The sequence below is a fragment of the Streptosporangium sp. NPDC000239 genome (assembly GCF_040300765.1).
In the GTDB taxonomy this organism is placed as follows: Bacteria; Actinomycetota; Actinomycetes; order Streptosporangiales; family Streptosporangiaceae; genus Streptosporangium.
The window spans coordinates 1-54,938 of the sequence record NZ_JBEPEI010000015.1 but is presented as its reverse complement, the minus strand read 5'-3'; the positions used below and the strand labels follow the sequence as shown (position 1 = coordinate 54,938).

Here is a 54,938-nt window from a genome sequence, read left to right as displayed (position 1 = left end):
TGGAATTAAGGGCGTCATATGCCGTTTTGGGTCTTTTCTCCGGACCGTGACTGGGTTATCAATGGCGCAGAGGCCAAAAGGCCGGCTTCATCCATCCCCCGTATCAGCACCGGCTTCCACCGGTGTCGCTCCCATATGCGCCATCACACCCCCCAGAAATAAGGATGGAGAAACGCATGCACCGGTTGAGAAAAACGTTTCTCGGAGTTCTGTGCGGCATCGCAGCGCTCCTCGCCGGACTCATTCCGACCGCGAACGCCCAGGCGGCGGTCCCCGACCGCTGGGGATTCGCCTTCGTCGACGTCTTCTCCGGCGTCCCCTCCCTGGCCCACCAGGCGGGAAGCTGGGCGTCGGGGCCGACCGTAACCGTCTCGTCCGGTGCGACGGGCCAGGTGAAGGTGGTCTTCCCGGGCATCGCGAGCTCCGGTGGCGTCGCGCACGTGACGGCCGTCTCGCCGAACGCCGAATGGTGCCAGTTGCAGACCTGGCTGCCCTCCGGCGCTGACCAGGTCGCGGTCGTCCAGTGCTACAAGTACGGCGGCACCCCGGTGTTCACCCCCTTCACCATCGTCTACGAGACGAGCACCGGCCTGCTGCCCGCGCCGCAGGCGCTCGGCTACATCCACTACAACGGCGGTGGGATCGCCTCGCAGTTCAACTCGTCGGGCGCGGTCAACACGGTCGCCTCGGGCGGGACCGGCGTCTGGGGCGTCACCCTTCCCGGGCTCGGGTCGCCGGGCCCCGAGGGCGGCTTCCAGGTGACCGCCGTCGACCCGCAGCGGCCCGCCCGCTGCAAGATCGGCTCGTGGGGATCGGCCGTCAGCGCGCAGAACGTGAAGGTGATCTGCCATGACGCGACGAGCCGGCCGATCAACACCGGCTGGACGCTGACCTACCAGCGTCAGCGGGCGATCACCGGGGCCGCGGTTCCGCCCAGGTTCTTCGGCTACGTCCTCGACACCAACCCGACGGCGGCCGGGCCGTACGCGCCGACTCCCGCCGGGATCAACTTCAACACCCTGGTGCCCGGTGGGAACACCGTCCAGAACTTCGCGCCCGGACGGAAGGTGACCTTCCCCAAGATCGGTTATCTCCGTGACCACGTCCAGGTGACCGCGTTCGGCCCCGGCCCCGAGTACTGCAACATCTACAAGCTCTGGGTCACCCCGCCGAACGACGCCGTCGTCAACGGCGTCAAGTGCTACAACGCCGTCACGTTGAAGCCGGAACGTTCCTTCACCAGCTACACCTCGGAGAAGTGACCGACGGCCGGTGGTCCCGTGCGTCCTCCGGGGCCACCGGCCGTTCAACGACTCCGGATTCCGGTGATCAGCCGGATCAACTCGGCGCGCAGCGCGCCGGGGTCCTCGACCCGGTCGGCGATGATTCGCTCGGCCGGGTCTCCTTTCATGATCTCGGCGTAGGTCCGCCCGCCCAGGTCGGTACGGCTCACCATCACCCGGCGCCGGTCGGCCGTGTCCCGCTCGCGGACGATGTGACCGTCGCGTTCGAGCCGGTCGAGCACCGGCCGGATCGTCTGCTCCTCGACGTAGGTGTGGGCCGCGAGCTCCCGCTGGGTCCGGGGACCGTCCTGCAGGACGTGCAGGGTCAGGAAGCCCGCGTGGGTCAGGCCGCGTTCGGCGAGCACGGCGTTCCACTCGCGTTCCACCAGCCGCGCGGCCACCAGGAGCAGGCGGCCGGTCGCCCATGAGGCGTGATCATCCATGAACCCCATTTTTCCGGCCTTCGACTGAAACCCTCCGTCCACGCTATCCGAAGGATGCTAAGGGTACTTAGTATTTTCGGCCCGAAGAGGGTCAAGGTTCGAAAAGGAGAGCGTATGGGCGTGACGGCGCCGCCGGAGACGGCGGAGACGAAACGGACGCGGTGGGCCGGGCTGGCCTTCATCGCGCTGGCCGTGGCGATGGTCATCTCCAGCACGACGATCACCAACGTGGCCGTCCCGCAGATCATCGGTGACCTCGGGCTCAGCTCGACCGACGCGCAGTGGATCCAGGAGTCCTACGCGCTGGTGTTCGCCGCGCTGCTGCTCACCTTCGGCAGGCTCGCCGACCGGCTCGGCAGGCGCAGACTCCTGCTGACCGGGGTCGCGCTGTTCGCGCTGACGTCCCTGCTGGCCTCCTTCTCCGTCAGCGGGCCGATGCTCATCGGGGCCAGGATCCTGCAGGGCGTCGGCGGGGCCATGATCTTCCCCACGACGCTGTCCCTGCTGAACGCGGGCTTCCGGGGCAGGGACAGGGCGACCGCGTTCGCCGTCTGGGGCGCCACGATCGGAGGGATGGCCGCGCTCGGGCCACTGGTCGGCGGCTGGCTCACCACGGACCTGTCCTGGCGCTGGGCGTTCGGCGTCAACATCCCGGTCGCGGTGGCCGTACTGGCCGGGGTGCTGGTCTTCGTGGCCGAGTCGCGGGAGTCGGACGGCAGGCGGGGCGCCGACCTGGGTGGCGCGGTGCTGTCGACGCTCGGGTTCGGCCTGCTGGTGTTCGGGCTGGTCGAGGGGAGGGTCTACGGCTGGTGGCGGTCCGTCGAGCCCTTCACCGTCGGCGGATGGCGATGGCCGTTCGCGCTGTCCCCGGTGCCCGTCGCCTTCGCCGCCTCCGCGCTGGCCCTGACCGCCTTCGTGCTGGTCGAGCGGGGTCGCGGCCGGCGTGGCCAGGTCGCCCTGCTGGACCTGTCGTTGCTGTCCATCACCTCCTTCCGCAACGGCAACATCGCCGCGCTGATCGTCAGCCTCGGCGAGTTCGGCGTGCTGTTCGCGCTGCCGCTGTGGATGCAGTTCGTCCTGGGCTACTCGCCGCTGGAGACGGGGGTCGCCCTGCTGCCGCTCGCGGTCGGCTCCTTCGCCGCCAGTGCCTTCGCCTCCCCGTTGTCGCGGGCCAGGGGAGCGGCCTTTGTGGTCCGGCTCGGCCTGGTTCTGGAGATCGCCGGGATCGCCGGACTCGGCCTGGTGATCTCCGCCGGCACCCCGTGGGCGCTGCCGGTGCCGTTCCTGTTCTGCTACGGCATGGGCATCGGGCTGGCGACCGCCCAGCTCACCGGGGTGGTCCTGGCCGAGGTCCCGGTTGAGCGCAGCGGTCAGGGCTCGGGCACGCAGAGCACGGTCAGGCAGATCGGCTCCGCGCTGGGCATCGCCGTACTCGGCACGCTGCTCTTCGGCGGGCTCAGCGCCGACCTCGACCACCGGCTGAGCCAGGCGGACGGTGTCGACCCGGTACGGCGTGAGCAGATCGTCTCGGCCGTGCAGCGCAGCGCAGGAGGGGCCATCGCCGGGCTGTCCCGGCTGCCCGGGGTCGCCGAGGCGGCCAAGGAGTCCTTCGCGGTCGGCACGCGCTACGCGGCGTTCGGGGCGGCGGGCTTCCTCGCGGTCGGCCTGCTGGCCAGCCTGTCCCTCGGCTCCCCCGGCGGGGGCCGTACCGAGGAGTGATCTGGGTAAATCTCCAGTCATGGATGTAGACATTCAGATATGGGCGACATAGCATTTTTTGTGTCACGGAAAGGGAAAACTATCTGTGACAGGTGACGAAAAGGCCGTGCGACGCGGGGAGGCCACCGGTCGCGCGGGGCCTCTCGCGACACGGTCCCGCCCGGTGCCCGCCGCGTCGCGGAACATGGGAAAGGGGAGACGGACACCACACCGCAGACCCACGGCTCTGGAGGTGGTTCCTCGTCAACTCACACGCGATTCCCGCCCGCCCCGCCTTCGACGGGGGCGTGTGCGGTCAAGGAAGACCGGCAAGATAGCCGGTAGATGGTGTTGAACTCCTCGGGCCCCGGTGCTTCGCGCGCACCGGGGCCCGACATATGTCACGGAAGGTGCGATGGGAGAGGTCCGGCCGGCGCTGTTCGACAGGTTCGACGATGACGACCACCCCGCCTACAGCATGGGGCGGGCCGCGGAGATCCTCGACGTCACCCCGGCGTTCCTGCGCAGCCTGGGCGTCGCCCGGCTGATCGAACCCCTCCGGTCCGCCGGGGGCCACCGCAGATGCTCCCGCCGCCGGCTCCACCTGGCCGCCCGCGCCCGCAGGCTGCTCGACCAGGGCACCCACTCGACGCGGCCTGCCGCATCATCGCCCTGGAGGACCAGCTTGAGGAGGCCCTGCGCCTGAACGCCGAGCTGAGACGGCGGGTGGAGTCTCCCACCGGGTGACCCCGGGTGACCCCGCCGGTCAGCGGGTGGCGATGAGCGTGTCGAAGTCCGCGAAGTCGTCGGCCAGGCGACTGCCGGTGAAGTCCCCGACCCAGCCGTCCTCGTCGTGGAAGAACCGGATCGCCACGAAGTCGGGCCGGGTGCCCATGTCGAACCAGTGGGTGGTGTCCGCGGGCACGCTGAGCAGGTCACCCGCCTCACACAGCACCGCGTACACCCTGTCGTCGAGGTGCAGGTAGAAAACCCCGGCGCCCCGCGCGAAGAAACGGTCCTCGTCGTCGGCGTGCGTGTGCTCCGAGAGGAACCTCTCCCGTGCCCTGGCGGCCTGCTCGGCCCACTCCGGATCGTCGGAGGGCGTCATGCGCACGGCGTCGACCAGCACATATCCCTCCTGGCCGATCACCTGGTCGACCTCGTCGCGGTAGGCGTCGAGCACCTGCTCCGGGGTCGGCTCCGCGGGCAGGTCCCTGACCGGCTCCCACCGCTCGAACCGGATCCCGAACGGCTTGAGCGCGTCGGCGACCTCCTCGGGGTCCTCGGTCCTGGTGAGCACGGTGTCCGGGTCGTCGTCGGCCCAGACGGTCAGCAACGTCATCGGATTCTCCTCGTCACGGGTTCCTGCGGTTTCCAGGGCTTCCCGTGATTTTCTCCCCCGAGCCCGGCGGACTTCTCTTACCTTTCGGGCTGATTTTCCCGTGTGCCGCCGGTGCGCTCCGCCGTACCCCAGAACCACTCGATCTTCGCGGCCCTCCTGCGCCGCTCGATCCACTCGGCGAAGATCCGCCGCTCGACCAGGTCACGGACCGCGTCGTCGAGTACGGCGGGCTCCACAGCCAGCACCTTGACCGTCAGGTCGCCCAGAGCTGTGGGGAAGGGGCCGACGAGCGTTCCCGGCGCGGCGGACAGGACCACCTCGGCCGCCTCCTCACCGATCTCCCCGGCCAGGTCCGGTCTGCGCGCGGTGACGAACACCTCACCCGGTACGGCCAGGCCCGCGGCGAACGCCCGCTCGACGTCGGCGAGGAAGTCGTCCGGGTTCCCAAAGCCGGGACTCCCAAGGCCGGAGCTTCCAAGGCCGGAACTCCTGGGGCTTTCGGGGCTCCTGGGGTTTGCGGGGGCGAGGACGACCCTGGCCAGCCGTACGGCGTCGAGTTCGCGGCCGTGGGCGGCGAACCAGTCCTCGACCCGCCCGGCGGCGACCCGCGAACGCAGCCTGGCGACCGAGGCCTCGACCGTGACCAGTTCCTCAAGCTCGGCGTGGGAGATGTGGTTGCGCTCCATCCAGGCCCGGGTCCCGGCGCCGGTCAGCAGTCCGCGCGCCCGGCGGAAGGCGTCCATCGCCCGCTGCAGCTCCGCGTCGGAGATCGGCTCCGGCTCCTCCTCAAGCGCCTCCCGCACCAGGCAGTCCGTCACCAGGCGGTCGGCGACCCCGCGCTCGTCCCAGACGAAGTCCAGGCAGGCGACGGCCCTGGCGACCGGGGTCTCGACGCCGTTGACCCGCAGCAGCAGGTGTTCGGCCGCCCGGTGCACGCCGCGCAGCGGCCAGGGCAGCCCCAGGTCGGGGGACCACGACAGGGAGACGGTCGAGCCGTCGGGCTCCTTGAGGAGCAGGGCGTGCTGGAGGGAGCCGTCGAACTCCTCCCGCTGGGCGACCAGCCGTACCCGGAGACCGGGGTTGGCGCGCCGGAAGGCGCCCAGGTCGGCGCCGTCGGTGAGCACGCGCAACGCCTCAGCCAGCGTCCGGCCGTCCGCCATCACGTCGCTCCGATCATGAGCAGGTCGCGGATCGCCGCGCCGATGGGAAGTCCCGTCGCGGCCTCGATCCAGAGGAACTGGCCGTTCGGGTTGATCTCAAGGAAGACATGGCGGCCGTCGGGTGTGAGGATCAGGTCGATCGCGCCGTAGACGAGGCCGAGTCGTTCGACCAGCCGCACGCACCGCGTGGCGATCTCGGCCGGCAGCTCGTGCGTCCTGATGGGGGTGGCGCCCGGGTCGTAGTGCCGCCAGTCGTAGCGCGTGTGGTTGCTCACCTGGGAGTGGATCTCCGCGGCGAAGACCTGCCGCCCGACCACGGTCACCCGCACCTCGACCCGCTTGGGCACGTAGGCCTGGACGATGACCGGGCACAGCCGCAGCGCGTCGGCGTGCGCCACGTCCGCGGGGGTGACCGGTGCCGCGAACCGGCCGAACCGCTCCCCGTCCGCCTCGAACCGGTTGCCGTGCACGGGCTTGGTGATCACCCGTCCCTCGTGCCGGTCGTAGAAGTCGAGGAAGCCGTCCGGATCGGTGGTGATCAACGTCTCGGGCAGCTCGAAGCCGAGCAGCCGCGCCTGTTCGAGCTGGTACGGCTTGCGCCCGGCCCGGTCGACGACCGGCCTCGGGGCGGGAACCGTCAGGCAGCCGAGGCCGTCCCACAGCCCCTCGGTCACGGCCAGGCACTCCTGCTCGACGTAGGCCTTCACGGAGGCCTTCACGTGCTCCCGGCGGATGGCGGGGCTCACGGCAGGGGGCAGCGGCCTGCGGTACCAGAGCGAGGTCAACTCGTCCAGCACGACCCTGCGCTCACCGGTGTCGAGCACCCTGCGGGTCGAACCGTCACCCGACAGGCCGATCTCCACGCTCGCGCGGACCGGGTAGGAGGCGGGGTCGAAGACGACGACGTCCGCGCCCGCGGACGTGAGGAGGCCGGTCACGTGGTCGGCGTGGTCGTCTCCTGCGGAGGTCAGTACGAGGATCATCAGGGATCCCGCACGGGGACGCGGTCCCACACGTCCCCGTGGCGGACCGATCAGCTGTCGCCGGAGGTGTGGGAGTGGTTACCGTGGATCACGATGACCTGGCTCTTCGCGCCGCCGCTGACCTGGAGGAGCTGGTTCTCGTCGAGCTCGGGGCCGAGGGCCGCGATGTCGTCGAGCGTGGTACGCGACTTGCTCACGTCGTTCCTGCCTTTCCTGTTTCCGCGGGCCGTCCGGTGCGGTCCGATGCCGGAAGGCTAGGCGGGGGCGGCCGGGCGGGTCGTCCGTCACGCGGATGATCGGCGGTCCCCCTCCCAGGGGACTCCTTCGGTGATCATCGCGACCGGCGAAAGCGGCATAATGCCCGGGTTAGGTAATACCGGCGACCGATGCCTGGCCCGTGACGCTGTGCCAACGGGGGCGACACAGCCGTCATCGGTCCTCTCTGATCGGAGAACCCATGACCCACGATGTCGTCGGCGAAGGCCTGGTCAAGGCCCTCGCCGAAGAGGGTGTCACGGGCAGCCTCATCGGCCCGACGACCGTCGGCGTCAGTTACCCGGGTGTCAGCGACTTCACCATCGACATCGGTGAGTGGCGTGCCCGCGCCGCCGAGATCCCCCCGGCCCAACTGCCGTCGTTCATCGCGCACGTCGCCCAGGGGTTCGCCAGGTCGATCCGCGCGCAGGCACAGCCGTCACCGCCGTGGTCCGACATCGAGCGGCTGCTGGCCGAGGAGTCGCTGCGGATGCGCCTGTACACCGAGGAGGCGTTGTCCGAGCCACCCGGCCTGCGGGACGCCCTGCTGACCCGCGCGCTCGCTCCGGGACTCGTCGAGACGGTGGTCGTCGACACGCCCGACTCGATCGTGCCGCTCAACCGCTCCCAGATCGGCGACAGACCCGAGGAACAGGTCTTCGGCGCCGCGCTGCACGCCTCCCTGACCAAGGAACCCCACTACGCCAAGACCGACGCGATCTGGGGCGTCCCGATCACCCACGTCGGGGAGACCCACCGCTACGTCGGCTCCCACATCCACGTGCTCAGGCGCCACGTCGGAGCCGCCAGGTACGGCGCGCTGGTCTCCTTCCCCGTCCCCGAGTACCTGATCGTCCACGAGATCGGCGACACCCACATCGTCGCCGCCCTGGAGGCCATGCAGGAACTCACCAGGACCCACGTCGAGAAGGGGGACAAGGCCCTCACCGCGCAGGTCTACTGGTGGTTCCCCGGGGCCTACGAGCGACTGCCCGAGCCGGCCGCGCTCGCCAGCGGACAGGTCCCCGACCTGCGGCCGGTCGAGGTCGAGGTGAACCACCGGGAGAAGAGCGTCACCCCGCTCACCGCCGACACCGGACGGCTCATCGAACTCTGGATGAGCGACCGTGCCTGACCCGATGTGAAGCCCTGCCGAGAGGCGTTCCGGGGGGCGTTACCGCGACGCTCGACGCCCCCCGGCCGCTGGGACCGGCCCGCGTCTCACCCTGCCCTTCGGCCGCCTCGCCGACGAGGCAGGCGTCTCACACCCGGTCACCGTACGGCTCGCCCCGCGGGTCAGGGGGCGAACAGCCGCCGTGGCCCGGACCCCTCCTCACCCATGGCGTCGCCGGGATTGACCAGCGCGCACTCCTCGAACGACAGGCAGCCACAGCCGATGCACTCGGTGAACCGGTCACGCATCCGCTCCAGCCGTTCGATGCGCTCGTTGAGCCGATCTCTCCAGCAATCCGAGGCCCGGACCCAGAACTCCTTGCTCGGGGTGTGGTCGGCGGGCAGCAGGGCCAGGACCTCACCGATCGCGGAGAGCGGGAGACCGACGCTCTGCGAGGCGCGGATGAAGGCCACCCTGCGCAGCGTGCCCCTGGTGTAGCGGCGCTGGTTTCCCGTGGTGCGTCTGCTGTGAATCAGCCCCTGGCGTTCGTAGAAGCGCAGGGCGGAGGTGGGGACACCGCTGCGAGCCGACAGCTCGCCGACGGTGAGTTCCCCGGCGCGTGTCATGCGGCCCACCCTAGCTTGACTTGAACCTTTGTTTAAGTTCCAGGCTTGTTCTCACCCCACCGTCTCGGGGTTCCCCGCTTCGGGGTCCCAAAGGAGGACATGTCATGGAACCGTTGCGGCTCGCGGTGATCGTGGGCAGCGTCAGGCAGGGCCGGTTCGGGCCGACCGTGGCGAACTGGTTCGCCGACCGGGCCAGGTCACGCGACGACGTCCTGGTGGACCTCGTCGACCTGGCCGACACACCGTTGCCCGAGGTGCTTCCGGCCTTCGGGCAGGCTCCGTCACCCGAGGCCGTACAGGCCCTGAAGACACTGACCCCGCGGCTTGAGGCGGCGGACGCCTTCGTGGTCGTCACCCCCGAGTACAACCACAGTTTCCCCGCGTCCCTGAAGAACGCGATCGACTGGCACTTCACCCAGTGGCAGGCCAAACCGGTCGGCTTCGTCTCCTACGGCGGTATGTCCGGGGGCCTGCGGGCGGTCGAGCACCTTCGCGCGGTCTTCGCCGAACTGCACACGGTCACCGTCCGCGAGACGGTCAGCTTCCACGACGCCTGGAACCGCTTCGGTCCCGACGGCCTGCCGAAGGACCCGGGCTGCGGTCTGGCGGCCGAAACCCTGCTCGACCAGCTCCTGTGGTGGGCGGACGCGCTCAGGGACGCAAGGAACAAGAACCCGTACAACGACAGGAAGCAGGCGGCATGACGAACCTCGTCCGAGACCTCAACCCCACCCTGGCCCGCGCCGACGCCGGTGCCGTACTGGTCGGCCGGTGGCCCCTGCGGCACACGCCACCGATGGCCGTCACCACGGCGTGGGAGAACAGACCGTGGCCCGAAGGACTTGTCTCGGTCAACGTCTACGTCAGCACCGACGGGCAGGACGTGCTGGTCTACGAGCAGTGGGCGGACGAGCCGGACGGCCCCTACTCCCCGATGGGGGCCGAGCCGGTCGCCTACCGGCTCTACCGCAGCGGGCTCAGGGAGAGCGCGCCGGTGCCGGGATGCGTCGTCATCGTCTCCGTCGAGTTCGACGGCCCCGACCGGGAACGGCAGGAACGGTGGGTGGACACGGTCTTCGCGGCGCTGGCCGCCGAGACCGACCTGCATCCCGGAGGGATCTCCGGCCACTTCCACACCAGCCTGGACGGCACCCGGGTGCTCAACTACGCGGAATGGACGGACGAGGCGTCCCACCAGGAGGCCCTGGACAACAGTGGGCGGGGAACCGTCGGCTCCGCACCCGAATGGCTACGGGTCCTGGAGTTCCCCGGCGTGCGGAGGAACGAGTTCAGGCGCTACCACCTTCACGCGAGCCTCGCCAGAACCGGTCCCACCGGGGTGACCGGATGACGGATCCAGAGGTTCACGACAGCAGGACGGGCTGGGTGGCCGAGCACATCCGCCGGTACGTCGAGACCGACGGCGCGGACGGCCACATGTACCAGGGATGGCCGACCCTGCTGCTCACCACCCGGGGCAGGAGGAGCGGCATGCTGCGCCGTACCGCGTTGATCTACGGCCAGGCCGACGGCCGCCATCTGCTGGTGGCCTCGAACGCCGGTTCGGCGGAACACCCCGCCTGGTATCTCAACCTGAGCGAGGACCCGGCCGTCGCGGTGCAGGTCGGCCCGGACAGGTTCACCGCCAGGGCCCGCACCGCGACCGAGGAGGAGAAGCCCCCACTGTGGCGGCTGATGGCCTCGATCTTCCCCCTCTACGACAAGTACCAGGCCGAGGCGCCCAGGGACATCCCCCTGGTGATCCTGGAACGCGACTGACCCGGACCGTTCGGCGCCCTGCCCCGGACCCACCGGGGCAGGGCGCCATCAGCCCCCGAGCTCGTCGGGTCGCGTCACCTTGTCGAGCCACAGGCGGCGCTTGAAGCCGCCTCGCTCGGCTCGCTTATGGCGGGCCGCCTCCCGAATCTGCTCATCGGAGAACCCGAGTGTCTCGGTGAGGGTCGTCAACACCTCGTGAATGTCGGCCAGCTCCCCCAGACGGTCGTCGGGGCTCGCCTGACGTAGTTCCTCGGCCTCCTCGACGAGCTTGGCGGTCAACGCCGGGACCAGCTCCGACTCGTCGAGCACCCTGACCTCGGCCGTCAGCCCGTCGGCCTCGATGACCTCCGGAATCCGGTCGCGGACCAACTTGCCATAGGTGATTGTCCGGCTTTGGCGCAAAATGTCGCCCCCTTGATCGATACTGCACGGGTGGATTACCGACGCGGCGTGGTCACCGGTGAGAGCGTATGGCGTGCCATCGTCCTGTACGGTGCCAACTCGGCCACCTACAAGTTCGCCTTCGGCACGACCCTCCTGAAGGTCGCCGCCACCGGCCGCACCCACGTGACGCTCGAAGAGCTGGCGGTGCCGTACGCGGAACTGCTCTGTCAGGCCCTGCGCCGTCAGGACCGGCAGGGCACCGCCGCCCGCAGCAGGTTCCTGGACGCCTGCCGCGCGTTCAACGCGGGCGAACTCGACCGGGACACGCTGCACCGGCGCACCGTCCAGTTCGGCTTCGCCAACGTCGTCGACGCCTTCCCGCAGCTCGGCGGCGGCCTGGCGCCGGTGCGCTACTACGAGGACCGGCGCCGGGACTCCACCGCTCCGGGGCTGGTGTTGCGCGACGAACTCCGCGAACTCGCCCTGTCAGCGCACGCCCCGGGCCTCGGCGCCGAGATCACCGCCCGCTGGCGGCTGGTGGAGACGGCGTGGGCGACCGGTGTGTCCGACGCCGTGCTCGGGTTGGTCTACGACTCAGGAACCCAGGAGCTGGTTCTGCGGACCAGACAGCGTCGCAAGCCCGTGACCGGGGTCGTCGCCGCCCTCAACGGATACCAGGACGGCCGTTGCGCCTACTGCGACCAGGTCATGGCGGGGCCCGTCGTCGAACACGTCCTGCCGTGGAAACTGCTCACCCGGCACTGGAACGGCCCCGACGTCGACGCCATCTGGAACCTGGTCCTGGCATGCAAGCCCTGCAACGACGCCAAGCGGGACCGGGCGCCGCACCAGGAGTGGATGCCCTGGCTCGAACAGCGCAACAACGACCTCATCGAGTCACGTCATCCGCTGCGCGAGGTCCTCATGACCCAGACCGGCGAGACCGCGGCCATCCGGCACGCCACCCTCAAACTCGCCTACCGGAGGGCCACCGAACTCCTGCCCGCCGTCTGGGCACCCCCCACGGGCCGTACGGCCACCACCTTTCTCCGATGAGGGGGAAGGTGGTGGCCGCCCCCGTTGCGTGGTCAGTTCGTCAGTGCGCCACCACCGGGCTGTTGTGGTAGGCGGCGATCAGCCATCGGCCGTCCCGCCTCTCGAAGACCCAGGTCGCGTTCACCTTGCGCCGGTCGTCCGGGACCTCGGTCTCGCCGGGGAACAGGATGGCGGACTCGCTGATGACGATCGCGCCGTCCCTGCCGACGAAACGGATGCCGAGTTGCTTGTTGTGGGTCCAGCTGCCCTTGAGCGGGCCCTCGAAGCCCAGGGCCATGTTCTGACGGATCACCTCACGGCTGCCGCGGAGTGAGCCGGTCATGATGGCGGTCGCGTCCTCGGTGTAGTCGGCGACCATGCCGTCGGCGTCGCCCGCCGCCCACGCCCTGTAGGAGGCGACCAGTACGGCCTGGATCGCGGCCTCGTCTTCCACACGACTGTCCGACATCGGATTCTCCCCTGTGAACGGCTCGCCGGGGTGTTCCGGCGAGCTCGTCAGTACATACCGGCGGTGAGGTCGGAACTCATCGCGCCGGCGCGCAGAAGACGCCGGGACGTTTTCGGCGCACGGGCCGGGGCCCGATCAGACCCCGGCGACGGCGCGTCCCTCGTCGTCGAGCCTGGCCGCCAGACCGAAGGTCGCGTAGACGGCGGGGTCCTGGAACACCGAGTTCCGGGTGATGCCCCCGCCGACGACGGTGAAGATCTGGAGCGTGTGCAGGCCGTACCCGTCGCCGACACGCCGGTAGGCGGCGAAGCCGGGCTGGCCGCCGTTGGCCGTGACCCCCTTGAGGAGCCAGTCCTTCCCGGCCTTCTCGAAGACCCACTCCATGAACAGGCCGTAGTTGCCGCGGCCGGAGAACCAGTTGAGCATCGGCGGCATCTCCATGATGACGTCCTCGGTGAGCAGCCGTTTGAGGCCTTCGACGTCGGCGAGCTCGAAGGCCTTCATGTAACGCTCGATCCAGGCGCGCTGCTCGGTCGCGGACGGCTCGCTGACCCGTTCCCGCAGGTCGCCGATCTCCTTCATGCGGGTACGCGCCCGCTGCAGGGAGCTGTTCACCGACACGACGGTGGTGCCGAGGATCTCCGCCGCCTCGGCGGCGGAGAAGCCGAGCACCTCACGCAGGATCAGCGCGCCGCGCTGCCGGGCCGACAGGTGTTGCAGGGCGGAGGCGAACGCCAGACGCAGGCTGCTGCGGTCGATCACGGTCCCGGCCGGGTCACCCGCCTCCAGTGACGAGTCCGGCAGGGGCTGGAGCCAGGTGGCGTGCTCTCCCTGGACGAACGGTGCGAGCGGGTCGGAGGCGGCGACCAGCCCCGAGGGCAGCGGCCGACGACCGCGAACCTCCAGGGCGGTCAGGCAGACGTTCGTCGCGATCCGGTAGAGCCAGGTGCGCAGCGAGCTGCGAGTGTCGTCGTACTGCTCCCGCGCCCGCCACGCCCTCAGGTACGTGTCCTGGACCAGGTCCTCCGCGTCGTGGGCCGAGCCGAGCATTCGGTAGCAGTAGGCCAGCAGTTCCGCCCGGAACGGTTCGACCCGCCGGTCGAAGCCCTCTTCCCCCACCACGCCACGCCCCGTCCCACTGCCGCCGCAATCGCCGTACCTGGCGACTGCGGCGACACTACGCCATGGGCGGATATGTCACCATTTGGTGATCACTCTTCGGAGTGATGGTGTCCGTCGCAGTGCTTGGCCGTGTTGGCGGGCACGTTCAGCGTGGGGTTGCGGTCGAAGAACCCGTACGGCGTCAGCGAGAATCCGGTGTGGTCGACCGGCATCACCGGCCAGTCCTCGGGCCGCGGGAAGTGGGTCACGCCGAAGGTGTGCCACAGCACGACGTCCTCGCCGTCCAGGGGCCGGTCACCCGCCACGTACGCCGGCAGGCCGTCCCCGCCGGGGTTCTGGTTGACGAACTCGCCGGCCGGGTACCGCTCCTCGGGCGCGTACCGGGTGATCCACAGATCCCGGGTGGTGAACGCCGCCCGCGCGGCGATCGACGAGGACGGGTCCGCCAGCAGGGTCGGGTGCTGCTCGGAGCGCAGCACGTAGCCGGTCGGCTGTCCGAGCCGGTTGGTGCGCTCGGTGCTCACCACGTGCCATGACCGCCCGACGGAGGCGTCCGCGCTGCGCACCCCCTCGGCCTCGCTCACGATCCGGGTGCGGGCGTGGCCGAAGGCGTTGCCGTACGGATTCTCCGGAGAGACCGGCACCCGGACCGCGTCGACCTCGTCGACCGCGTTCCGGACACCGTCCACCATCATGTCGAGGCGGGCACTGAACAGGTGCTGGTGGAACGGTGCGCCCAGACCCGGGGCGACCTCTCCGGCGTAGGGCCACTCCTGCAGCCCGCGGTAGGCCGAGGTGAAGAGGATGCCGGTGAGCTTGGCCTCACACTCGATCCTGCCGTCGAGGTAGAGGTACCAGTAGAAGCCGTAGTCGTAGTTGCCGATCGTGGTGAAGAACGAGATCACCAGGCGGCGCTGGCGGCGGACCTCGGCGGAGTTCGGGGTGTAGATGTCGGTGTGCTTCCACAGCGTGCCGTGGTCCTCCTCGTGCAGGCAGATCGCGTTGGGGATGCGCCGCACGTCGCCGGTCTCGTCGGCCAGGTCGACGTCGACGTAGTGGATCTCGCCGAGACAGTCGCAGCCCAGGGTGAGCGAGTTCGCGAACCGGCCGAAGAGGTACTCACCGGTGTCGAAGTAGTTCTGCCAGAACCGGACCGGAGCCGGATCGCCGTACGGCACCACCATCTCGGCGATGGAGGCGCGGTAGACGATCGGCCGGACCTCGCCGTCGTGGTCGGGGTCGGCGTAGGACAACTGGTGGAGCACCAGACCCTCACGGGCGTCGAACCCGAAGGTGAAGGACCAGTTCGCCCAGGTGATCCGGTCACCCTCGACCTGGAACGACGGCCCCTCCGGCTGGGTGATCTCGATGGGCCTCAGGGTCTCCAACGGCGCCGGGCGCCCCTGCGGGAGGTGGAACCTGCTCCGTTCCTCCGGCAGCGGGAAGACGCCGATGTCGATGATCTCGGTCGCCTTCCTCGCGATCAGGTCGACGTAGGCGCTCAACCCGTCCACCGGGTGCGCCCAGACGTGAGCGTCGGGGTCGAGCAGGGCGAAGCAGAGCACCCGGATGATCCGTTTGCCCTCCTCACCGGGCAGGCCGAAGGCACCGGCCGAGAGCGGTGCGCATCTCACCTGCTCGGGGGTCAGGTCACGCTTGGCCAGCGCGTCGACCCAGGCCGGGTCCTGGGCGAGGATCCCGTCGACCGCCATGAACTCCTCGGCCAGGATCGGCATCCCGCCGTGGGAACCGTCGACGTCGACGATCGCGGCCACCACGTCGGCGGTGAGGTCGACGGTCACGTCCCGGGCGTCACCGGTCGCGGTGTCGAGCAGCAGCACCCGTGCCCGGCGGTCGGGCCTGGGCCCGGTGCCCGCCTGGAAGGCGAGCACCTCCTGCTTGTGCGGTTCGAGCAGGCCGACGTAGACGAAGCGGACGCTCTCGCCGGCCAGACCGGCTTCGCGTACCAGGGCGGTGGTCCGCTCGATCTCGGTCGCGGTGAGGCTGGAAACCGGGGTGGTCATGGTGGCTACGGAATCCTCTCTGGGTGGTTCGCGTCGAGCCGCTCGGCTCGACGCCCTCGACGTCTCGTGTTCCGTCGCAGGGAGCGCACGCGTGCATTCCTGGGCTGCCGCGTTCAGTGGGAAGAACCCGCCTCCGGGCCTGTCTCCGGGCTTCTGGAACGGTTTCCAGGGGGCGATCCACATGGCAGACCCTGGAAAGAGCGGCCTGGTGAGCAACATTTATCAATGGGGCGTGATGGGCGCCAGTGCCAAAAATGTGGCCGAACTGACAGGATTGTTGTGGGCGGATTGGGCGCACCGAAAAGGAAAATGCCCATTGATATCAGCCGTTTTTATGTGAAAAGTCCCATTCGTGATGGTTGGCTGATCGAGGTTCCGGCAGGAATTCTCCCCTCTTTCGTCGGGCTGTCCTCATGGCCGTATGCGGACAAAGGAGGCCGGGCGTCGGCCGCCCCGGCGGATCCCGCCGCGCTGAGGCCAAGGTGACTCGGCCGGACACGAAGGCGCCGGAGTGCTCGCCGCCGGGTCGGCGTGCCTCCGCGCGTGTACCGAGCGCGACGCGGACCTGTGCTCCCCGTCGGTCGGCGGATTTCCGGCGAACTCGGTGATCGCCCTTCTGGTCTTCGTGCCGTTATCTGGTTCTGCGCATGACGTGACAGAGAGAACGGGTGCCATGGTCGCGGTTGTGGGGTGTTCCGGTGCCGTGGAGGGTCAGGGCGCCACGGTCGCGGTTGAGGTCAATGCCGCATGCGGAAGCGGAGGATCCCAAGTCGGCCGCGGCCCCGTCGGCCGGTCAACGGATTTGTCGTACCTCTCTGCAACACTCCCAGGATGCTGAACGCGGAACTGCTGCGGCCGTTGCTGAGAGCCGCATGGGGACCCGACACCTGTGATCCGGTGGGCCGTGAACAGTGGCGGCCGGACAACCCGGCGAGAAGCCAGTGCGGCACGACGGCACTGGTGGTTCAGGACCTGCTCGGCGGAGACCTGATCCTTGGCGAGGTCCATGTCGACGGGGCCAAGGCCTGGAACCACTACTGGAACCGGCTGCCTGACGGCACCGAGGTTGACTTCACCTCCGACCAGTTCGGCTCCGGCGAGGTCGTTGTCGGCGGCCATGTACAGCATCGGCCACCGGGCCCACCCCGCCGGTGCCGCGAACAGTACGAACTGCTGCGCCAACGGGTGTTCACCGCCCTGGCCCCGTCGCGACCCGCCTGAGGAATACGCCGACAGGCGTGGGTCTCCGCGATCGGCCACCGGCGCGCACCGGGGCTTCCCGTTCGCCCTCAAGGACGTCGGCGACGGTGTGGTTCTCCTCGTGATCCTGGTCCGGCCAGGTGCCCCCGCCGAGCCCGATCGCCCGCGGGCCCGAGGGCCGTTCGCCGACGACGTCCGCGGTAAGGATGATCCGAACGTGATGCCGGTGCCGGGCCGGGGGATCCATGCGGATGGAACGCTTGGAAAACAGCGGCGAAGTGGGCGAGCACCTTCAGGATCACTCCGTGTGCCGCCCGTGACGGAACCAGGCAGGCTCGCTATGACGCCGGTTCGGCCATGCTGAGGAGCGAGGCGAAGCCTTCTTCGTCGAAGATGGCCTCGAAGTCCTCGTCGGGAACCCGTCTGCCGTTGATGTCTACGGCGGGAGTTCCCGGGCCCGGCCGGCCTTCATATGTGCCCGCCTGCTGGTACTGCTGTTGCGATCTTGTAATGAAGTCCTGGTGCCTCATCCCTTTCACGGCTGTGTCGAAGGACGGGCTTCGGAGCCCGTCGACCAGAGAGGCCAGTTCGAGTAGCCGTGCCTCGGTAAAGCCGTCGTTCAGCTCATCGGGCTGGTGCGCGTAGAGGACCGCGTGGTACTCGGCGAACTTCCCGACCTCAAGGGCGGCTCGGAGGGCGTTGACGGCTCTTTTCGAGCCATTGCCGCCCAGTCGATCATCCAGGAAAGAGGCCAGCGTGTATTCGGCTTTCGCTTTCCGCTGCAGGACCCAGTTCCGCAGGACCGGTCCACCGCCCGTCAGCTCGAATTCCTCGCAGACCGGGCAGCGCGGATCTTCATACAGATGGACGGTGACGGTCGCGTTGGGATCACCGATCGAGACCGTCGTGCCGTCCTTTTCCAGCTTCTGCGGTACTTCGCTCAAGGACGCGTAGGATGCCTTGGCCCGCTCACTGCCGGATTCCCCGGATTGGGCCCATGTCACTGCCAGTACCGCTACGAGAAGCGCAGGAACCAGTCCTCTTTTCCAGCGCTTCACCGATATAACCCCCTAGGCCACGATTTTAGGGAGGGTAACATAACATATTATGATGATTGGATGTGGCAGGTCGCTCGAAAGGCGATATGAGATGGTTCCTCTGTCCTCCCGCGCAAACCGTGCTTGATATGGAGGAGGCCGGTGGTCGTCTCCACAGAGGCGGTGTGTGAGTTTTCCGGCTGGATGGCGCGGTGCCCTGAGTGAGGACGGCCGTCACGTGATCCTTCGAGTGGCGAAGACCAAGTTCGAAACTTGAACCAGGCGATGGCCGGCGCGGCAGATCGAGACCGGCGATCCGGACCTGTTGCGATCCATGGCGAAGACCATGGCCGAGACGCCGATGTCGGCCGATGCCAATGTCCTGTGGCGCCGGACGCGGTGAGCGGACCGATGAACGCGCCGACCGCCGCGAGCGGCGACTCTGGCGTGCGCTGTCTTCGACCGGCCCGCCGTCGAGCGGATGTGCGTCCAGCAGGCCTGGGCCATCGAGGCCTTGGAGGCCGGGTAGCCAGTCGCGTGTGGGCGCCTGGACCACGCGCGGCCGCCTTCTCGAACGAGGCCTGATGGCAGGCCTGGTCGAACAACCCGCGGGGCGGTTGAACAAGGAGGTCCGCCCCACCAACGTGGTCGGGATCTTCCTCGACCGGGCGGTGACCGTCCGGCTTGTCGGTACGGTTTTGACCGAGCAGGCCGATGGGCGGGGGCCCGCCGCCACCTGGGGTTCGATGGGCTCACCAGGTGCCGGATGCGCCTCGTCGCGGACGGTGTACCGGCCCACAACCCGCTTAATTTGTAGAAACAGGATCACGCGCCATCGGCGTGGACGTGACCCGCCCGGGTGGGCCCAGCCACAGGTCGAGCGTGTACCCGCTGGAAGAAGAGTGCCCCCGGCATGATTCGAACATGCGACACCCGCTTTAGGAGAGCGGTGCTCTATCCCCTGAGCTACGGAGGCAGGGACTCTCCATAAGAGTAGCGAAAGTGTGGAGTGGATGCGCGCCCGGAGGGGGAGTTGGCGGCGATCGCCGGGTTATCGGTTCGCTGAGCTGCGGTAAAAGGGCGGCAAGTGGACGAGTGTCGCCGGAGCGGCGACGCCTAGTGTCACACTCCGTGACGGACGGGCAACGGAAGCGAATCCACGGGCACCGAGCGTTGCAGCTGCTCGTGCTGTGCGGGGCGATGCTGGCGCCCGTGCTTCTGGCGATAGGCCTGCTGGTGGCGGAACTCACCGGATACCGGACAGGTTCTCGCGGGGTCGCCGGAGGACAGTTCCGTGGTGGCCTGCCTCGTGGTCCTCATATCCCCCACGAGTCTCATGCCCATGGGTTTCATGGCATCCGTAAGGGTTTCGAGGGCTTCGACACACAACCCGCCTTTCGAGGGCTCGGTGACATCGGCAGAGCCTTGAGGCACGAGAAGGACTGGGCGCTCGCTCGGGCTCATGATCGTGGCCGCCGTGAGTCCTACGTGGAAAGGGTGAAGGCGGCGAGGCAGGCACTTGGGGTTTGGGGAGTGACAGAGGAGGAGGGAAACGGTGGTTCGTCGCGCGCCATCGCCCTGGTGCCCGTCACGATCGCACCGGTGCGGGATGTGGTGCGCAGGGCCGAGACCGTTCCCCCGGGCGCACTCCAGCGGCCGGAGGCCGGCTCGCCGAGTACGGTCCTGGGACCGAGAGGCATCCCGCATCGGCATGGGCTCGTCCGCGTCTACGGGAGGCGGGTACCGCCGGTGGCCGTCCCGAAGGCGCGCTCCGCGGGGGTCGCCAAGCCGCCTCCCCCGACTCGTGTGATCAGAAAGGAGCGTCCGGCTCCGCCGGTGCGACGGCCTGTCCAGAAGCCTCCGCGCCCCGAACCGTCAAACGACAGATTCGAGTGCCCCAAGGAGTGGCGGAACACCTGGTTGTGGGAGGTCTGCGTAGAAGAGATGCGCAACAAGACCTGAGCCACCAGATGGTCAAATGGGGTGTTTGACGCATATCAGCTGTACTGAGTCCGACCCAGGCACTTGGTTGACTGTAGTAACGTGCGTGCCTGACCCAGGTCACGAGTTCGCAAACGGAGGGGTCGAACGTGCCACCTCGTCGATCGGCGGGCCTGATCGTCGTCGTCGCGGCGATGTCTTCCCTCGTCCCGGGGGTGGCTACCGCGAATCCGACGCAGACGAAGGCCCAGTCGGTCGCCGCCGGTAAGTCGACCACCCTCGCAGGGAAAACGCGGGTCACCCCGACTGGAACCCTTCGCGCACCCGTCAACCTCACCGAGCTGCGGCGTGAGGCGGAGAAAGCAGCCAAGGAGCTGGAGAGCGCGACAAAGGCGCTGGAGCAGAGGCGTGCCAAGATCCAGGCTTCGGAGAAGGAACTGGCCGCCAAGCTCCGTGAGTTGCAGGTCGCGGAGCGGGCCTTCGCACAGCTACGACAGCCGTTGTCGGACCTGATCGGTCAGCTCTACCAGCGTCCCCTCGGGGGCGATGCCCTTTTCTTCCTGGCCGGTGACGCCGACGCCTCCACCCTCAGAGCCATGGCCGACATCAACCAGATCGCGGCCGAACGCAACCAGGTCCTTGGGGACGGCGCCCGTCTGCAGGCGGAGAAGGAGCGCCTGGCGGGGGAGGCCCAGGAACTCCGGGCGAGCACCCTTCTGGCGGAAGCGCAGATGAACGCCGAGATCCAGACTCTCAGGGACCGCTCCTCCAAGATCGTGAAATCGCTGACGCAGGCACTGGTGAAACTGGGGGTCAAGGTCAACAGGTCGGGCAACCCCGTGGGGGGGTGTGATCCGACGAGGGCGACCTCGCTGGAGGACTTCCCCAACGGCCTGATCCCCAAGGCCTATCTCTGTCCGCTCCAGCAACAGGGCAACCAGCTACGGGCCGACGCGGCGTTGGCGTTCATCAGCCTGAACGAGGCCTACCGGCAGAGGTTCGGCAAGCACATGTGCGTGACGGACAGCTATCGGAGCCTGGCCGAACAGCAGTCCGTCTACTACCGCAGGCCCGGATTCGCCGCCGTGCCCGGTCGCAGCAACCACGGTCTCGGGCTCGCCGTGGACCTGTGCGGGGGCGTGGAGCGGTTCCGGTCGGCCGAGTTCAACTGGCTGGAGGCCAACAGCAAGAAGTACGGCTGGATGCATCCGAAATGGGCGTATGTCAGTCCTTTTGAGCCTTGGCACTGGGAGTACGACCCGAAGCTTGGCTCCCTGCTGTAGGGCTGCGACGTGGTCGCGAAGCCATGGCGCGCCTTTCGCGACCAGAGCTCTTTAGGGCAGGTGCCCTTCATGACCGGTGCCTTTCGTGATCAGCGGACAGGGGTGACCTGGGCGGTGCACTGGGAGCAGCGGACGGCGGCCCGGGGGATCTCGGAGAGGCATTCGGGGCAGTCGCGCAGGCTGCTCTCCTCCCGCCTGGCGAACCTGGAGGAGAGCTTCTCGTAGGGGCTGACGATGAGGAAGTAGATGACGGCCGCCACGATCAGGAACGAGATCAGGGCGTTGAGGAAGAGGCCGTACTTGATCTCGCCCCCGCCGATGCGCAGGGTGAGCGCGGAGAAGTCGGGACGCCCGCCGATGGCGGCTATCAACGGCGTGAGGATGTCGCTGACGAAGGAGTTCACGATCGCCGTGAAGGCGGCGCCGATGATCACCGCGACGGCGAGGTCGATCACGTTGCCCCGTAGCAGGAAGTTCTTGAATCCGTTGATCATGGTTCCCCCTCGTCCATGCGCTCAGCCGGCATCCATGTCATCACCTTGAGTATCTGTCACATTACTTTATGTGAGGGTTGATGGTGATCGAGAGGTGACCACCCACCTGGGCGGACGCCAGCTCGGCGGCCTGTACCGATGAGGTGGCCAGCACCACGAGCGCGCCCTGGTCCGCCTCTCCTCCAGGCGTGGCCAGTACGGTGACCCCCTCGGCCACGGTCCGGGCGGGGGCGGCGCCGTCCCAGGAGGAGGGGGTGGCGAGCACGTTCACGACGTCGCCGGCGGACAGCAGGCGCGCCGTCTGAGGGTCCGCGACCCGGACAGGGGTGGCGACCGTCCCCGGCCCCCGGGCGGACAGCAGGCCGGGACCCAGCAGACGGACGTTCGTCAGCGGCTCCCCTCGTCGCACGGGACCGGTCAGGACCCTGCCGACGATCGGCGCGCCGGGTTTCAGCGCGCCGTCGGGGACGGTCTCGGGCCGCATGGCGACCGCTCTCAGGTCGGAGGCGCCCAGCGCCCCTCCGGGAAGATCCCTGGCTGCGGTGAGCACGGTCACCGACGCACTGCCGGGCCTCAGTCCGACCAGGGCGCAGGCCATCGCCGACGCGGCGACGAGGGCCGCGACGATCCGATGACGACGCCCTCCGAAACGGAGCAGGGCGTCCACGCCACGGACGGGGGAGCCGGGAGCGGAGGGGGCGCGAGGGCGGGCGGGAGACCGAGCCGGGGGACCGGCAGGATCGCGGAGGACGCGCATGTCTGACTCCAGGGGTGGTCGAAGATCCGGTCGTCGGAACGACCGGACATCAGTGGGTGAGACGGCGGGAGAGGACGCCGGAAGAGCCGAAGGCGGGAGGCGTCGACGTGCTGGGAGCCGGTGAGAGGCCGCGGGAGGAAAGACCTTCTGAGGCACCGGAGGCGGGGAACGCGGCCTCGGGAGTGGTGCGGGGCACCTCTCGCGGAGCGAGGCGATGCTGGACGGGACCGAGGAGTACGCGGGTCGGCTGAGCGGCCGGGTCTCGCCGTACGGAGATGTGTCGTCTCGGGCAGTGGTGTCTGGAACAGCCGAACAGAGCGGACGGGCGGTGCCGTACGGCAGGCCCGGCACGGAAGCCGGGCGCCTGCCGTAGGAGATCTTGGTCAGCCGGGGAGCTCGAAGGGGAGGGACAGGCCGTTCAGAGTGTTGGGACAGGGACAGGCGCGCTCTTCGGGCAGGGCGGTGACGACGTCGGCGACCAGGGAGCGCATCCGGTTGATGTTGGTGGAGAAGAAGGCCAGGACCTCCTCGTGGGTGACCCCTTCACCCACCTCGACGCCGGCGTCGTGATCGGTGACCAGGGACAGCGTGGTGTAGCACATGGCCAGCTCACGGGCGAGGACCGCCTCGGGGGAGCCGGTCATGCCGACGATCGTCCAGCCGTTGGAGGTGAACCAGCGGGACTCGGCGCGGGTGGAGAACCGAGGGCCCTCGATGACCACCAGCGTGCCGTCCTTGGCCAGCTCCCACCCGGAGGACCGGGCGGTCTCGATGGCCGCCGTGCGCCCCAGGGGGCAGTAGGGATCGGCGAAGGAGACGTGAACGACGCCGCCGGTGTCGTAGTAGGTCTGGGTGCGTCCCAGGGTGCGGTCGACGAGTTGGTCGGGAACGACCAGGGTGCCGGGGCCGAGCTCGGGACGCAGGGAACCGACCGCGCTGGGGGCCAGAACCTGGCGGACACCCAGGGAGCGCAGGGCCCACAGGTTGGCGCGGTAGGGGATGAGGTGAGGGGCGAAACGGTGGTCGCGGCCGTGCCTGGGCAGGAAGGCGACCGACCGCGATCCGATCCGGCCGACGGTGATGACGTCGCTGGGCGGGCCGTAGGGGGTGCTTACCTCGACCTCTGCCGCGTCGTCGAGCAGAGAGTAGAAGCCTGAGCCGCCGATGACTCCGATGTCCGCTTTGGTGACCATGGCGCCGAGATTAGCGTTATCGGCGAGCCGTTGAGGAGGCCCATGCGCGTCCTGTGGATAACTGGAGAACAGCACATTCTCCCTGTGGAAAACCGGGCCGTAATCCTGGACAACAGCGTCATGGATCGTGAAACCCGCTATGAAAACGGTCAAGGGCGGTGGGTCACATAAAAGCCCATGATCCAGGTGAAAGCGTCGCGGAAACGGTTCAACAAGGTCCTGTCGTAAAGCCGCTCCCACCGGGGCGATCCGACAACCGTGAGGGGCCGGACACGACGGGCGCCGCCGGGACAGACATGGCCCGGACGAACAAACCTGGCTGATCCCTGCCGGGGCATGCCGTACGGAAACAAGAGCCGTGGGTAGGGGAACGGCATGGATGTCGCGCGCCGTACGGGGGCCGGGGTGGGGCTCGTCATCGGGGCGCTCATGCTGGGCATGTTGCTCGCCGCCCTCGACCAGACCATCGTCGCCACCGCGCTTCCGACGATCGTGGCCGACCTCGGCGGCCTCGGGGAGCTTTCCTGGGTGGTCACGGCCTACATGCTGGCCTCGACGGTCTCGACGCCGTTGTGGGGCAAACTCGGCGACCAGTACGGCAGGAAGGGACTCTTCCAGGCCGCCGTCGTCATCTTCCTCGTCGGCTCCGCGCTGTGCGGCCTGTCGCGGAACATGGGACAGCTGATCGGCTTCCGCGCCCTGCAGGGGCTCGGCGGGGGCGGGCTCATGGTGCTGGCCCAGGCGATCGTCGGGGACGTCGTGCCGGCCAGGGAGCGTGGGAGATACCAGGGGTTCTTCGGCGCGGTCTTCGCCGTCTCCAGCGTCGCGGGGCCGCTGCTCGGCGGCCTGTTCGTCGACCGTCTGTCCTGGCACTGGGTCTTCTACGTCAACCTGCCGGTCGGGGTTGTGGCGTTCGCCGTCATCTCCTCCGCGCTGCCCCAGGACACGGAACGGACCCACCACGTCATCGACCATCTCGGCATCGTCCTGCTCGGTTCGGCCGCCGCCTGTCTGGTGCTGGTGACGACCTGGGGCGGCACCGTCTACCCCTGGACCCACCCGGTCGTCGTCGGCCTGGTGCTGGTGGCGGCGCTCCTGCTGGCCCTCTGGTGGCGGGTGGAGAACCGGGCCAGGGAGCCCGTGCTGCCGCCCCATCTGTTCCGGTCGAGGGCCTTCGGCGTGGCGTCGCTGATCGGCTTCGCCGTGGGCTTCGCGATGTTCGGCTCGCTCACCTACATGCCGCTGTTCCTCCAGGTCGTGCAGGGGGTCTCGCCCACGTGGTCCGGCATCCACCTGCTGCCGATGATGGCGGGCATGCTGGTGACCTCGATCGTCAGCGGTCAGATCATCACCCGGACCGGGAGGTACAAGGTCTTCCCGATCGCGGGCGGCGCGGTCACCACGCTCGGGCTCTGCCTGCTCTCCCGGGTCCGGGTGGACATCCCGGTCCTCGAACTGAGCGTCTACCTGCTCGTACTGGGCGTCGGCATCGGCCTGGTGATGCAGGTGCTGGTGATCGTGGTGCAGAACGCCGTCGGTTTCGAGGACCTGGGAGTGGCCACCTCGGGGGTCACCTTCTTCCGCTCCATCGGCGGTTCCTTCGGCGTCGCCGTCGCGGGCACGGTCTTCGCCTCACGGCTGACCGACGACCTCGTACGGCTGTCGCGGACCGTACGGCTCCCGCCGGGGGTCGCCACGGCGGTCCAGTCGGATCCGACGGCCGTCAGGAGGCTGGAGCCCGGGGCCATGGCGGCGTTCCTGGCGGCCTACTCGGACGCGATCGCCGGGGTGTTCCTGTACACCGCGCCCGTCGCGCTGGTGGCCTTCGCAGCGGCCTGGCTGCTGCCCGAGGTGCCGTTGCGCGAGACCACCAGGCCCGTGGACCTGGGGGAGTGCTACGGCGCGGTGTCCGCGCAGCGTTCCTCGTTGCGCGAGGTGGAACGCGGGCTGTGGCGACTGGCCGACGCGGACATGCGCCGGGACTACTACCGCCGTCTCGGGGAGACGGCCGGTCTCGACCTGCCGCCGGGTTCGGTGTGGCTGATCGCCAGATTGGGCACCGGGGGCGGTCAGAAAAGCGTGGAACTCGCCGAACGGGCGAGGGTCACGGTCGAGAGGGGCAGGCCGTACGCGGATCTGCTCGTCACGCGAGGGCTGGCCCGCCGTACCGACGGCGGCGGGCGCCTTGAACTGACCCCGGCCGGTGAACGGGTGGCCGGGGCACTTGTCGCCGAGGCCCGCGAGGGGCTGCGGCGGATGATCGACGACTGGGACCCCGCGCGGCATCCAGGGCTTCGTGAGCTGCTGGACAGGCTGCCCCACGAGATGCTCGGCTCGGCCTCCGACCGCCCCCGAGGAGCCGCCGGAGCGTGACGGGTGCCGCGCTAGGAGGCCGCGGGAGCCGGGGTGCCGGCGGCGGCGGCGGGCTTGGACTCGCTCGGCTTGGACTCGCTTGACTTCGACTCTCCGGACGAGCCGGAGGAGGCGGACGTCGAGGAAGAGCTCACCGTGCTGGTCGAGGAGGACCTGCTGTCGGTCCGGTAGAAGCCGGAGCCCTTGAACACGATGCCGACCGCGGAGAACACCTTGCGCAGCTCACCGGCACAGGACGGGCACTCGGTGAGCGCGTCGTCTGAGAACTTCTGGACGATGTCGAACTCGTTGCCGCATGCGCTGCAGGCGTACTGGTAGGTGGGCACCGTTCCTCCTCCTTCGATCCGCGCCGTCTGGCACTCTACTGACGCGACTGCTAATGATAGGCAGCCGACAAGCATAAACGCGAGTCGGATCTGTCGCATTCCGGGTGGGAATGAATGGATCAGCTGCCCCGCTCGCCGAACCAGCCCGCCAGCTTGCCCCGGCGGCTGATCGCCTTCATCCTGCGCTCGACCGTTTCCCTGCAGGCCGCGGTCGTCACGATCAGGAGTTGGTCGTCGATCCTGATCCTCGTCGAGTCCGAGGGAACGAACGTCCTGCCGTCCCTGACGATCAGGGTGACCTGGGCGTCGGTCGGCAACCGTAGCTCGAAGACCTCGACGCCGTGGAGCTTGGAGGTCGGCGGCACCTTGACCTGCAGCAGGTCGGCGTTGAGTTCCTCAAGGGGAGCGGACTCGACCTCAAGGTCACGTGCCTCGTCCGGTGTCGACAGGCCGAGGGCCTTGGCGACGAAGGGCAGCGTCGGCCCCTGCAGCAGCGTGTAGACGACGACGATCACGAAGACCTCGTTGAACACGAGTTTCGCGACGCCGTTGTGCACCGAGTTGGCCGCCCAGGGGATGGTCGCCAGCACGATGGGCACCGCGCCGCGCAGTCCCGCCCAGGACAGGAAGGCCTGTTCCCGCCAGTTGAGCCGGTCGATCCGCGCGCTCCTGACGATCAGGGCGGAGACAACGATCGAGAGCGGCCTGGCGACGGCGACCAGGATCAGTCCGGCGACCAGGCCCGGAATGATCGCCGACGGCATCTCGGAAGGGCTGGCCAGCATGCCGAGCATGACGAACAGGCCGATCTGGGCCAGCCAGGCGACGCCCTCGGCGAAGCCCCTCGACGAGGCGCGGTGGGGCATCCGGGAGTTGCCCATGACCAGGGTGGCCAGGTAGACCGCGAGGAAACCGCTGCCGTGCAGGAGTACGGCGCCCGCGTAGGCGACGAACGCCAGCGCGAGCACCGCGATCGGGTACAGGCCGGAGATCGGCAGCGCGATACGGCGCAGCGCGTAGACACCGAGCGGCCCGACCGCCAGGCCGACGACCGCTCCGACGGCCAGTTCGACGACGACCATGAGCAGTGCCTCTCCCAGGCTGGGGGAGGCGGCGGCGCTCAGCAGCATGACCGCGATGACGGTCGGCGCGTCGTTGAACCCGGACTCGGCTTCGAGGACGCCCGCCAGCCGGGAGGGCAGGGGCAGGCGGCGCAGTACGGAGAACACCGCCGCGGCGTCGGTCGAGGCGAGGACCGCGCCGAGCAGCAGCGAGGTCCGCCAGTCCATGTCGAGCAGGGTGTGCACCGCGGCGGCGACGGTGGCGACGCTCACCCCGACCCCGACGGTCGCGAGCACGAGCGCGGTGGGAATGGAGCGCCGTACGTGGTTCCAGTTGGTGGTCAGGCCACCTTCGGCGAGGATCACCGCCAGGGCGATCAGGCCCATCTGCTGGGCGAGCACCGGGTTCTCGAACTGGAGCCCGAGGCCGGACTCACCGATGAGCAGACCGAAGGCCAGGAAGATCAGGAGACTGGGAAGTCCGCTGCGGTGGGCGACCCGTACCGCGACGATCGCCGCGATGACGACACCCGCACCGAGAAGCAGCCAGACATCCAACCCCATCCGGTCCCCTCTCTGATTCCAGGGACCATTGTGTCGTATTGGACAGAGTCGTTAGGCACATCAAGGGACAATTCGGGTGATTCCATTTGGTTGCGCGACGTAACGAACCGGTATGTCGTGCGGTTCTCCGGGGACGTCTTCCCGCAGCTCGTTCGCGTAGAGCAGGGCGACCGTGGGCACATTCGGGCCGACCCTGGCCAGGGCCCTGTCATAGGAGCCACCGCCGCGGCCGAGCCGCACCCCGGTGGAGCGGTCTACCGCCAGGGCGGGCACGATCACCAGGGCCGCGGTCCTGACGGCGTCCACGCCACGCCGGGTGTCGACCGGCTCCATGATCCCGAAACGCCCGGGGGCGAGGGTGTCGGGACCGTCGTAGACAGCCCAGTCGAGATCGTCGTCCTCACGCAGCACCGGAAGCATCACGGTGGCGCCGTGCTTCCACAGCGCGAAGACGAGCCCGTGGGTCGAGGGCTCGGTGCCGATCGACCAGTAACACGCCACCAGCCCCGCCATCTGGACCCACGGCTGTTCGAGCAGCGACTCCCTCGTCATGACGGAGGCGGTGTGCCTGTCTTCCTCGGAAACCGCGGCGCGCGCGACCCCGATCGCCGACCGCAGCCTCGGCTTGTCCACAACCCCTCCACTATCGTTTTCGTATGGCCGACTTCGATCTCGTGACCAAAGCCGTCGTCCCTGCCGCGGGCCTGGGCACCCGCTTCCTACCGGCGACCAAGGCGACTCCCAAGGAGATGTTGCCGATCGTCGACAAGCCCGCAATCCAGTATGTCGTCGAGGAGGCGGTCTCCGCCGGTCTGCTCGACGTCCTCATGGTCACCGGCAAGAACAAGCGCTCCATCGAGGACCACTTCGATCGAGCCATCGAGCTGGAGGAAGTCCTGGAAGCGAAGGGTGACGACGAACGGCTCTCGCAGGTGCGCGAGCCCGCCGATCTGGCCACCCTCCACTACGTACGGCAGGGCGAGCCGAGGGGTCTCGGCCACGCGGTGCTGTGCGCCAAGCAGCACGTCGGCGACAACCCCTTCGCCTGCCTGCTCGGCGACGACCTGATCGACTATCGCGACGAACTGCTCAAACGCATGATCGAGGTCCGCCAGGCCCACGGCGGCAGCGTCATCGCCCTGATGGAGGTCCCCAAGGAGCAGGTGTCCCTGTACGGCTGCGCGGCCATCGAGCCGACCGATGAGGACGACGTGGTCCGGGTCACCGACCTGGTCGAGAAGCCCCCGGCGGAGGAGGCGCCGTCCAACTGGGCGATCATCGGCCGTTACGTGATCGACCCGGCCGTGTTCGAGGTCCTTGAGAACACCCCGCCCGGCCGCGGGAACGAGATCCAGCTCACCGACGCCCTGCGCACCCTGGCCGCCCGTGGTGGCGACGAGGGCGGCCCGGTGCACGGCGTGCTGTTCCGCGGCCGTCGCTACGACACCGGCAACAAGCTCGACTACCTGCGCACGGTGGTCCAGTTCGCCGCCGACCGCCCCGACCTGGCGCCCGAGTTCCTGCCCTGGCTGAAGGAGTTCCTGGCCAACCGATGACCTTGATGAGATCGGTCGACGAGCACCTCGCCGACATCCTGCTCGCCGTACGGCCGACGGCCCCGAGGGAGACGGGGCTTCAGGAGACGCTGGGCACGGTCCTGGCCGAGGATGTCGCCTCTCCCGTCGCGCTGCCGCCCTTCGCGAACTCGGCCATGGACGGCTACGCCGTACGGGCGTGTGACGTCGCGGAGGTTCCGGTGACGTTGCCGGTCACCGGTGACGTCGCGGCCGGCGAGGGCGGACGGCCGGTCGTCGCGCCGGGGACGGCCATGCGCATCATGACCGGCGCCCCCATGCCTGAGGGCGCGGACACGGTCATACCGGTCGAGTGGACGGACGGCGGTAGGGAACAGGCCAGGTTCGAACGGTCCGCGCCCGCCGGGAACGCGATCCGCCTGGCGGGCGAGGACGTCCTGGCGGGCGACGTCGTGCTCCCCGAGGGGACACTGATCGGACCCGCCCAGCTCGGCATCCTGGCCGGGGTCGGCCGCGCCCACGCGCTGGTACGGCCCCGCCCACGGGTGGTGGTCATCTCGACCGGCTCCGAACTGGCCGAGCCGGGCACGCCGCTGGGGCCGGGGCAGATCTGGGAGTCCAACAGCTACGCCCTGGCCGCGGCGGTGCGGGAGGCGGGCGGTGAGGCCTACCGGGCCGGGATCACCGCCGACGACGCCACGGGCTTCCTCGACCAGCTCAACGCCCACCTGCCCGAGGTCGACGCCGTGATCACCAGCGGCGGGGTCTCGATGGGGGCCTACGAGCCGGTCAAGGAGGCGCTCGGCGATCTCGACACCTTCCGCTTCGAGAAGGTCGCGATGCAGCCGGGCATGCCCCAGGGCTTCGGAGTCGCGGGGGAGGGCCGGATCCCGGTCTTCGCCCTGCCGGGCAACCCGGTGTCGTCGTTCGTGTCGTTCGTACTGTTCGTCGGGCCTGCGCTGCGGAAGATGCGAGGGCTGGAGCCGGGGCCCGTGCCGGCCGTACGGGCCGTGACCCTCGCTCCGCTGCGCTCGCCCCAGGGCAAGCGGTCCTACCTGCGCGCCGTGCTCACCGGGGGATCCGTCACCCCGGTGACCAGACAGGGCTCCCACCAGCTCGCCGCGCTCGCCACGGCGAACGCGTTGATCGTGATCGACGAGGACGTAACCGCGGTGCCCGAGGGAACGGAAGTCGAGGTCATCCCGCTATGAGTGGCTTCACGCACATCGACGAGACCGGCGCGGCGCGCATGGTGGACGTCTCGGCCAAGGACGTCACGGTCCGTACGGCCCGCGCGACCGGCAGGGTGCTGCTGTCAGAGCAGGCCGTCGCCCTGCTGCGGTCGGGTGAGGTGCCCAAGGGCGACGCGCTCGGCACCGCGCGGATCGCGGGCATCATGGGGGCCAAACGCACCCCTGACCTGGTCCCGCTCTGCCATCCGATCGCGCTGCACGGGGTGAAGGTCGAGCTGACCGTGGCCGACGACGGGGTGGACGTCGTCGCCCTGGTCAGGACCGCCGACCGGACCGGCGTCGAGATGGAGGCGCTGACCGCCGTCTCGGTCGCGGCCCTCACACTGATCGACATGGTCAAGGCGGTCGATCCGGCGGCCGTGATCACCGACGTCCGGGTCGAGGAGAAGACCGGCGGCAAGACCGGGACGTGGACCAGGACATGAGAGCCTTGGTGATCACCGCCTCCAACCGGGCCTCTGCCGGGATATACGAGGACAAATCAGGAAAGCTCCTGGCGGAGCTGCTCGCCGAGGCCGGATGCCAGGTGGACGGCCCACGGGTGGTCCCCGACGGAGAACCGGTCGAACAGGCCCTGCGCGCCGGGATCGCCGAAGACTACGACGTGATCGTCACCACCGGTGGCACCGGGCTGACCCCCTCCGACCTGACCCCGGAGATGACCGCGCGGGTGCTCGACCGCGAGATCCCCGGCATCGCCGAGGCCGTACGGCAGGCCAACCGCGACCGGGTGCCCACCTCGATCCTGTCCAGAGGGCTCGCGGGACAGGCCGCCGACACCCTGGTCGTCAACCTCCCGGGCTCCTCCGGCGGGGTCCGCGACGGCATGGCGGTGCTCGCGCCGATCCTCGGCCACGCGGTCGACCAGATCAGGGGAGGCGACCACCCCCGATGACGCCCTCCTGTCGCACACGCTGACAGGCCGGGGGACTTCATGGCACGTCGGCGCGTCTTGGGAGGATGATGGGGAACGTGGATCGACTTCGTGGCTGGCCGGTGACCCTGACGGAGGGCCCGGTGGGACTCCGGCCGCTGCGCCTGCGAGACGTTCGTGTCTGGCGCGAGACGCGGCTGCGCAACGCCGGCTGGCTGCGCCCCTGGGAGCCGAGCAATCCGGAGACCCCGCTCTTCCGGACCGGGCTCGGCCCCTATATCTCGATGGCGGGCACCCTGCGCAGGGAGGCCAGGCAGGGGCTCGCCCTGCCCTGGGTGATGACCTACCGTGGCGCCTTCGCCGGGCAGCTCACCATCGGCGCCATCGTCTGGGGCTCGGCCAGGTCGGCTCAGATCGGCTACTGGATCGACGGCGCCCTGGCGGGCCGGGGCATCACCCCGACCGCCGTGGCGATGGCGGTCGACTACTGCTTCTTCACCACGGGTCTGCACCGGGTTGAGGCGAATATCCGTCCGGAAAATCACGCGAGCCGACGGGTGGTTGAAAAACTGGGGTTTAGGGAGGAAGGCATAAGACGGCGCCAGCTGCACATAGATGGCGCTTGGCGCGACCACATTTGTTACGCGCTCACGGTTGAAGACGCACCAAGAGGTTTGCTGGTGCGTTGGCGCAGGGCCCGGGAGGCGGCGGCCCATGGTGGCCCTCCCCATGAAGAGGCTTGAAGATCTCGCGACACACCGCACTGAATACTCGTCAAATAGTGACACGCGGTCTTACTGTGCGTGACGTGAGCACATTGGAGACGCCAAAGGACCCCAGGCGTTTCCATGCTGCCCGGAGGTGGCCGTGAGCAGCGTTCTTCTGTACCTGGCCATTGTCGTCATGTGGTTGTGCGTGCTCGTGCCCATGTGGTTGCGTCGCGACCGGGCCGCCTTCACCGAACTCACCGAGGACGCCGAGCCGTACGTTCAGGACGAGGAGGAACTGCCCTCAGAGGACTCGGTCGAAACGCAGCGTGACATCGTCCTCCCCTCGGCGCCGTCGGCCCCGGTCGTCCGGGAAAACCTGGACAGGCCGTCCGACCCCCGTCCGGCTGAGTCGTCCGGCTCCCGTCAGGCCGGAGCGTCCGATCGTCCGGCAGCGGCGTCGTCCGGCTTCCGGGAGACCTCGTCGGAGGCGTCCGCGCCTCGTGGGGCCCCCGCCCCGCCCACCCGGCCTCTACGGCGCTCCGCCACGGAACGCAGGCGCGCGGAACTGCGCGGCCGGGCCAGACGGGTGGCCAAACGCAGACGGTTGACCCTGTGGTGCTTTCTCCTGGTCGTCGCCTCAACGGTGACGGCCTCTGTTCAGGTCATCCCCTGGTGGGGCGTGGCGCCCTCTGTGACCCTTCTCGGCCTCTATCTGGTGGTTCTCAGGAGCGCCGTACGGCTCGACGTCCAGCGTCGTCAGGCCGCGGCTCAGGCGCGTGCGGAACGCGCCAGGCGGGCCCGCAGGCGGGCCGAGCTTGAGACACGGCGCCCGGCCGCCGAGATCATCGACCTGTCGGCCCACCGCGACGAGATCTTCGACCAGTACGCCGAACCGAACCGCCGCGCGGTCGGCGACTGATCTCCTCCACACCCCGGTGCACGGATGGCGCGAGCGCCTCCGGATGTTTGCTAATCTAGGGGACGTCTTCGGGGATGTAGCGCAGTCCGGTAGCGCACTTCGTTCGCATCGAAGGGGTCAGGGGTTCGAATCCCCTCATCTCCACCAGGACAAGAGGCCGCTTCCGAGAGATCGGGAGCGGCCTTCTGCGTTGCTGGGTGACTACGCCATGCGGAAACCGGTGATGCGGGGGCGAGGTGGACGAGGTTGCGCGATGCTGCGGTGAAGGCGTTTCCCCCCGAACTGGGCGCCGAGGTCGAGCAGGCCGTGCGACTGCTGGTGCCCTCCCGCTATGCGCCGGTGGACGGCTTTGACGTGTCGGTGCGGGGGCAGTGGTTGCGGATCCCGTACCGGATCTATGAGGACCCGCCCTCGTCTGGAGCGATGGACGACCTCGGCGAGGTAGCCCGGGTAATCTTGGACTGCCTGCTCACCCGCCATCAGAGTGGTTACGTACGCCAGCGGTACGTGGAGAAGGTGATCTCCACTGACGCTGACTGGGTTGTGCCGTTCGTCGTCACCTTGGTCGGCGAGTATGTCATCGAGATCATTGATGTGGTGCGAGCAGGACTTGCCGGAGTGGAGACTCCCGGTACATGGCAACGACAGCGGTACGGGCGCTTCACGGCCGACAACCCGGACTTCATGGTTTTGACGCGGCAGCGTGCCGCCAGCTACTGGAGTTGCTACCACCGCTGGAGGTTTCCGGAGCTCAGCGGCTACCCGGGCGCGCAGGTGCTCGCGGCTCTTCGCTCAGCGGCCGCTGACCACATGTGAAGGCCGTTCCCCATATGTGGAAGCGGCCTTTTGCCGTATGCCCAGTTAACGTCCCGGAGATATGGTCCATCACTTCGGCCTCTTCCAGGAGCATCGGGCGGAGCTGCTTGGGGTAGACGGTCTCCGTCACAGAGGTGTTGCGGTGGCCGACCAGGCGGGAGATGTTCTCCGGGGAACCCCGGAGTCCGAGAGCAGTGAGACGAAGCTGTGCCGCATCTCGCGAGGTGTCCAGTCCCTGGCGTTCAGGCCCGCTTTCTCGAGCACGGTTCGGAAGGAACGCTGGACGTTGTGCGCGTCGAGCTCCGTCTTGGTCACGTCCAGTGAAGTGGTGTACGAGCTGACCTTCGCGTGATCCTGCTTCTGCAGGTTAAGCGGTAAGTGTCTGCGGTAGTGGGTTGTGGGCCGGTGTGTCACCGGCAAGGACGCGCATCCGGCATTTGGCCAGGATGTCGAGCCCCATGGAGCGGCGAGCCTCGGTCCACTCATCGGTCTGCTCGGCCAAAACCGCACCGACAAGCCGGACGATCGCGGCCCGGTCCGGGAAGGTGCCGACCACGTCGGTGCGGTGGCGGATCTCCTTGTTCAACCGCTTCTGTGGATTGTTCGACCAGACCTGCCGCCAGGTCTCCTTCGGGGAAGGCGGCGAAGGCCAGCAGGTCTTCGCGGGCGGCTTCCAGGTGCTTACATGCGGCTGGATACTTCGCCGCCAAGGCATCAATCACCCAGGCATGCTGGGCGCGTACCTGCTCGGCGGTGGGCTGGTCGAAGATGGTGCGCACCAGGGTGGCCACCCATGGCTGCGCCGACTTGGGTACGGTCGTCAAGAGGTTGCGCAGGTAGTGGGTGCGGCATCTCTGCCAGGACGCGCCCGCCAAGGTCGCGCCGATCGCCTCGACCAGGCCAGGATGGGCGTCGGAGACGACCAGCTGCACCCCGCCCAGGCCGCGGGCACCAAGCCCCGCAGGAACGTCAGCCAGCCGGCGCCGTTCTCGGCCGAGGTGACCTCCAGCCCGAGGGGTTGCCGCCTGCGTTCACGGCCGTGGCGACCAGGACGCGCACGTTGACGATCCGGCCGCCTTCGCGGACCTTCTGGGTCAGGGCGTCCAGCCAGACGAAGGCGTACGGCCCGCCGTCCAAGGTGCGGGTGCGGAAGGCCTCCACCTGGGTGTCGAGCACCTTGGCCATCTGGGAGACCTGGCTTTTGGAGATGGTCTTGATGCCGAGCTGTTCGACGAGTTTGTCGGCCCGCCGGGTGGAGACGTCCAGCAGGTAGCTGGTGGCCACCACGCTGATCAGGGCCTGCTCGGCCCGCCGTCGACGCTCCAGCAGCCCGTCGGGGAAGGTAGGAGCCCGAGCGGAGCTTGGGAATGGCGAGCTCCACGGTTCCGGCGCGGGTGTCCCAGCCGCGGGAGCGGTAGCCGTTGCGGCGGTTGGTGCGCTCGTCGGTCCGCTCGCCGTATCCGGCGCCGCACAGGCCGTCGGCTTCGGCCGACATCAACGCTTCGGCCATGGTCTCCCGCCATGGATCGCAACAGATCCGGATCGCCGGTCTCGATCTGCTTCGCCAGCCACTGCGCGGGCGTCACACTGTTGTCTGCGGCCATCGCCTGGTTCTCCTTCGAACTTGATCTTCGCTACTCGAAGGATCACGCGATGACCGTCGCCATTTCCTGGCGCCACTCTTGTGACCAGGTCAAACTTGTATACCACCTCCGTGGACGCAACCATGGCCACGGACGAGGCCCGGATAACCACGGACTGCCGGGGACTTTTTCCACGACGTCAGACGACGTCGGCCACTGTTCGGACCCCGGTGACTTGGCTTCGCATTGAAGGGTTAGGGGACGAGCCCCCATCTTGAAAACGTTCCTATTTTGGCGGGCTGGATGGTTAGGTCGGCCGATGGCTTGTCCGCCTTTTTGATTGTGTCGCCTCGGACCAGGTTATATGCCAGAAAACGTCCGTTGGTTTGTTTTATTGCGGATCGATTGGAAGGGGGTCCGTCGAAGCGGAGGCTCTTTTTGCTGTGGGGTGTTGGCGATGTTGGATAACCAGGAAGGTGAGGTGGCCGGCGTTGTGTTGCTTCAGTTTAATTAGGTTCCCGGGGTCTGCTCTGCGCCGTTTTACTAGGGGAACCCGAGCCCACTAATAACAGTACAGGATTCCGTTTTCCTCACGAGCCTCTAGATCGTTCCTTTGGTATTGCCAATTGCAGGCAGAGTCAGGGTTGACCTTCAACTGGCAATTCCAAGTATTGCCCGAAAGCGCCGCCTCGACGGTGGTGCTGGGTGAGTATTTATAGCGACAGTAACCTGCCATGTCGTTTATGCCGCCGATGGGACTGCTCTGGGGGTCCGTGCAAATCCCGCTGTTCGGGTTGGCGGATGTAAAGACGATAGAGAGATCGTTTCTCTTGTACTGCCAGTTGCATGCATCGGTAAGATCTACGTCAGACGAGCATAGATCCCTATTGTTTGTGTTGAAGTTAAGAGACTTGCAGTATCTCGCCACATCTATGCCGCCCGGAGAGGGTGATGGGAGAGCGTATCGGACACCTACAAAAAACCCGGTAAGGGGGAGTCCTAATATCAGTAAGATTGCAACAGTGGTCTTGAGCCATTTCGGCCAGCTCTTGATGAAATCGATCAGTTTTGTCACCAGGTCAATGCCGACGTTGAAGATGTTTACTTCCATTGCTTTACCCGATTCCAGAGAGATGCTTACAGGAATTTGTCGGCCTTCGGGTGGCGCTCGCGAACGGTCTGAGTCCGAATCCGTGCTACGCCTGGCGAACCTCTGTATGCGAACTTCGCCCGCATGAAATAGGTGGGGGAGTGTGAACCTCGGGCATTGATGAGCCTTGTCCCAGCGGGAACTATTCATAACATGAACGTCTAGACGCACACAAGGGTTTGCTTCGTCCGCATAAAAACAGCATGGAGTGAGGTGCGCTTCCGGGCGGTAAGCGCAGGCGCGAGGGGTGTGATTTGAAAATTGATCATGCCGGTGCGCTAGATGGGGCTGGCGGCTGCAAATGTCGCACTTATGGACCTTTGCTCTAATTTAGAGGATTTGCAACCTTCTAGCTGTTTTTGTCCACTAGTGATTATTGAGATTAGATCCCGAATGCTGCGTCATTGAGGGTGTTTTATGGTTATTTGATGCTTTGTGCTCTGAATATCGTGATTATGGGATATCTCAAAGGTGGTGGACTGGCCGCCCGAAATAGAGAACGGCGTGAGGAAATGTGGCTACGTGCGGCGGATATGTTCGCGGATGGAACGTCGCAGGCCCAGATAGCTCAAGATGTTGCAGGTCTCGCCGATGTCTGCCAACCGCTGGTATCGCGCCTGGCAGACAGGAGGAACCGCCGCCTTGGCCTCAAAGGGGGGCGGTCGGGTGGCCATGCCAGGTGACCGAGCAGCAGCGAAAGCGATTGGAGGCTGAACTGCACAGAGGACCGGTCGCGCACGGCTAGAGAGAAGATCAGCGAACGAGACCGGTCTACCTCTCGAACTGGCCTAACTCCAGAGATCTAATCTCAGTAGCGAGCCCTGGACAGGTGTGGCGGAGTCAGCGAACGTCCTCGCAACGGGTGAGCCGTCACCCGTGACGGGGGCGGTGGCCGATGACCGGGTCAGGCGTCGGGGTTGTCGAGGATGACGACGGGGGCGTTCTCCACAACCGGCAACTCACCGTCCAGGTCCATGCCGGTGGCCGCCTCGATGAAGGCGAACGCCGCACTGCGCTTACCGCGGTAGTCCTCCGGGCCGAGCGTGTCGAGCATGGCGCGGAAGTCGGTCAATATGCTCGGATCACCCTCCTCAATGCGGTGCTCGGTGAAGACGAAGTCGCGCATTCGTGCCCTGATCTTGCCGTCGGCCGCGTAGAGGATCGTGTATCCCCCGTTGAAGTGCCAGGTCACCATCCATACGCGTGACTCCCTGCTGAGTTCGGTCAGGACGCGGTCGGACAGGCCGAAGCCGTAGGCGAGTTCGAGGAAGCCCCAGGTTCCTTCTCCCTCGGAGACGAGGAGTACGGGGCGGCCTTCGTCCATGGCCTCTTCCCCGGGATGGTCCATGACGCGCTGCTCGGGGTCGCGACCTCCGTTCAGCCGCCGTAGAAGGTCATCCACCGTGATCTCTTCGTTGAGGGGCAGCACCACGGTCCAGGAGAGACCGTTCTCCAGCCACTGATGCCGCTCGAAGAAGCCACGGTAGTAATCGATCACATGATCATTGTGGTGGAGAACAAGGGTGTCTGCATGATCTGGTGTGCCGGGAGTACTGCCATTACTCTCGGCCGTCTGTGATCGTTTGACTCCTCCGGTCGCCCTCGGGCTGAGAACCGGCCACAAGGGACGGTGAGTGGTGTCTGATCTGGTGCGGCTGGACACGGACGGTTCCTATGCCTCTGCCGGCGGTCCAACCGCGCCGGGTATGGGTGACCCCTCGGTGGACGACCGATCTTTCCCCTCCGCTCGGTCCGGCTCCATGAAGCCGACAGCCGTATCGGCGCGACCGTCGTTCTTCCGTCGAAGTCTCCGGTGGGTCGTCGCACTGGCACTTCTGGGAGCGTTGGCCGTCGTCGTGTGGCCTTCCTTCGATCTGCTGGGGCATCACGACGACCCTGTCGGGGCGGCGGCAGTGGGGGAACTGGAAGGCAGGCCGGTCGCCGTAAGCGCCGGTAGTGGCCCCGACGACACCACCTTGCGGGTGTGGGACCTGACCACAGGCGATCCGATCGGCGAACCGATCGTCGCTCACCCGGAGGGCGTCGTGGCGATGGCACTCGGGAAAGTGGACGGCAGGCCGGTGGCCGTCACAGGCGGCTACGACAACACCGTACGGATCTGGGATCTGGCTACGCGCGGCCTCGTCGGTGAACCGATAAGGCTCGGCAACACCGAACGCGTCGATGCTCTTGCGGTCGGGGAGGTGAACGGTCGAGCCGTCGTCGTCGTTGCGGCGGGCTGGGGCGACTCCGGCTATGAACTGCCTGTGTGGGTGTGGGACCTGGCCACACACGAACCTTTCGGCGATCCGATGATCGGACACACCGACTTCGTCTCGACTGTGGCGCTCGGAGAGGTGAACGGTCGAGCGGTCGCCGTCACCGGCAGCGTTGACGGCACGATACGCATGTGGGACCTGACCACCCGCGAGCAGATCGGCGATCCGATGACCAACGGCGCCGGCGTCGGGGATGTCGCGCTTGGACGGGTGGACGGCAGACAGATCGCTGTCTCCAGCGACGATAAGGACGTTCGGGTGTGGGACCTGACCACCCACCGGCTCATCGGTGCACCGATGGCGGCCGGCCATGTCCATGGGATCAGGACAGTGGTGGTCGAAGAGATCAACGGTCGGCCGGTGGCCCTCACCGGCGGTGGCGACGACGAAAACGGTGGCGGTGCCGTGCGGGTTTGGGATCTACGTACGCGCAGACCGCTGGGCGAACGAATGAGATACGCCAGCTGGGTCGGAGACGTAGCGGTCGGACATGTGGGTGGAAAAGTGGTCGCCGTCACCGGGGGTGGCGACGGCGACGTGCGGGTGCGGGATCTGAGCGCCTACGCGAGATGAGTCACGTCTGTCGCAACGGGTGATCCCAAACAGAGGTCTGTCTCACCGAGGACGACGGGCGCCCCTGGTTTCTCACGGCTGTCTCGGTTCGACGCGGTGTCCATCGCTCACGGAAGCCGGGGAGGCCCGCCGAAGGTCGTCCGGGTGACCCGGCCTGAGGCTCAGCTGGATCTGGTGTCGACGACGCCGACGACGTCCGAGACCGCGATCGTGCCGTGCTCGGCGGTGTCCTGGTAATAGCGCGAGTCCGCGGATATGTCGCGGTTGTCACCCATGACCCAGAGTCGGCCCGGCGGTACGTCGAGCTCGAAGTCCGCGGCGGAGGCCGGATGTGCGGACACGTACGGCTCGGACAGCGAGCGTCCGTTGACCACCACCTTCCCGGTGGCGTCGCAGCAACTGACGGAGTTTCCGGGAGCGCCGATGATCCGCGCTATGCGGAAACCGGTGTCCGGCTGGGAACTCGGGTCGGTCCAGGACGCGGGTGGCCGGTAGAGGATGACCTCACCGGTCTTCGGAACGAAGTCTGCGCCGACCATGCGGGCGATGAAGTGCTGACCTTTCTTGATGGTGGGCTCCATCGCGGCACTTCCGGTTCGGAAGCCTCTTCTTCCCGTGATGTCCTCCACCATCCCGCAGGCGGTCGTGGGGACGATGAGTAACACCACGAGTAGGGCCCTCAGTCCTTTGAATACCACCCGGGCATTATCCGATTCACACGCAGTTCTGAAATGGCGATTCTTGTCACGATCTCATTCCACCTCCACGGCGCGTGTTTCGTTCCCAGAGGAAGACCCGGAACGCGGTTTTCGGTTCCAGGTTATGGATTCGTCGCCGCGAGGCGGAAAGAGGCGCCCTGTGAATGTTCAGGACCTGAAACTGTAGGCGCGTTCGACCCGGGCGATCTGAACGTCGTAGTACTCGTACCAGCGCTCGCGTCCGAGTCGTTGCGCCTCCAGGTGCTCGACGTCCGCCTTCCAGCCGGCGATCGACTCGGCGTCGGCGTAGTAGATCACCGTCAGTTCGTGGCCGTCGGCTCTGGCGACGGACTCACGGCCCAGATAGCCCGGCCACTTGGTGCCGAGCTCGACCATCCGGGCCGCCATCTCGTCATACCCCTCCAGGCCGGTGTCCTTCAGCTTCTGGGTGATGATCACCGCGTAGTAGGGGGGTGTAATAGGCGTCATGCGTCTATGCTACTGACAATTCCGTTTTGGCGCGCTTGATATCAGAGAGGGTCCCGCTCGCCGGAGTTGCTTTCTGCCGGGCCGAATGCCCCTGCTGGGGGATATGGCGCCGCCGAACAGAATCGTGCGATCACCGACCGTTATCGTTTCATTCGGGCGCGCCTTACTTCGCCGACCGTCCTGGTTCTTGTGGTGCTGCCCGGTCCGCGGAACGGCTGGGAAAAGCCCGCTGTTGTCAGGGCGAATGCGGCGCCGGCAGTACGGACAGTTCGCAGGCGTAGGCGTCGGGGGGCGCGTTCAGAACCCAGACGATCATCGCGGCCAGAGACCGCGGCTGGATGCACAGTCCGGGGTCGTACGGGCGCCCGAAGGCGTGCCTGACCTCTCCCAGCAGGTCGGTCGCCGTTCCCCCGGGAAAGACCGTGGTGACACGCACCCCGTGGGCCGCCTCCTCCGCGCGCAGCGACTCGGCCAGTTCCCGCAGCGCCGCCTTGCTGGCGACGAAGGCCGACCAGCGGGGGACCGCCGTCATCCCGGGCGAGGCGTTGACGAAGATCACGTGACCTCCGGACCGACGCAACGCGGGCAGCGTCAGCCGTACGAGCTCGGCGGCCGAGGCCACGTTCACCGCCAGGGTCCGCCGCCACGTCTCAGGGTCGCTCTCGGCGACGGCCTCGACGGGGGAGACGCCCGCGCAGTGCACCAGCGCCTGTATGTCCTCCAGCCCTTCCAGCGCGGCGGCCAGGGTGGCGGGTTCGGCCAGGTCGGCCTCGATGCCACGGACGTCGAGCCGCCCGACGTCACGGCCCACGGCGATCACCCGATGTCCCGCCTCGGTGAGCGCGTCGACCAGCACCCTCCCGATCCCTCCCGTGGCCCCGGTCACCAGTACGTTCACGATGCCAGCCCATGGGCGAGGTCGAGCAGGTGTGACAGGCGCAGGACCCGGCCGCCGCTTCCCGGGAGCGGGACATGGAGGGGCTCGGTCCAGCGAGTCGGGATCGCGGCCAACCCGTGGACGGCCCCGGCCAGGCCGCCGGTGACCGCGGCGACGGTGTCGGTGTCGCCGCCCAGGTCGATCGCGGCGCGGACCGCGTCCTCGTAGCCCCGGGTGGTGCGCAGAGCCCATACCGCCGAACCGAGGCAGGCCCAGACGGCGCCGTTGGACTCGGTGGCCTGGCTGGGATGCCAGTCCGGCGCCAGGACGACGGCGTATCGCTCCCGGTGGTCGGGGTGAACGGCGGAGAGGGTCAGGGAAAGGGAGTCCAACGGGTCGACACCGCTCAAGGCGGCGCGGACCAGGTCGTGGAAGATCGCGGTGCCCTCCCAGGCCGCGGGGTCGCCGTGGGTGAGGGCGGCGATGCGGCGGGCGGCGTCCATGGTGACGTGCCGTCCCTTGGGGGCGAAGTACACCGCTGAAGGGGTGGCCCGCATCAGTGAGCCGTTGCCCGCGGCGCGGTGACTGCTGCGGTAGTGGGCGACGGCGGCCTGATCCCAGGGCAGGCCACGCGTCAGGACGTCCTCGGTCTGCAGCCCGATGTCCTTGGGGTCGTCGGCCGCCCAGCGCAGGAAACGCGTGAAGATGTCCGGCAGGTCCAGGCCGCCGCGTTCCAGAAGCGACTCGGCGACGTGAACAGCCATTTGTGTGTCATCGGTGGCCTCCCCGGCATTCCAACCACCGCCTTCGCTCATCTCGTCTCCAGAGCCAGGCGCCGGAAAGCGGGCGGAGAACGCACCTGGTGGACCGAACTCGAAAGGCGCGCCCAGAGCGTCACCGACCGCCGAACCGACGACCGCCCCGGCGGCACGCTCCAAGTGATCCACAACAGCAGGGTACTGACCGGCCCGGTGGACCGCGTTAGTCTCATTCGCAGACGACTCGGATGGAGGCGGTGTGGAGGTTGATCCGCACGTCCACGTCGGGCGGCAGGTGTTGCGGGCCGGTGCCGACTTTCGCAATGTGATCGTTTCGTCGTTCGGGCTCGTGCCCGACAGTCCGAGCGTCGTCACCACCGGGTGCGGGCTTCAGGTGCCCTACGCGATGACCTCGCTCCGCCCGGAGAGCGTCACCTGTCTGCCGTGCCGGGAGCACGCGCACCGGGAGTGTCTCGGCTTCGCCGAGCAGGTGGAGCGCCTGAGCCGGATGCCCGGCGCGCCCGTCCCCGGCGACCAGGCGGCCGAGGCCGCACGATGGGCCCGGGACCTCGCACAGCGGTTCTCCGGCTGAGTCACAGCGGTTCTCCGGTTGAGTCACGGCGGTTCTCCGGCTGAGCCATGGCGGCTCCGTGCCGAGTCGCGGAGGTTCTCCCGCCGGGTCGCAGTGGCCCTCCGGCCGGGTACGGTGACCGCGCGCCAGGACGGGTGTCCTCCGCGCGGACGGCCGGAAAGCGCCTCGAACCGATCGGCCGGGCGACGGATCCCGCGGCCCGGCTCCATCTGTCTCTGAGCAAGGATCCGCCTCCGAACAAGGCGGGTACGGCGACCGCGCCTGCTCCGAGCGGGGTGATCACGGCGGGCGCGCGTCGGCCCTCCGCCGCACCGGACGGCGAGCGCATCCTCACCTGGCGGCGGATGTACGACCTGGAGAAGCTGCCCGGGCGTCTCATCGTGGTTTCGCCGGCGCCTACCGCTCGGCCCCAGGGGCATGCTCGCCTCCTCACGTGACCGGAGGACGCCGAAGGTTGTCGGGATCGTGGGGGTTGGGCATGTAACGCTTCTTTTGCCTTCTTCCAAGCACTGACGTGTTCGGGAGGACGACGAAGGGAGCACGGCCAGTGCGCCTCAAACACACGGGATCGGTGGAGATCTCCACCGATCCCGAGGCTTTCGAAGCCTTCTACAGGCGCCACGTCGAAGCGGTCACGCGATTCATGGCCCGCAGGGTGGACGATCCGCACACGGTCGCCGACCTGGTCGCGGAGGTCTTCGTCGCGGTGCTCGACTCGGCGCACACCTACCGCTCTGGCCTGGGCAGTGAGATCGGCTGGTTGTACGGCGTGGCGCGCAACACCCTGTCCGCGGAGCGGCGGCGGACGGCGAGCGAGCTGCGTCTCACCAGCAGGATCAGCGGACGGCGGCTCCTCGACGCGGACGACCTGCTGCGGCTTGAGGAACGTCTGGACGCGGAGAGCCCGGCCCGGCGGGCCTTCGAGGCCATGGCCGGTCTGCCGGAGAGCGAACGCGCCGTCCTGGAACTGGTCGTCGTCGACCAGCTCTCCATCCCTGAGGCGGCGACCGCGCTCGGCATCCGGCAGGGGACCGCCAGGGTCCGGCTGTACCGCGCCCGCCGCGCACTGCGCCACGCTCCCGGCGTCACCTCCCCCACGGTCATGGAAGGACTCCGATGAATTTCGAGGAGAGACTGCTCATGGAACTCAAGACAGAGATGAGCGAGCGGATGGCGCGGGGGCCCGTCCGCAGGCCCATGCGCCGGCGGCTGCTGACGGGGGTGGCGGTGGCGGGCCTGGCCGCCGCGGCGCTGGTGGCCGTACCGATGGTCATGGGGACGGAGAGCTCGGCGTACGCGCTGACCGAGAACCCGGACGGATCCATCACGTTGAAGATCAACGAGTTCCGGAACCCGGACCAGGTCGAGCGGGACCTCGCCGATCTGGGCGTGAAGGCGGACGTCTCCTACGTCCGGCCCGGCAAGAGGTGCGCCCCGGGGCGGTTCACCACCATCGATGAGCCGTCCTTCACCCCCGAGGAACTGCGGAGCAAGGACCCCGGGGTCAGGAAGCGGGTCCTGGAGGCGATGGAGGGCACGCCCTCACGTCAGGCGTACGACACCGTGCCGGGGGGCGGCCTGAAGATCTACCCGGAGAAGATCAAGCCGAACTGGACCGTGGTCATGGAGTTCACCGAGAACGATGACCAGACCTCGGGTCCGGAGAAGCCGAGGGCGCTGTGGCAGTTCCTCTTCCAGGTCACCGACGGCCCCGTCAAGCCCTGTGTGGTCATCGACGATCCGTCCTGGGACGTGATCGGCCCCGAGGGGCTCCCGCCCGCGGGGAGCTGATCCCGGGCAGGGCGGGCCACCGCGGAGCACGGAACTCACCGGCGAAGTTCGTTAGGTAGCGCCACTATCGAACTTTGGATAACATCACTATCCAAGGAAGGTGAGTTCTATGACCGTGATCGTCCTTTTCGTGGCCACGCTGTGCTTCCGTCTGTCGGGGGCGGTGTTCGGCGTGGCGCGCTTCGCCACCTGGAGGATGAGCGCCGCCTGCGGGCTGGCCGTCATGCTGGTCATGACGGCCAGTGCCCATTTCGTCCCGTCGAGCGTGACGTTCATGCCGAACCACGCCGACATGGTGGCGATGGTTCCGCCGTTCGTCCCGCTGCCCGCCTTCGTGGTCTACCTGACCGGGGTCCTGGAACTGGCCGGGGCGGTCGGGCTGGTGCTTCCCGCCACCCGGCGGGCGGCCGGGATCTGCCTGGCACTGCTGTTCGTGCTCATGCTCCCGGCCAACGTCTACGCCGTGCTGGCCGGGACGACCCTCGGAGGGGAGCCCGCGACACCGCTGTGGCAGCGGATCCCCGAGCAGATCCTCTACATCGGCGTCGCGCTGTGGGCCGCGGGCGTCGCGGCGCGCAGGACGCGTGAGCCCTCCGCCGTGCGTTGATCAGCGCGCGACCCTGGTGCCGCCGAAGATGAGGCCCTGGGGCATCGGGCTGGTCAGGAACGCGTGCGGGAAGCCGAGCTCGACGGCACTGGCCTCGCCGAGGGCGGTCACCTCGTCCTCGGTGAGGCGCAGTTCAAGGGCGCCCAGGTTGTCCTCAAGCTGCTTGAGGGTCCTGGCTCCGACGATCGAGGACGTCACCGCCGGGTTGAGCAGCGTCCAGGCGAGCGCGACCTGCGCGGGCGTGGCGCCCCTGCCCGCGGCGACCTCCTTGACCACGTCGGCGATGGCGAGACCACGCTCGGTCAGGGAGCCGTTGGACACCGCGATGTCCTTCCGCGTCCCCTCGGCGGTGGCCGACACCGCCCCGGTCTCCAGATCGGCGCGGGTGTACTTGCCGGTCAGCACGCCACTGCCGAGCGGGGACCAGGGGATCACCCCGAGCCCCATCTCACGCGCCATCGGGATGAGGTCACGCTCGACGGTCCGCTCGATCAGGCTGTACTCGATCTGCAGCGCGATCAGCGGGCTCCACCCGCGCAGGTCGGCGATCGCCTGCATGCGTGAGACCTGCCAGGCGGGGGTGTCGGAGATGCCGACGTATAGCACCTTGCCCGCCCTGACCAGGTCGTCCATGGCGCGCAGCACCTCCTCGACCGGGGTGGTGCCGTCCCAGGCGTGCAGGTAGAGCAGGTCGATGTAGTCGGTGTTCAGCCTGCGCAGGCTCGCCTCGACCGAGTCGATCATGCTCTTGCGGTGGTTGCCGCCCGAGTTCGGGTCGCCGGGGCGGGTGGCCAGCGTGTACTTCGTGGCGAGCACCAGACGTTCGCGGCGGCCGTGCGCGAACTCGCCGAGCAACCGCTCCGCCGTACCGTTGGTGTACTGGTTGGCGGTGTCGACGAAGTTGCCGCCCCGGTCGAGATAGGCGTCGAAGATCTGCCGGGCCTCGTCCTTGTCCGATCCCCAGCCCCAGTCGGACCCGAAGGTCATGGTGCCCAGGGAGAGAGGGGAGACGCGCAGGCCGGAACGGCCGAGCAGCCGGTAGAGGTCGAGGGAGACGGGTTCGGACACGATGGCCTCCTGTGTGCCGGATTCGTTTCTCCCATGCTGGAACGATCACGTACGGCCAACCAGTGAAGGTCCTTCCTGGGACTGGCTCTCCCAGGCAACCGGAGGCCTTCGCCCGCCCAACGGCGACATCGGCGTCGAGGCCCGGGGACCGGCCCTTCCAGGGGGCCGGAGGTAGGATCGAGACGGTGAACGGCAACGCGTACGTGACCAACGAGCTGGCGGTGTTCCTGCGCACCCGCCGTGAACGGCTGGCACCCGACGACCTCGCGCTTCCGCGAAGCGGACGTTCGCGCCGCACTCCCGGCCTCAGGCGCGAGGAGGTCGCCGAGCTGGCCGGGGTGAGCGTCGACTACGTGATCCGCCTTGAGCAGGGGCGGGGGCTGCGCCCCTCGCCGGAGGTGCTGGACGGCCTGGCCAGGGCGCTGCGGCTGAGCGACGACGAGCGGGCCTACCTGTTCGACCTGGTCGGGCAGCGGGCGGTGACCCGGGTTCCGCCGTCGAGGCAGGTTCCCCCGCCGGTCGCCCGGCTGGTCCACGACCTGTCGCCACTGCCGTGCATGCTGCTCGACCACCGGTTCGACATTCTCGCCTGGAACCGTGAGATGGCCGCGCTGATGCTGGACTTCGGCGCCGTGCCCGCCCGGCAGCGCAACTCGCTCTGGCTCTGCTTCGTCCACCCCGGGCTGCACGACTTCTACCGTGACCGTGAGCGGGTGATGCGCGAGGGCATCGCCGACCTGCGCGCGGCGTGGGCCGCCCACACCGACGACGCCGCGCTGGGCGACCTGGTCACCGAGTTGCAGGAGCAGAGCGAGGAGTTCGTCCGTCTGTGGGCGCTCCGTGATGTGAAGGTGAACGGCCGGGGCCGTAAGCCGCTCATGCATCCCAGGGTGGGGCCGCTCACCGTCGACTTCGAGGTGCTGAACCCGTTGCAGGACCCCGGTCACCGGCTCGTCATCTACCGGGCCTCCGATGCGGCCTCGCAGGCCGCCCTGGACGCCATCGCCCGCGAGGCCGAGGACGGCCGGCGCACGCTCCACCGGGCCGTCGGGTAGGACCCTCGAAGGCCGCGGGTTCAGCGAGCGGGAGGCGTGACGAACTCAGGCTGGTCGAGCAGGCGCAGCCAGCTCCCGTCGGGCTGGCGCCGTACGACCTGGGCTCGGGCGCCCGAGCCGTCCTTCGGCGGGGTGGAGGTGAGGGCGATGTCGTCGCTCACCAGGGTCGGCAGCGGTTCCTCCGCCTCGAAGCGCGGCCGGTTGGCCAGGACCTTCTCCCACAGCACGCGGATCGCCTCCCGGCCGACGGTCCGGCCGCCGGGCGGGTAGGCGAGGACCGCGTTCTCCTCGTAGAGGGCGGCGACCCCGGCCGCGTCACCGGCGTTGGACCGCTCGACGAACAGCCGGGTGATGTCCTCGGGGCGCATGGCCTTCTCGTACTCCGTCATGGGGTCCTCCTGGTCGTCGGTTCGGACGTTCTCCAGTCTTGTCACCCCCTTTTCAGAAGTCCAACAGATTGTTCTTCTCATAACTAGAATCCATGGTTATGGAACTGAGGCAGCTGGAGTACTTCGTCGCGGTCGCCGAGGAGCGCAACTTCACCCGGGCGGCCGAGCGGGTCCGCATCAGCCAGTCCGGGATCAGCGCCCAGATCCGGCAGCTCGAACGGGAGATCGGGGCGGAGCTGTTCGACCGCTCGGCGCGCGTCGTGACCCTCACGGTCGCGGGCAAGGCCGCCCTCGGGCACGCCCGCGCGGCGCTCGCCGAGGCCGCCGCGTTCGGCCGGGCGGTGGGGGAGGTGACCGGCCTGGTCAGGGGGCGCCTCACGGTCGGAATGGTCGTCGGTTGCACCGTCACGCCGCTCTTCGACGCCCTGGCGGCCTTCCACCGGGCCCATCCCGGGGTGGAGATCTCACTGTTCGAGGCAGGTTCCGACCGGCTCGTCGAGGAGGTGCGCGCGGGCACCGCCGACCTGGCCCTCGTCGGCAGCGCGGGCACGACCCCCGAGGGGTTGGAGGCGTTGACGGTCGTCAGGGAGGGACTCGTCGCGGCCGTGCCGTACGGTCACCCGCTGGCGGAGCGGCCGAGTGTCACCCTGCGGGACCTGACCGCCCACCCGATCGTGTGCATGCCGCCGGGTACGGGGTTGCGCACGGTGTTCGACCGGGCCTGCGCCGCCCGCGACCTCACCCCGGTGGTCGCGTTGCAGGCCAGTGCCGCCGACGCCGTGGCCGACCTCGCCGCCCGCGGCCTGGCGGTCGCGGTCCTCAGCGCCTCGATGGCCGCCTGGCACCGCGACCGGCTCGCGGTCCTCACGATCGAGGACGCCGAGGTGCCCGCGCTGCTCGCGCTGGTCTGGCGGGACACGCACAACCCCGCCGTGCGTGAGCTGCTCGCGTACGGCAGGCGGGCGTTCGCCGGCGTGGACCCCTCGCAGGACGGGGACTGACCGCCGCCGTCAGGGCCTCACGTGTGCGGGCACCGGCGCTGGTTCCACGCCTTGGAGTTCGCGATGGCGCCCAGGTCGAGCTGGGCCCAGAGCGCGCGCTCGGCTCTGGTGGCTCCGACCTCCGGGATCAGCCGTTCCGGGTGGCCGGGAGGCGGTCCGAAGGGCGACGGGCAGCGGTCGCAGGGTTCGGCGGGCGGGGCGTAGGCCTCGCGCGGGATGTGCCAGTGCATCGAGGCGAGCGAAGGGCCGATGTGCTCCGCCACGTTGAAGGCCAGGCGCAGCAGCCTCCGGCTCAGCTTCCATGACGGCGCGGGTCTGTTCGGTCGCACGGCGATCGTCGCTCCTTGTCCGGCCCTGGTGTGGTGACGGAGATCATGCCCACGACGGCGGCACCTCCCACATCTTTCGTCCCGGCTGTCTTCGGAAGTGCCCGCGAACGTCGCGGGAGACGACGCGTGCCATCGTGTTCCATGAACAGGGATCGTTTGGAGCGAGCCCGTCAGCGTCCCACAGAGGAGTCGATATATGTCCACAGACGCACCGACGCCGAAGAGCCGGAACGAGGCCGTCATCGAGGAGTTCCGCGCGAACAAGGGGAAGGTCGGAGGCTTCTTCGAGGGGGCCGCCCTCCTTCTGCTCACCACGGTGGGGGCCAGGAGCGGCAGGCCGCACACGACCCCGGCGGTCTACGTCAGGGACGGTGACACGGTCGCCGTGGCCGCCTCCTACGCCGGGGCGCCGAAGCATCCGGCGTGGTACCACAATCTGGTGGCCAACCCGGAGGTGACCGTGGAGATCGGCGCGGAGAAGTATCAGGCGACCGCGGTTCCCGCCGAGGGCGCCGAGCGCGACCGGCTCTTCGCCCTGATGGTGGCGGAGAACCCGCGCTTCAACGACTACGCGGAGAAGACGACACGGGTCATCCCCATGGTCGTCCTGCGCGCTCACTGAGCTCACCGGGCGGGGCCGCCTTCTGTGAAAGGCGGCCCTGCGTCTCATGTGCGGGGGGAGTCGTCCAGGAGCAGGGCCGCCAGCCGGGGCAGGCGGCGGCGCATCTCGGCGGGGTCGTCGAAGTCGAAGTCCTCGCCCATGTCCGGCTCGTCGAGTCGCTGCGGGTATCGCGCCCTCTGGGCCGCGAACAGGTCGTCGCCGCCGGTGAGGCGCCTGTAGGCGTTGGCGGGCACGTAGACGAAGTCCTCGTAGAAGAGGTCCTCGCCGTCGCCCGCCAGGACGAGGGGAAGGTCCGCGAGGCGGTCCGGGCCGGTGAGGGCGATCCGGTGACACTCACGGCCCTGGGCGATGACGCCGGCCCGGAAGTCCATGAAGGAGTCGTCGCTGCAACCACCGCCGATCAGGTAGGCGGCGGCCCAGACGTCCCAGCGGTGGAGCGCCGCCCCGTGCTCGTCGTAGTGCTGGCTGTAGTCGACGATCGCCTCGGCCGGCATGTCCGCCAGGACCGTCTCCAGGGCCTCGTGGAGAGGGCCGCCCAGAGCACGGGCTCGTTCGATGGTCGCCCAGAAGTCGTCTTGGTCCATGGCTGGATGGTGCCAGAGGAGGCGGACGAAAAAGGGGTCCATGGCGTCAACTTTGGGTTGACGGCCACATGGCGTCAACCTATGGTTGACGCATGACGGATTCAGTTCGCATGACGAACCAGGTTCGCCTCGACGATCTGATCGAGGCCATCAAGAAGTCCCATTCGGACGCGCTCGCGCAACTCTCCGGGGCGGTCATCGTCGCCGACCACCTGGGTGAGCTGGCGGACCACCTGATCGGTCACTTCGTCGACCAGGCGAGGCGTTCCGGCGCCTCCTGGACGGACATCGGCAGAAGCATGGGGGTGACGAAGCAGGCGGTACAGAAGCGTTTCGTGGCCAAGGGCGACGCCTCCGGTGACCCCAGCCAGATGTTCGGCCGGTTCACCGACCGGGCGCGGAACGTCGTGATGGCCGCGCACAACGAGGCCCACGCCGCGAGCAACGACGAGGTCCTCCCCGAGCACCTGGTGCTGGGCCTGCTGGCCGAGCCCCAGGGGCTGGCGGTCAAGGCGATCGGCAGGCAGGGGGTCACGCCGGAGGCCCTCAGGCAGGCCGTGGTCGCCCTGCTGCCCGAGGCGGCGGCCGAGGTGCCGGACCTCATCCCGTACGAGGCGCGCTCGCGCAAGGTGCTGGAACTCACCCACCGGGAGGCCCTGCGCCTGGGGCACAACTACATCGGAACCGAGCACCTCCTGCTCGCCCTGCTCGAATTCGAGGACGGCCAGGGCGTGCTGTCGGGCCTGGGGATCGACAAGGCCGCCGCCGAGGCCAGCATCGGGGAGGACCTCGCAGCCTTCCTCGCCGCCCGGAAGGGCCAGGGCTGACCTCATCCTCCGGGGCGCCGCGGCTGTTCGACGGTCGCGGCGTTCCCCCTGGTGGGAACGCTGCCAAACCCCACCAATCACTCTGTTATCTAATTGTTGCGTGATCCGGTACGCATAACGCGGTTTTCGGTTGTCTCACATATGGAGCGCGCCAGTAGCTCAAACGGGCGCGGAAGCATGCATATGAGGAGCAGACCGTGAAGACCATCAGGCGGACGGCCCAGGCCTCGCTCGCCCTCGTGGCCCTCGCCGCCGTTGCGGCCTGCGCTGGGGAGGGCGGCTCGGCTGTACAGGCGGCGCCCGTGTCCGTGTCCAGCGCCGCCTCGGCCACGGACAAGGCGGCGGTTCCGCCTCCCGCGGCGGGTAAGGCCGCCAAGACCGCACGACGTGGCAAGCCCATACTCGGCATCGCCGACATCACGCCCATGGGAGAGAAGGTCGAGCGGATCGGCGTCGGCGCGCCGATCATCGTCACCTTCGACAGGGCGGTCGCCAAGCGGGCCGCGGCCGAGGCCGTCCTCCAGGTCCAGGCGGACAAGCCGGTCCAGGGCGCCTGGCGCTGGGTCTCCGACCGCAAGGTCATCTACCGCACCAAGACCTACTGGAAGCCGCACCAGAAGGTCCTCTTCACCGCCCGCCTGAGCCAGATCCCCGGCAACGAGGCGGCCAAGGACGTCAGCCGCCGCTTCGCGATCGGCACGGCCAACATCTCGACGGTGAGCACCACCAGGCACCTGATGAAGGTCTACCGGGACGGCAAGCTCGCCAAGACCATCCCGATCAGCGCGGGCCGGGGAGGCCTGGTCAAGAACGGGGTCGACGTCTACCTCACCACCAGCGGCGTCCACCTCACGATGGGCAAGAAGGCGGTCGAGACCATGACCTCCTCCTGGCTCGGCGTCACCGACCCCAAGGACCCGCGCTACTACAAGGAGGAGATCCCCTGGGCGGTGCGGATCTCCGACAGCGGTGAGTACGTCCACCAGAGCGCGGGCTACTACCAGTACCTCGGCCGCTCCAACCAGAGCCACGGTTGCGTGCGCGCCACGCCCGAGGGCGCCAAGTGGTTCTACGGCATCGCCCAGCGCGGTGACGTCGTGAAGATCGCCGGCACCAAGCGCAAGCTCGACTGGCGCAACGGCTGGGGCTTCTGGCAGCTCAGCTGGACCGAGTGGAAGAAGGGCAGCGCCCTGCCCGCGGCCGGGGCCCCCACGCCGACCCCCACGCCCAGCGCGCCCGCGACGCCCCCGGACACGGGTGAGGAGCAGGCGGGCCAGGAGAGCGGCGTCTGACACGCACCCCTTCCCGTACGGCGGGCCCGGTTCTCCACGACACGGAGAGCCGGGCCCGTCCGGTCAGGGGAGGTTGACGTACTGGCGAGGGCGCAGGGCGTGGTTGCGCAGGGCGGCCAGGGCGGCGGAACGGCCCGCGGGCGTCAGCCTGCCCCCGACCCTGAGCCCGAAGGCGTCCAGACGCCGCCCGAGTTCGGTCAGCGAGGCCTCGACCTCGGCCGCCTGCCACTTCTCGCAGTCGATCACCGCCGTGACGTGCTCGCGCTCGGCGGGGGAACCGTCGACCAGCAGCATCAGCGCGACCTCCCGCGCCGAGGCGCCGAAGTCGTTCTCTCCCGGCACCGGCGTCAGCAACGCGGCCGCCGCGGACTCCCAGAGCAGGACGGGGTCGGCCAGCAGTCGCTGCCCGATCGAGGTGGTCACCAGGCGTCTGCCGACCCGGTGCAGCGCGCCCAGCTGGGTCTGCGCCATCTCCCTGGCCGCGGCCAGTTCCCCGGCGCTCCAGGTGCTCTCCGCGAGCACGGCGCGGGCCAGGTTGTGGCGCTGGGTCAGTGAGACGCCGCCGGGCCTGTCGCCCACCCTCAGCAGCCACCGCAGCGCTTCGAGGTGGTCCTTCTCCGGAGCGGGGATCGGGGCGTGCAGGCACACCTCGAAGGGCTGGGCGAGTTCGCGCCACGCGGTGCCCCTGCCCAGCACCCAGCGGTTGAGCCGTTCGCCCTGGACCCGGTGCAGCCAGTTGTCCCCGCCGAGTTCGGCGCGGGGCGTGGTGAGCCAGCGGCGGGTCAGCGCGATCCGCTCCCGCGAGTCGGGACTCAGCTGTCCCGAGACGATGGCCAGTTCGAGGGCGGCCGAGCAGGCGCCGTGCGCGCCCAGCTCCTCGGGGCCCATGATCGAGCTCCACCGCAGCTCGGGGACGTCGGGCGGGAGCACGCCGGTGGCGTCGAGCGCGCTCTGGTAGGCGGCCATCCCGGCCTCCTCGCCGGCGTGGGCGTAGACGCGCAGAATCCTGGTGGTGGTGGGGGAGACGCAGATCGCGGCGTAACGTTCGAGACCGCCCAGGCGCAGCAGGCGGCTCAGGGCATGGGCGATCGCGGCCCGGTCACCGCGGGCCTTGGTCGGCAGCGTGTACCAGAGGAACTCGCACACGTTGAGCTCGGTGATCGTCTCCAACGGCTCGCCGCCGGTCAGCCAGTCGACCGCGTTACGGGCGCGCTCGGCGCAGTCGGGCTCGGACCGTTCAAGCTCGGACAGAAGCGCGGCCACGTCCGGTGCAGGCATGCTTCGAAGTCTGCCGTATGCGGGCCTGCCCTGACGATGAACGTGACGTAATGGATCGCGCACGTCGCCTACCCTAGGAAATCGGTGCTAAGCGGATCGTGAGCCGGAGCTCAGATCCACCCCTTCTTGAAGAGCATGCGGGAACTCCAATCCGCGTAGGGAATGATCTCGGCGGTCAGCACCGGATAGAGCCACCAGAAGTTGATGATCGAGATCACCGTGAACGCGCCGACCACCACGGAGCCGAGCAGCCGCCGCGACGGTATGGCGTTCGCGGGGCCGATGATCAGCCCGGCCGCCAGGGTGATGGCCAGGACCATGAACGGCACCATGGGAATGGCGTAGAACATGAACATGGTGCGGTGGTCGGCCAGCGCCCAGTAGAACCAGGGCAGCCAGCCCGCGGCGTAGCCGAGCAGGACGGCTCCGGCCCGCCAGTCCCTGGTGGCCACGTACCAGGCGATCATGGCGACCAGGGCGGCGAGCCCGCCGTACCAGATGACCGGGGTGCCGACGCCGAGGACGGCCTGTGAGCAGGTATCGGCTCCACAGGCGTTCTTGGGGCCCTCGTAGAAGAAGGCCACGGGGCGAAGCAGCAGCGGCCAGCTCCACGGCTCCGACTGGTAGTTGTGCGGGGTCGACAGGCCGGTGTGGAAGCTCAGCACCTGGAAGTGGTAGTTGAGCCACGACCGGATGGAGTCGAAGACGAAGAAGGCCGGTCCCTGTGAGGTGGCCTGCGCCCAGTTGCGGCCCCAGCCGGTGGCGCTGATGAACCACCCGGTCCAGGAGACCAGGTAGGTGAGGGCGGGCAGCAGGCCGACCGCTCCGAGCAGTGTCGGCAGGTCCTTGCCCAGCGCCCCGCTGTACGGCCTGCGCAGCCCCACGGCGCGGCGGGCTCCCGCGTCCCACAGCAGTGTCATCACCGCGAAGGCGATGAGGTAGAACACTCCCGACCACTTCACCGCGCAGGCGGCGCCCAGGAGCACTCCGGCGGCCATCCGCCAGGGCCGCAGTCCCAGCCAGGGGCCCTGGTCGCTGATCGG

General features: G+C 68.4%; 57 protein-coding genes, 2 tRNA genes and 2 pseudogenes. 30 read left to right on the top strand and 31 right to left on the bottom strand.

Features of this window, described 5'->3' with window-relative positions; translation table 11 throughout:
• Window positions 1-176 precede the first annotated feature (176 nt).
• Complete coding sequence (locus ABT340_RS30020; RefSeq protein ID WP_352014209.1) at window positions 177-1,262, top strand: hypothetical protein; 1,086 nt, start codon at window positions 177-179, stop codon at window positions 1,260-1,262.
• Between the two features lie 44 nt (window positions 1,263-1,306).
• Here ABT340_RS30020 and ABT340_RS30015 read toward each other — a convergent pair whose 3' ends face one another.
• A complete protein-coding gene (locus ABT340_RS30015; protein WP_352014208.1) occupies window positions 1,307-1,726 on the bottom strand; it encodes a MarR family winged helix-turn-helix transcriptional regulator in 420 nt (139 codons plus the stop codon).
• Between the two features lie 114 nt (window positions 1,727-1,840).
• On the opposite strand from ABT340_RS30015, the gene ABT340_RS30010 reads away from it, so the two are divergent.
• Both ABT340_RS30010 and ABT340_RS30005 read left to right on the top strand, forming a co-directional pair.
• Entirely contained in the window at window positions 1,841-3,445 is a 1,605-nt protein-coding gene (locus tag ABT340_RS30010; protein WP_352014207.1) for an MFS transporter, read from the top strand.
• Between the two features lie 394 nt (window positions 3,446-3,839).
• A pseudogene (locus ABT340_RS30005) lies at window positions 3,840-4,171 on the top strand (MerR family transcriptional regulator).
• A gap of 19 nt (window positions 4,172-4,190) precedes the next feature.
• Here ABT340_RS30005 and ABT340_RS30000 read toward each other — a convergent pair.
• The 4 genes from ABT340_RS30000 to ABT340_RS29985 form a co-directional block, all read right to left on the bottom strand.
• A complete protein-coding gene (locus ABT340_RS30000) occupies window positions 4,191-4,766 on the bottom strand; it encodes a 1,2-dihydroxy-3-keto-5-methylthiopentene dioxygenase (protein WP_352014206.1) in 576 nt (191 codons plus the stop codon).
• A 77-nt stretch (window positions 4,767-4,843) separates the two neighbouring features.
• A complete protein-coding gene (locus ABT340_RS29995; protein ID WP_352014205.1) occupies window positions 4,844-5,926 on the bottom strand; it encodes a TIGR04500 family putative peptide maturation system protein in 1,083 nt (360 codons plus the stop codon).
• On the bottom strand, window positions 5,926-6,909 hold the full coding sequence (locus tag ABT340_RS29990) for an MvdC/MvdD family ATP grasp protein (protein WP_352014204.1): 984 nt from the start codon (window positions 6,907-6,909) through the stop codon (window positions 5,926-5,928). The genes ABT340_RS29995 and ABT340_RS29990 overlap by 1 nt, the downstream gene beginning before the upstream one ends.
• Window positions 6,910-6,959: 50 nt before the next feature.
• A complete protein-coding gene (locus ABT340_RS29985; protein WP_184718277.1) occupies window positions 6,960-7,106 on the bottom strand; it encodes a hypothetical protein in 147 nt (48 codons plus the stop codon).
• A 260-nt stretch (window positions 7,107-7,366) separates the two neighbouring features.
• On the opposite strand from ABT340_RS29985, the gene ABT340_RS29980 reads away from it, so the two are divergent.
• Window positions 7,367-8,299: a hypothetical protein gene (locus ABT340_RS29980; protein WP_352014203.1), complete on the top strand. Its 933-nt coding sequence runs from the start codon at window positions 7,367-7,369 to the stop codon at window positions 8,297-8,299.
• 161 nt (window positions 8,300-8,460) lie between these two features.
• Here the strand turns inward: ABT340_RS29980 and soxR are convergent, their stop codons facing one another.
• Window positions 8,461-8,904, bottom strand: a complete 444-nt coding sequence (gene soxR / locus ABT340_RS29975; protein WP_352014202.1) for a redox-sensitive transcriptional activator SoxR — start codon at window positions 8,902-8,904, stop codon at window positions 8,461-8,463.
• 104 nt (window positions 8,905-9,008) lie between these two features.
• Between soxR and ABT340_RS29970 the strand changes: the two genes are divergently transcribed.
• From ABT340_RS29970 to ABT340_RS29960, 3 genes are read left to right on the top strand one after another with little or no spacing between them, the layout of a single operon-like run.
• Complete coding sequence (locus ABT340_RS29970; protein ID WP_352014201.1) at window positions 9,009-9,608, top strand: NADPH-dependent FMN reductase; 600 nt, start codon at window positions 9,009-9,011, stop codon at window positions 9,606-9,608.
• The gene (locus ABT340_RS29965; protein ID WP_352014200.1) at window positions 9,605-10,255 is read left to right on the top strand and encodes an antibiotic biosynthesis monooxygenase; all 651 of its coding nucleotides are present in this window, start codon (window positions 9,605-9,607) and stop codon (window positions 10,253-10,255) included. The genes ABT340_RS29970 and ABT340_RS29965 overlap by 4 nt, the downstream gene beginning before the upstream one ends.
• Window positions 10,252-10,683 carry a nitroreductase family deazaflavin-dependent oxidoreductase gene (locus ABT340_RS29960; protein WP_352014199.1) on the top strand — a complete coding sequence of 144 codons (432 nt, stop codon included), beginning with the start codon at window positions 10,252-10,254 and terminating at the stop codon, window positions 10,681-10,683. The genes ABT340_RS29965 and ABT340_RS29960 overlap by 4 nt, the downstream gene beginning before the upstream one ends.
• A 48-nt stretch (window positions 10,684-10,731) precedes the next feature.
• On the opposite strand, the gene ABT340_RS29955 is transcribed toward ABT340_RS29960, so the two are convergent.
• Window positions 10,732-11,085: a nucleoside triphosphate pyrophosphohydrolase gene (locus tag ABT340_RS29955; protein WP_352014198.1), complete on the bottom strand. Its 354-nt coding sequence runs from the start codon at window positions 11,083-11,085 to the stop codon at window positions 10,732-10,734.
• 30 nt (window positions 11,086-11,115) lie between these two features.
• Between ABT340_RS29955 and ABT340_RS29950 the strand changes: the two genes are divergently transcribed.
• Window positions 11,116-12,123, top strand: coding sequence for an HNH endonuclease (locus tag ABT340_RS29950; protein WP_352014197.1), 1,008 nt, complete (start codon window positions 11,116-11,118; stop codon window positions 12,121-12,123).
• A 40-nt stretch (window positions 12,124-12,163) separates the two neighbouring features.
• Here the strand turns inward: ABT340_RS29950 and ABT340_RS29945 are convergent, their stop codons facing one another.
• From ABT340_RS29945 to ABT340_RS29935, 3 genes are all read right to left on the bottom strand, one after another.
• Window positions 12,164-12,571 (bottom strand): SgcJ/EcaC family oxidoreductase, encoded by a 408-nt coding sequence (locus ABT340_RS29945; protein ID WP_352014196.1) that lies wholly within the window; start codon window positions 12,569-12,571, stop codon window positions 12,164-12,166.
• A gap of 135 nt (window positions 12,572-12,706) precedes the next feature.
• Entirely contained in the window at window positions 12,707-13,693 is a 987-nt protein-coding gene (locus tag ABT340_RS29940; RefSeq protein WP_352014195.1) for a sigma-70 family RNA polymerase sigma factor, read from the bottom strand.
• 89 nt (window positions 13,694-13,782) lie between these two features.
• The gene (locus ABT340_RS29935; protein ID WP_352014194.1) at window positions 13,783-15,717 is read right to left on the bottom strand and encodes a primary-amine oxidase; all 1,935 of its coding nucleotides are present in this window, start codon (window positions 15,715-15,717) and stop codon (window positions 13,783-13,785) included.
• A 91-nt stretch (window positions 15,718-15,808) separates the two neighbouring features.
• Between ABT340_RS29935 and ABT340_RS29930 the strand changes: the two genes are divergently transcribed.
• Complete coding sequence (locus ABT340_RS29930; RefSeq protein ID WP_352014193.1) at window positions 15,809-16,057, top strand: hypothetical protein; 249 nt, start codon at window positions 15,809-15,811, stop codon at window positions 16,055-16,057.
• Between the two features lie 491 nt (window positions 16,058-16,548).
• Window positions 16,549-16,938 (top strand): YunG family protein, encoded by a 390-nt coding sequence (locus ABT340_RS29925; RefSeq protein ID WP_352014192.1) that lies wholly within the window; start codon window positions 16,549-16,551, stop codon window positions 16,936-16,938.
• A gap of 317 nt (window positions 16,939-17,255) precedes the next feature.
• Here the strand turns inward: ABT340_RS29925 and ABT340_RS29920 are convergent, their stop codons facing one another.
• On the bottom strand, window positions 17,256-17,861 hold the full coding sequence (locus ABT340_RS29920) for a thioredoxin domain-containing protein (RefSeq protein ID WP_352014191.1): 606 nt from the start codon (window positions 17,859-17,861) through the stop codon (window positions 17,256-17,258).
• A 996-nt stretch (window positions 17,862-18,857) separates the two neighbouring features.
• A tRNA-Arg gene (locus ABT340_RS29910) sits at window positions 18,858-18,930 on the bottom strand.
• Between the two features lie 1,114 nt (window positions 18,931-20,044).
• On the opposite strand from ABT340_RS29910, the gene ABT340_RS29905 reads away from it, so the two are divergent.
• The gene (locus ABT340_RS29905; RefSeq protein ID WP_352014190.1) at window positions 20,045-21,178 is read left to right on the top strand and encodes a D-alanyl-D-alanine carboxypeptidase family protein; all 1,134 of its coding nucleotides are present in this window, start codon (window positions 20,045-20,047) and stop codon (window positions 21,176-21,178) included.
• Window positions 21,179-21,267: 89 nt separating this feature from the next.
• On the opposite strand, the gene mscL is transcribed toward ABT340_RS29905, so the two are convergent.
• The 3 genes from mscL to ABT340_RS29890 all read right to left on the bottom strand — a co-directional run bounded on the left by mscL (window position 21,268) and on the right by ABT340_RS29890 (window position 23,622).
• Complete coding sequence (gene mscL, locus ABT340_RS29900) at window positions 21,268-21,672, bottom strand: large conductance mechanosensitive channel protein MscL (RefSeq protein ID WP_352014189.1); 405 nt, start codon at window positions 21,670-21,672, stop codon at window positions 21,268-21,270.
• Window positions 21,673-21,733: 61 nt separating this feature from the next.
• On the bottom strand, window positions 21,734-22,429 hold the full coding sequence (locus ABT340_RS29895; protein ID WP_352014188.1) for an SAF domain-containing protein: 696 nt from the start codon (window positions 22,427-22,429) through the stop codon (window positions 21,734-21,736).
• A gap of 383 nt (window positions 22,430-22,812) precedes the next feature.
• Complete coding sequence (locus tag ABT340_RS29890) at window positions 22,813-23,622, bottom strand: S-methyl-5'-thioadenosine phosphorylase (RefSeq protein WP_352014187.1); 810 nt, start codon at window positions 23,620-23,622, stop codon at window positions 22,813-22,815.
• A gap of 375 nt (window positions 23,623-23,997) precedes the next feature.
• Here ABT340_RS29890 and ABT340_RS29885 point away from each other — a divergent pair, with 375 nt between their 5' ends.
• Complete coding sequence (locus tag ABT340_RS29885; RefSeq protein ID WP_352014186.1) at window positions 23,998-25,995, top strand: MFS transporter; 1,998 nt, start codon at window positions 23,998-24,000, stop codon at window positions 25,993-25,995.
• A gap of 11 nt (window positions 25,996-26,006) precedes the next feature.
• Here the strand turns inward: ABT340_RS29885 and ABT340_RS29880 are convergent, their stop codons facing one another.
• The 3 genes from ABT340_RS29880 to ABT340_RS29870 all read right to left on the bottom strand — a co-directional run bounded on the left by ABT340_RS29880 (window position 26,007) and on the right by ABT340_RS29870 (window position 28,579).
• A complete protein-coding gene (locus tag ABT340_RS29880; protein ID WP_352014185.1) occupies window positions 26,007-26,321 on the bottom strand; it encodes an FmdB family zinc ribbon protein in 315 nt (104 codons plus the stop codon).
• A gap of 119 nt (window positions 26,322-26,440) precedes the next feature.
• Complete coding sequence (locus tag ABT340_RS29875; RefSeq protein WP_352014184.1) at window positions 26,441-27,946, bottom strand: potassium/proton antiporter; 1,506 nt, start codon at window positions 27,944-27,946, stop codon at window positions 26,441-26,443.
• Between the two features lie 60 nt (window positions 27,947-28,006).
• Window positions 28,007-28,579, bottom strand: coding sequence for a 5-formyltetrahydrofolate cyclo-ligase (locus tag ABT340_RS29870; protein WP_352014183.1), 573 nt, complete (start codon window positions 28,577-28,579; stop codon window positions 28,007-28,009).
• A gap of 23 nt (window positions 28,580-28,602) precedes the next feature.
• On the opposite strand from ABT340_RS29870, the gene galU reads away from it, so the two are divergent.
• From galU to ABT340_RS29830, 8 genes are all read left to right on the top strand, one after another.
• The gene (galU, locus tag ABT340_RS29865) at window positions 28,603-29,502 is read left to right on the top strand and encodes a UTP--glucose-1-phosphate uridylyltransferase GalU (protein ID WP_352014182.1); all 900 of its coding nucleotides are present in this window, start codon (window positions 28,603-28,605) and stop codon (window positions 29,500-29,502) included.
• A 5-nt stretch (window positions 29,503-29,507) separates the two neighbouring features.
• Window positions 29,508-30,692, top strand: coding sequence for a molybdotransferase-like divisome protein Glp (gene glp, locus ABT340_RS29860; RefSeq protein ID WP_352014344.1), 1,185 nt, complete (start codon window positions 29,508-29,510; stop codon window positions 30,690-30,692).
• Window positions 30,689-31,159: a cyclic pyranopterin monophosphate synthase MoaC gene (gene moaC, locus ABT340_RS29855; RefSeq protein ID WP_352014181.1), complete on the top strand. Its 471-nt coding sequence runs from the start codon at window positions 30,689-30,691 to the stop codon at window positions 31,157-31,159. Before glp ends, moaC begins: the two co-directional genes overlap by 4 nt.
• The gene (locus tag ABT340_RS29850) at window positions 31,156-31,629 is read left to right on the top strand and encodes a MogA/MoaB family molybdenum cofactor biosynthesis protein (RefSeq protein ID WP_352014180.1); all 474 of its coding nucleotides are present in this window, start codon (window positions 31,156-31,158) and stop codon (window positions 31,627-31,629) included. Before moaC ends, ABT340_RS29850 begins: the two co-directional genes overlap by 4 nt.
• 68 nt (window positions 31,630-31,697) lie before the next feature.
• Entirely contained in the window at window positions 31,698-32,351 is a 654-nt protein-coding gene (locus tag ABT340_RS29845) for a GNAT family N-acetyltransferase (RefSeq protein WP_352014343.1), read from the top strand.
• Between the two features lie 124 nt (window positions 32,352-32,475).
• Window positions 32,476-33,237, top strand: coding sequence for a divisome protein SepX/GlpR (gene sepX, locus ABT340_RS29840; RefSeq protein ID WP_352014179.1), 762 nt, complete (start codon window positions 32,476-32,478; stop codon window positions 33,235-33,237).
• A 70-nt stretch (window positions 33,238-33,307) separates the two neighbouring features.
• Window positions 33,308-33,384 (top strand) — tRNA-Ala (locus tag ABT340_RS29835).
• A gap of 99 nt (window positions 33,385-33,483) precedes the next feature.
• Window positions 33,484-34,053 carry a hypothetical protein gene (locus ABT340_RS29830; protein WP_352014178.1) on the top strand — a complete coding sequence of 190 codons (570 nt, stop codon included), beginning with the start codon at window positions 33,484-33,486 and terminating at the stop codon, window positions 34,051-34,053.
• Window positions 34,054-34,420: 367 nt separating this feature from the next.
• On the opposite strand, the pseudogene ABT340_RS29825 reads toward ABT340_RS29830, so the two are convergent.
• The 3 genes and pseudogenes from ABT340_RS29825 to ABT340_RS29815 form a co-directional block, all read right to left on the bottom strand.
• Window positions 34,421-35,657, bottom strand: a pseudogene (locus tag ABT340_RS29825) (IS256 family transposase).
• A gap of 541 nt (window positions 35,658-36,198) precedes the next feature.
• Window positions 36,199-36,747 carry a hypothetical protein gene (locus tag ABT340_RS29820; RefSeq protein ID WP_352014177.1) on the bottom strand — a complete coding sequence of 183 codons (549 nt, stop codon included), beginning with the start codon at window positions 36,745-36,747 and terminating at the stop codon, window positions 36,199-36,201.
• Between the two features lie 943 nt (window positions 36,748-37,690).
• A complete protein-coding gene (locus ABT340_RS29815) occupies window positions 37,691-38,284 on the bottom strand; it encodes a hypothetical protein (RefSeq protein ID WP_352014176.1) in 594 nt (197 codons plus the stop codon).
• 262 nt (window positions 38,285-38,546) lie between these two features.
• Between ABT340_RS29815 and ABT340_RS29810 the strand changes: the two genes are divergently transcribed.
• The gene (locus tag ABT340_RS29810) at window positions 38,547-39,638 is read left to right on the top strand and encodes a WD40 repeat domain-containing protein (protein WP_352014175.1); all 1,092 of its coding nucleotides are present in this window, start codon (window positions 38,547-38,549) and stop codon (window positions 39,636-39,638) included.
• A 161-nt stretch (window positions 39,639-39,799) separates the two neighbouring features.
• On the opposite strand, the gene lepB is transcribed toward ABT340_RS29810, so the two are convergent.
• From lepB to ABT340_RS29790, 4 genes are all read right to left on the bottom strand, one after another.
• Window positions 39,800-40,270 carry a signal peptidase I gene (gene lepB, locus ABT340_RS29805; RefSeq protein WP_352014342.1) on the bottom strand — a complete coding sequence of 157 codons (471 nt, stop codon included), beginning with the start codon at window positions 40,268-40,270 and terminating at the stop codon, window positions 39,800-39,802.
• Window positions 40,271-40,504: 234 nt separating this feature from the next.
• Window positions 40,505-40,825 carry an antibiotic biosynthesis monooxygenase family protein gene (locus tag ABT340_RS29800; RefSeq protein WP_352014174.1) on the bottom strand — a complete coding sequence of 107 codons (321 nt, stop codon included), beginning with the start codon at window positions 40,823-40,825 and terminating at the stop codon, window positions 40,505-40,507.
• 235 nt (window positions 40,826-41,060) lie between these two features.
• On the bottom strand, window positions 41,061-41,723 hold the full coding sequence (locus ABT340_RS29795; protein ID WP_352014173.1) for an SDR family NAD(P)-dependent oxidoreductase: 663 nt from the start codon (window positions 41,721-41,723) through the stop codon (window positions 41,061-41,063).
• The gene (locus ABT340_RS29790) at window positions 41,720-42,649 is read right to left on the bottom strand and encodes an ADP-ribosylglycohydrolase family protein (protein ID WP_352014172.1); all 930 of its coding nucleotides are present in this window, start codon (window positions 42,647-42,649) and stop codon (window positions 41,720-41,722) included. Before ABT340_RS29790 ends, ABT340_RS29795 begins: the two co-directional genes overlap by 4 nt.
• A 70-nt stretch (window positions 42,650-42,719) precedes the next feature.
• Between ABT340_RS29790 and ABT340_RS29785 the strand changes: the two genes are divergently transcribed.
• From ABT340_RS29785 to ABT340_RS29770, 4 genes are all read left to right on the top strand, one after another.
• The gene (locus ABT340_RS29785) at window positions 42,720-43,052 is read left to right on the top strand and encodes a hypothetical protein (protein WP_352014171.1); all 333 of its coding nucleotides are present in this window, start codon (window positions 42,720-42,722) and stop codon (window positions 43,050-43,052) included.
• A 547-nt stretch (window positions 43,053-43,599) separates the two neighbouring features.
• Entirely contained in the window at window positions 43,600-44,172 is a 573-nt protein-coding gene (locus tag ABT340_RS29780) for an RNA polymerase sigma factor (RefSeq protein ID WP_352014170.1), read from the top strand.
• 20 nt (window positions 44,173-44,192) lie between these two features.
• Entirely contained in the window at window positions 44,193-44,843 is a 651-nt protein-coding gene (locus tag ABT340_RS29775; RefSeq protein WP_352014169.1) for a hypothetical protein, read from the top strand.
• Window positions 44,844-44,952: 109 nt separating this feature from the next.
• A complete protein-coding gene (locus tag ABT340_RS29770; protein ID WP_352014168.1) occupies window positions 44,953-45,450 on the top strand; it encodes a DoxX family protein in 498 nt (165 codons plus the stop codon).
• Here the strand turns inward: ABT340_RS29770 and ABT340_RS29765 are convergent, their stop codons facing one another.
• Window positions 45,451-46,518 (bottom strand): aldo/keto reductase, encoded by a 1,068-nt coding sequence (locus ABT340_RS29765; protein ID WP_352014167.1) that lies wholly within the window; start codon window positions 46,516-46,518, stop codon window positions 45,451-45,453.
• 185 nt (window positions 46,519-46,703) lie between these two features.
• Between ABT340_RS29765 and ABT340_RS29760 the strand changes: the two genes are divergently transcribed.
• A complete protein-coding gene (locus tag ABT340_RS29760) occupies window positions 46,704-47,573 on the top strand; it encodes a helix-turn-helix transcriptional regulator (protein ID WP_352014166.1) in 870 nt (289 codons plus the stop codon).
• A gap of 20 nt (window positions 47,574-47,593) precedes the next feature.
• Here the strand turns inward: ABT340_RS29760 and ABT340_RS29755 are convergent, their stop codons facing one another.
• Window positions 47,594-47,962, bottom strand: a complete 369-nt coding sequence (locus tag ABT340_RS29755) for a YybH family protein (RefSeq protein WP_352014165.1) — start codon at window positions 47,960-47,962, stop codon at window positions 47,594-47,596.
• A 98-nt stretch (window positions 47,963-48,060) separates the two neighbouring features.
• Between ABT340_RS29755 and ABT340_RS29750 the strand changes: the two genes are divergently transcribed.
• On the top strand, window positions 48,061-48,963 hold the full coding sequence (locus ABT340_RS29750; protein ID WP_352014164.1) for a LysR family transcriptional regulator: 903 nt from the start codon (window positions 48,061-48,063) through the stop codon (window positions 48,961-48,963).
• A 17-nt stretch (window positions 48,964-48,980) separates the two neighbouring features.
• Here ABT340_RS29750 and ABT340_RS29745 read toward each other — a convergent pair whose 3' ends face one another.
• A complete protein-coding gene (locus ABT340_RS29745; protein WP_352014163.1) occupies window positions 48,981-49,292 on the bottom strand; it encodes a DUF6059 family protein in 312 nt (103 codons plus the stop codon).
• Between the two features lie 196 nt (window positions 49,293-49,488).
• Between ABT340_RS29745 and ABT340_RS29740 the strand changes: the two genes are divergently transcribed.
• Window positions 49,489-49,914, top strand: coding sequence for a nitroreductase family deazaflavin-dependent oxidoreductase (locus ABT340_RS29740; RefSeq protein ID WP_352014162.1), 426 nt, complete (start codon window positions 49,489-49,491; stop codon window positions 49,912-49,914).
• Window positions 49,915-49,958: 44 nt separating this feature from the next.
• Here the strand turns inward: ABT340_RS29740 and ABT340_RS29735 are convergent, their stop codons facing one another.
• A complete protein-coding gene (locus ABT340_RS29735) occupies window positions 49,959-50,498 on the bottom strand; it encodes a DUF4240 domain-containing protein (RefSeq protein ID WP_352014161.1) in 540 nt (179 codons plus the stop codon).
• 92 nt (window positions 50,499-50,590) lie between these two features.
• Here ABT340_RS29735 and ABT340_RS29730 point away from each other — a divergent pair, with 92 nt between their 5' ends.
• Together ABT340_RS29730 and ABT340_RS29725 are read left to right on the top strand one after the other, a co-directional pair.
• On the top strand, window positions 50,591-51,325 hold the full coding sequence (locus tag ABT340_RS29730; RefSeq protein WP_352014160.1) for a Clp protease N-terminal domain-containing protein: 735 nt from the start codon (window positions 50,591-50,593) through the stop codon (window positions 51,323-51,325).
• 197 nt (window positions 51,326-51,522) lie between these two features.
• Entirely contained in the window at window positions 51,523-52,617 is a 1,095-nt protein-coding gene (locus ABT340_RS29725) for a L,D-transpeptidase (protein WP_352014159.1), read from the top strand.
• 63 nt (window positions 52,618-52,680) lie between these two features.
• Here ABT340_RS29725 and ABT340_RS29720 read toward each other — a convergent pair whose 3' ends face one another.
• Both ABT340_RS29720 and ABT340_RS29715 read right to left on the bottom strand, forming a co-directional pair.
• A complete protein-coding gene (locus ABT340_RS29720) occupies window positions 52,681-53,895 on the bottom strand; it encodes a hypothetical protein (RefSeq protein ID WP_352014158.1) in 1,215 nt (404 codons plus the stop codon).
• 110 nt (window positions 53,896-54,005) lie between these two features.
• Window positions 54,006-54,938: dolichyl-phosphate-mannose--protein mannosyltransferase (locus ABT340_RS29715; RefSeq protein WP_502992539.1), on the bottom strand; the 933-nt coding region annotated here is incomplete at its 5' end.

Excerpts from the sequence above, each read along its gene's own strand:
- ABT340_RS29770 (WP_352014168.1), top strand. The coding sequence starts at position 44,953 with ATGACCGTGATCGTCCTTTTCGTGGCCACGCTGTGCTTCCGTCTGTCG.
- lepB (WP_352014342.1), bottom strand. The coding sequence starts at position 40,270 with ATGGTGGAGGACATCACGGGAAGAAGAGGCTTCCGAACCGGAAGTGCC.
- ABT340_RS29775 (WP_352014169.1), top strand. The coding sequence starts at position 44,193 with ATGGAACTCAAGACAGAGATGAGCGAGCGGATGGCGCGGGGGCCCGTC.
- ABT340_RS29995 (WP_352014205.1), bottom strand. The coding sequence starts at position 5,926 with ATGGCGGACGGCCGGACGCTGGCTGAGGCGTTGCGCGTGCTCACCGAC.
- ABT340_RS29935 (WP_352014194.1), bottom strand. The coding sequence starts at position 15,717 with ATGACCACCCCGGTTTCCAGCCTCACCGCGACCGAGATCGAGCGGACC.
- ABT340_RS29895 (WP_352014188.1), bottom strand. The coding sequence starts at position 22,429 with ATGCGCGTCCTCCGCGATCCTGCCGGTCCCCCGGCTCGGTCTCCCGCC.
- ABT340_RS29925 (WP_352014192.1), top strand. The coding sequence starts at position 16,549 with ATGCTGAACGCGGAACTGCTGCGGCCGTTGCTGAGAGCCGCATGGGGA.
- ABT340_RS29960 (WP_352014199.1), top strand. The coding sequence starts at position 10,252 with ATGACGGATCCAGAGGTTCACGACAGCAGGACGGGCTGGGTGGCCGAG.
- ABT340_RS29875 (WP_352014184.1), bottom strand. The coding sequence starts at position 27,946 with ATGGGGTTGGATGTCTGGCTGCTTCTCGGTGCGGGTGTCGTCATCGCG.
- ABT340_RS29990 (WP_352014204.1), bottom strand. The coding sequence starts at position 6,909 with ATGATCCTCGTACTGACCTCCGCAGGAGACGACCACGCCGACCACGTG.
- ABT340_RS29800 (WP_352014174.1), bottom strand. The coding sequence starts at position 40,825 with ATGACGCCTATTACACCCCCCTACTACGCGGTGATCATCACCCAGAAG.
- glp (WP_352014344.1), top strand. The coding sequence starts at position 29,508 with ATGAGATCGGTCGACGAGCACCTCGCCGACATCCTGCTCGCCGTACGG.
- ABT340_RS29750 (WP_352014164.1), top strand. The coding sequence starts at position 48,061 with ATGGAACTGAGGCAGCTGGAGTACTTCGTCGCGGTCGCCGAGGAGCGC.
- ABT340_RS29755 (WP_352014165.1), bottom strand. The coding sequence starts at position 47,962 with ATGACGGAGTACGAGAAGGCCATGCGCCCCGAGGACATCACCCGGCTG.
- moaC (WP_352014181.1), top strand. The coding sequence starts at position 30,689 with ATGAGTGGCTTCACGCACATCGACGAGACCGGCGCGGCGCGCATGGTG.
- ABT340_RS29945 (WP_352014196.1), bottom strand. The coding sequence starts at position 12,571 with ATGTCGGACAGTCGTGTGGAAGACGAGGCCGCGATCCAGGCCGTACTG.
- ABT340_RS29845 (WP_352014343.1), top strand. The coding sequence starts at position 31,698 with ATGGGGAACGTGGATCGACTTCGTGGCTGGCCGGTGACCCTGACGGAG.
- ABT340_RS29810 (WP_352014175.1), top strand. The coding sequence starts at position 38,547 with ATGAAGCCGACAGCCGTATCGGCGCGACCGTCGTTCTTCCGTCGAAGT.
- soxR (WP_352014202.1), bottom strand. The coding sequence starts at position 8,904 with ATGACACGCGCCGGGGAACTCACCGTCGGCGAGCTGTCGGCTCGCAGC.
- ABT340_RS29890 (WP_352014187.1), bottom strand. The coding sequence starts at position 23,622 with ATGGTCACCAAAGCGGACATCGGAGTCATCGGCGGCTCAGGCTTCTAC.
- ABT340_RS30000 (WP_352014206.1), bottom strand. The coding sequence starts at position 4,766 with ATGACGTTGCTGACCGTCTGGGCCGACGACGACCCGGACACCGTGCTC.
- mscL (WP_352014189.1), bottom strand. The coding sequence starts at position 21,672 with ATGATCAACGGATTCAAGAACTTCCTGCTACGGGGCAACGTGATCGAC.
- ABT340_RS30020 (WP_352014209.1), top strand. The coding sequence starts at position 177 with ATGCACCGGTTGAGAAAAACGTTTCTCGGAGTTCTGTGCGGCATCGCA.
- ABT340_RS29980 (WP_352014203.1), top strand. The coding sequence starts at position 7,367 with ATGACCCACGATGTCGTCGGCGAAGGCCTGGTCAAGGCCCTCGCCGAA.
- ABT340_RS29735 (WP_352014161.1), bottom strand. The coding sequence starts at position 50,498 with ATGGACCAAGACGACTTCTGGGCGACCATCGAACGAGCCCGTGCTCTG.
- ABT340_RS29850 (WP_352014180.1), top strand. The coding sequence starts at position 31,156 with ATGAGAGCCTTGGTGATCACCGCCTCCAACCGGGCCTCTGCCGGGATA.
- ABT340_RS29965 (WP_352014200.1), top strand. The coding sequence starts at position 9,605 with ATGACGAACCTCGTCCGAGACCTCAACCCCACCCTGGCCCGCGCCGAC.
- ABT340_RS29730 (WP_352014160.1), top strand. The coding sequence starts at position 50,591 with ATGACGGATTCAGTTCGCATGACGAACCAGGTTCGCCTCGACGATCTG.
- galU (WP_352014182.1), top strand. The coding sequence starts at position 28,603 with ATGGCCGACTTCGATCTCGTGACCAAAGCCGTCGTCCCTGCCGCGGGC.
- ABT340_RS29720 (WP_352014158.1), bottom strand. The coding sequence starts at position 53,895 with ATGCCTGCACCGGACGTGGCCGCGCTTCTGTCCGAGCTTGAACGGTCC.
- ABT340_RS29820 (WP_352014177.1), bottom strand. The coding sequence starts at position 36,747 with ATGGAAGTAAACATCTTCAACGTCGGCATTGACCTGGTGACAAAACTG.
- ABT340_RS29885 (WP_352014186.1), top strand. The coding sequence starts at position 23,998 with ATGGATGTCGCGCGCCGTACGGGGGCCGGGGTGGGGCTCGTCATCGGG.
- ABT340_RS30010 (WP_352014207.1), top strand. The coding sequence starts at position 1,841 with ATGGGCGTGACGGCGCCGCCGGAGACGGCGGAGACGAAACGGACGCGG.
- ABT340_RS30015 (WP_352014208.1), bottom strand. The coding sequence starts at position 1,726 with ATGGATGATCACGCCTCATGGGCGACCGGCCGCCTGCTCCTGGTGGCC.
- ABT340_RS29740 (WP_352014162.1), top strand. The coding sequence starts at position 49,489 with ATGTCCACAGACGCACCGACGCCGAAGAGCCGGAACGAGGCCGTCATC.
- ABT340_RS29970 (WP_352014201.1), top strand. The coding sequence starts at position 9,009 with ATGGAACCGTTGCGGCTCGCGGTGATCGTGGGCAGCGTCAGGCAGGGC.